The sequence below is a fragment of the Luteibacter jiangsuensis genome (genome assembly GCF_011742555.1).
Taxonomy (GTDB): domain Bacteria; phylum Pseudomonadota; class Gammaproteobacteria; order Xanthomonadales; family Rhodanobacteraceae; genus Luteibacter; species Luteibacter jiangsuensis.
On sequence record NZ_JAAQQR010000001.1, the window covers coordinates 344,943 to 400,442 of the forward strand.

53 protein-coding genes, 1 other RNA gene and 1 riboswitch (2 of these 55 running past the window's edge) are annotated in these 55,500 nt (G+C 65.6%); of the genes, 24 read left to right on the forward strand and 30 right to left on the reverse strand.

Annotation, left to right across the window (positions count from 1 at the left end; genetic code table 11):
• Both gspD and gnd read right to left on the reverse strand, forming a co-directional pair.
• A protein-coding gene (gene gspD / locus HBF26_RS01365; RefSeq protein WP_167122327.1) for a type II secretion system secretin GspD crosses the window boundary here: on the reverse strand, window positions 1–828 show its start. It extends 1,503 nt beyond the left edge of the window; only the first 828 of its 2,331 coding nucleotides appear in the window; its start codon is at window positions 826–828; the stop codon falls past the left edge of the window.
• Between the two features lie 213 nt (window positions 829–1,041).
• Window positions 1,042–2,454, reverse strand: coding sequence for an NADP-dependent phosphogluconate dehydrogenase (gnd, locus tag HBF26_RS01370; protein WP_167122329.1), 1,413 nt, complete (start codon window positions 2,452–2,454; stop codon window positions 1,042–1,044).
• 169 nt (window positions 2,455–2,623) lie between these two features.
• Between gnd and HBF26_RS01375 the strand changes: the two genes are divergently transcribed.
• The 4 genes from HBF26_RS01375 (at window position 2,624) to ykgO (ending at window position 5,540) form a co-directional block, all read left to right on the forward strand.
• Window positions 2,624–3,343, forward strand: coding sequence for a CoA transferase subunit A (locus HBF26_RS01375; RefSeq protein ID WP_167122331.1), 720 nt, complete (start codon window positions 2,624–2,626; stop codon window positions 3,341–3,343).
• A gap of 11 nt (window positions 3,344–3,354) precedes the next feature.
• A complete protein-coding gene (locus tag HBF26_RS01380; RefSeq protein WP_167122333.1) occupies window positions 3,355–3,990 on the forward strand; it encodes a CoA transferase subunit B in 636 nt (211 codons plus the stop codon).
• 351 nt (window positions 3,991–4,341) lie between these two features.
• Complete coding sequence (locus HBF26_RS01385) at window positions 4,342–5,259, forward strand: LysR substrate-binding domain-containing protein (protein WP_167122335.1); 918 nt, start codon at window positions 4,342–4,344, stop codon at window positions 5,257–5,259.
• A 155-nt stretch (window positions 5,260–5,414) separates the two neighbouring features.
• A complete protein-coding gene (gene ykgO / locus HBF26_RS01390) occupies window positions 5,415–5,540 on the forward strand; it encodes a type B 50S ribosomal protein L36 (protein WP_029213509.1) in 126 nt (41 codons plus the stop codon).
• Between the two features lie 158 nt (window positions 5,541–5,698).
• Here ykgO and HBF26_RS01395 read toward each other — a convergent pair whose 3' ends face one another.
• From HBF26_RS01395 to HBF26_RS01420, 6 genes are all read right to left on the reverse strand, one after another.
• The gene (locus HBF26_RS01395) at window positions 5,699–7,477 is read right to left on the reverse strand and encodes a GGDEF domain-containing protein (RefSeq protein WP_338039619.1); all 1,779 of its coding nucleotides are present in this window, start codon (window positions 7,475–7,477) and stop codon (window positions 5,699–5,701) included.
• 25 nt (window positions 7,478–7,502) lie between these two features.
• Window positions 7,503–7,808, reverse strand: a complete 306-nt coding sequence (locus HBF26_RS01400; protein WP_167122339.1) for a hypothetical protein — start codon at window positions 7,806–7,808, stop codon at window positions 7,503–7,505.
• Between the two features lie 348 nt (window positions 7,809–8,156).
• The gene (locus HBF26_RS01405) at window positions 8,157–8,651 is read right to left on the reverse strand and encodes an Ohr family peroxiredoxin (protein WP_167122341.1); all 495 of its coding nucleotides are present in this window, start codon (window positions 8,649–8,651) and stop codon (window positions 8,157–8,159) included.
• Window positions 8,652–8,664: 13 nt separating this feature from the next.
• Window positions 8,665–9,435: an SDR family oxidoreductase gene (locus HBF26_RS01410; protein ID WP_167122343.1), complete on the reverse strand. Its 771-nt coding sequence runs from the start codon at window positions 9,433–9,435 to the stop codon at window positions 8,665–8,667.
• Between the two features lie 75 nt (window positions 9,436–9,510).
• Window positions 9,511–10,509, reverse strand: a complete 999-nt coding sequence (locus tag HBF26_RS01415) for a LysR family transcriptional regulator (protein WP_167122345.1) — start codon at window positions 10,507–10,509, stop codon at window positions 9,511–9,513.
• Window positions 10,506–10,826: a sigma factor-like helix-turn-helix DNA-binding protein gene (locus HBF26_RS01420; RefSeq protein WP_167122347.1), complete on the reverse strand. Its 321-nt coding sequence runs from the start codon at window positions 10,824–10,826 to the stop codon at window positions 10,506–10,508. The genes HBF26_RS01415 and HBF26_RS01420 overlap by 4 nt, the downstream gene beginning before the upstream one ends.
• Before the next feature lie 104 nt (window positions 10,827–10,930).
• Here HBF26_RS01420 and HBF26_RS01425 point away from each other — a divergent pair, with 104 nt between their 5' ends.
• From HBF26_RS01425 to HBF26_RS01435, 3 genes are read left to right on the forward strand one after another with little or no spacing between them, the layout of a single operon-like run.
• Window positions 10,931–11,410 (forward strand): carboxymuconolactone decarboxylase family protein, encoded by a 480-nt coding sequence (locus tag HBF26_RS01425; protein WP_167122349.1) that lies wholly within the window; start codon window positions 10,931–10,933, stop codon window positions 11,408–11,410.
• Window positions 11,411–11,433: 23 nt separating this feature from the next.
• On the forward strand, window positions 11,434–11,847 hold the full coding sequence (locus HBF26_RS01430; RefSeq protein ID WP_167122350.1) for a cupin domain-containing protein: 414 nt from the start codon (window positions 11,434–11,436) through the stop codon (window positions 11,845–11,847).
• A 54-nt stretch (window positions 11,848–11,901) separates the two neighbouring features.
• The gene (locus tag HBF26_RS01435) at window positions 11,902–12,801 is read left to right on the forward strand and encodes an RNA polymerase sigma-70 factor (protein ID WP_167122351.1); all 900 of its coding nucleotides are present in this window, start codon (window positions 11,902–11,904) and stop codon (window positions 12,799–12,801) included.
• On the opposite strand, the gene greA is transcribed toward HBF26_RS01435, so the two are convergent.
• The 3 genes from greA to carA are packed head-to-tail and all read right to left on the reverse strand — an operon-like array spanning window position 12,792 to window position 17,692.
• A complete protein-coding gene (gene greA / locus HBF26_RS01440; protein ID WP_167122353.1) occupies window positions 12,792–13,274 on the reverse strand; it encodes a transcription elongation factor GreA in 483 nt (160 codons plus the stop codon). The genes HBF26_RS01435 and greA overlap by 10 nt on opposite strands.
• Window positions 13,271–16,498, reverse strand: a complete 3,228-nt coding sequence (carB, locus tag HBF26_RS01445) for a carbamoyl-phosphate synthase large subunit (protein ID WP_167122355.1) — start codon at window positions 16,496–16,498, stop codon at window positions 13,271–13,273. Before carB ends, greA begins: the two co-directional genes overlap by 4 nt.
• A gap of 51 nt (window positions 16,499–16,549) precedes the next feature.
• Window positions 16,550–17,692, reverse strand: coding sequence for a glutamine-hydrolyzing carbamoyl-phosphate synthase small subunit (carA, locus tag HBF26_RS01450; RefSeq protein ID WP_167122357.1), 1,143 nt, complete (start codon window positions 17,690–17,692; stop codon window positions 16,550–16,552).
• Window positions 17,693–17,906: 214 nt separating this feature from the next.
• Here carA and HBF26_RS01455 point away from each other — a divergent pair, with 214 nt between their 5' ends.
• Window positions 17,907–18,590 carry a 2OG-Fe(II) oxygenase family protein gene (locus HBF26_RS01455; protein ID WP_208381908.1) on the forward strand — a complete coding sequence of 228 codons (684 nt, stop codon included), beginning with the start codon at window positions 17,907–17,909 and terminating at the stop codon, window positions 18,588–18,590.
• Between the two features lie 125 nt (window positions 18,591–18,715).
• On the opposite strand, the gene HBF26_RS01460 is transcribed toward HBF26_RS01455, so the two are convergent.
• From HBF26_RS01460 to hrcA, 7 genes are all read right to left on the reverse strand, one after another.
• A complete protein-coding gene (locus HBF26_RS01460) occupies window positions 18,716–19,723 on the reverse strand; it encodes a sodium:calcium antiporter (protein WP_167122359.1) in 1,008 nt (335 codons plus the stop codon).
• A 19-nt stretch (window positions 19,724–19,742) separates the two neighbouring features.
• A riboswitch (yybP-ykoY riboswitch) is annotated at window positions 19,743–19,939 on the reverse strand.
• A 7-nt stretch (window positions 19,940–19,946) separates the two neighbouring features.
• The gene (gene dapB, locus HBF26_RS01465) at window positions 19,947–20,747 is read right to left on the reverse strand and encodes a 4-hydroxy-tetrahydrodipicolinate reductase (protein WP_167122361.1); all 801 of its coding nucleotides are present in this window, start codon (window positions 20,745–20,747) and stop codon (window positions 19,947–19,949) included.
• A 320-nt stretch (window positions 20,748–21,067) separates the two neighbouring features.
• Window positions 21,068–22,195, reverse strand: coding sequence for a molecular chaperone DnaJ (gene dnaJ / locus HBF26_RS01470; protein ID WP_167122363.1), 1,128 nt, complete (start codon window positions 22,193–22,195; stop codon window positions 21,068–21,070).
• 7 nt (window positions 22,196–22,202) lie between these two features.
• Entirely contained in the window at window positions 22,203–22,619 is a 417-nt protein-coding gene (locus tag HBF26_RS01475; RefSeq protein ID WP_167122365.1) for a four helix bundle protein, read from the reverse strand.
• Window positions 22,620–22,685: 66 nt separating this feature from the next.
• Complete coding sequence (gene dnaK, locus HBF26_RS01480; protein ID WP_167122367.1) at window positions 22,686–24,611, reverse strand: molecular chaperone DnaK; 1,926 nt, start codon at window positions 24,609–24,611, stop codon at window positions 22,686–22,688.
• Between the two features lie 130 nt (window positions 24,612–24,741).
• Window positions 24,742–25,278 carry a nucleotide exchange factor GrpE gene (gene grpE / locus HBF26_RS01485; RefSeq protein WP_167122369.1) on the reverse strand — a complete coding sequence of 179 codons (537 nt, stop codon included), beginning with the start codon at window positions 25,276–25,278 and terminating at the stop codon, window positions 24,742–24,744.
• An 86-nt stretch (window positions 25,279–25,364) separates the two neighbouring features.
• Window positions 25,365–26,426, reverse strand: coding sequence for a heat-inducible transcriptional repressor HrcA (gene hrcA, locus HBF26_RS01490; RefSeq protein ID WP_167026816.1), 1,062 nt, complete (start codon window positions 26,424–26,426; stop codon window positions 25,365–25,367).
• A gap of 130 nt (window positions 26,427–26,556) precedes the next feature.
• Here hrcA and recN point away from each other — a divergent pair, with 130 nt between their 5' ends.
• Window positions 26,557–28,227, forward strand: coding sequence for a DNA repair protein RecN (recN, locus tag HBF26_RS01495; protein ID WP_167122371.1), 1,671 nt, complete (start codon window positions 26,557–26,559; stop codon window positions 28,225–28,227).
• Window positions 28,228–28,437: 210 nt separating this feature from the next.
• On the opposite strand, the gene HBF26_RS01500 is transcribed toward recN, so the two are convergent.
• Window positions 28,438–29,067, reverse strand: a complete 630-nt coding sequence (locus HBF26_RS01500) for a response regulator transcription factor (RefSeq protein ID WP_167026811.1) — start codon at window positions 29,065–29,067, stop codon at window positions 28,438–28,440.
• An 88-nt stretch (window positions 29,068–29,155) separates the two neighbouring features.
• Here HBF26_RS01500 and HBF26_RS01505 point away from each other — a divergent pair, with 88 nt between their 5' ends.
• Complete coding sequence (locus tag HBF26_RS01505) at window positions 29,156–30,775, forward strand: MASE1 domain-containing sensor histidine kinase (RefSeq protein WP_167122373.1); 1,620 nt, start codon at window positions 29,156–29,158, stop codon at window positions 30,773–30,775.
• A 397-nt stretch (window positions 30,776–31,172) separates the two neighbouring features.
• Here HBF26_RS01505 and fur read toward each other — a convergent pair whose 3' ends face one another.
• Window positions 31,173–31,586, reverse strand: coding sequence for a ferric iron uptake transcriptional regulator (gene fur / locus HBF26_RS01510; RefSeq protein ID WP_167122375.1), 414 nt, complete (start codon window positions 31,584–31,586; stop codon window positions 31,173–31,175).
• A gap of 72 nt (window positions 31,587–31,658) precedes the next feature.
• Between fur and HBF26_RS01515 the strand changes: the two genes are divergently transcribed.
• On the forward strand, window positions 31,659–32,135 hold the full coding sequence (locus HBF26_RS01515) for an outer membrane protein assembly factor BamE (RefSeq protein WP_167122377.1): 477 nt from the start codon (window positions 31,659–31,661) through the stop codon (window positions 32,133–32,135).
• 7 nt (window positions 32,136–32,142) lie between these two features.
• Here the strand turns inward: HBF26_RS01515 and HBF26_RS01520 are convergent, their stop codons facing one another.
• Together HBF26_RS01520 and HBF26_RS01525 are read right to left on the reverse strand one after the other, a co-directional pair.
• Entirely contained in the window at window positions 32,143–32,421 is a 279-nt protein-coding gene (locus HBF26_RS01520; RefSeq protein WP_167122379.1) for an RnfH family protein, read from the reverse strand.
• Entirely contained in the window at window positions 32,414–32,842 is a 429-nt protein-coding gene (locus HBF26_RS01525) for a type II toxin-antitoxin system RatA family toxin (RefSeq protein WP_167122381.1), read from the reverse strand. The genes HBF26_RS01520 and HBF26_RS01525 overlap by 8 nt, the downstream gene beginning before the upstream one ends.
• A 77-nt stretch (window positions 32,843–32,919) precedes the next feature.
• On the opposite strand from HBF26_RS01525, the gene smpB reads away from it, so the two are divergent.
• Together smpB and ssrA are read left to right on the forward strand one after the other, a co-directional pair.
• Window positions 32,920–33,420, forward strand: coding sequence for an SsrA-binding protein SmpB (smpB, locus tag HBF26_RS01530; protein WP_167122383.1), 501 nt, complete (start codon window positions 32,920–32,922; stop codon window positions 33,418–33,420).
• A gap of 83 nt (window positions 33,421–33,503) precedes the next feature.
• Window positions 33,504–33,857, forward strand: a transfer-messenger RNA (tmRNA) gene (gene ssrA / locus HBF26_RS01535).
• 59 nt (window positions 33,858–33,916) lie between these two features.
• Here the strand turns inward: ssrA and HBF26_RS01540 are convergent.
• The 3 genes from HBF26_RS01540 to HBF26_RS01550 form a co-directional block, all read right to left on the reverse strand.
• Entirely contained in the window at window positions 33,917–35,941 is a 2,025-nt protein-coding gene (locus HBF26_RS01540) for an ATP-binding protein (RefSeq protein WP_167122385.1), read from the reverse strand.
• Between the two features lie 70 nt (window positions 35,942–36,011).
• Window positions 36,012–36,803 carry an SDR family oxidoreductase gene (locus HBF26_RS01545; protein WP_167122387.1) on the reverse strand — a complete coding sequence of 264 codons (792 nt, stop codon included), beginning with the start codon at window positions 36,801–36,803 and terminating at the stop codon, window positions 36,012–36,014.
• An 80-nt stretch (window positions 36,804–36,883) separates the two neighbouring features.
• The gene (locus HBF26_RS01550; protein WP_167122389.1) at window positions 36,884–37,285 is read right to left on the reverse strand and encodes a helix-turn-helix transcriptional regulator; all 402 of its coding nucleotides are present in this window, start codon (window positions 37,283–37,285) and stop codon (window positions 36,884–36,886) included.
• Between the two features lie 285 nt (window positions 37,286–37,570).
• On the opposite strand from HBF26_RS01550, the gene HBF26_RS01555 reads away from it, so the two are divergent.
• The 4 genes from HBF26_RS01555 (at window position 37,571) to HBF26_RS19840 (ending at window position 42,500) form a co-directional block, all read left to right on the forward strand.
• Window positions 37,571–38,173, forward strand: coding sequence for a response regulator transcription factor (locus HBF26_RS01555; protein WP_338039620.1), 603 nt, complete (start codon window positions 37,571–37,573; stop codon window positions 38,171–38,173).
• Window positions 38,174–38,395: 222 nt separating this feature from the next.
• The gene (locus tag HBF26_RS01560) at window positions 38,396–38,875 is read left to right on the forward strand and encodes a carboxymuconolactone decarboxylase family protein (RefSeq protein WP_167122393.1); all 480 of its coding nucleotides are present in this window, start codon (window positions 38,396–38,398) and stop codon (window positions 38,873–38,875) included.
• Between the two features lie 15 nt (window positions 38,876–38,890).
• A complete protein-coding gene (locus HBF26_RS01565) occupies window positions 38,891–39,310 on the forward strand; it encodes a cupin domain-containing protein (protein ID WP_167122395.1) in 420 nt (139 codons plus the stop codon).
• Window positions 39,311–39,575: 265 nt separating this feature from the next.
• On the forward strand, window positions 39,576–42,500 hold the full coding sequence (locus HBF26_RS19840; protein WP_167122397.1) for an ATP-binding protein: 2,925 nt from the start codon (window positions 39,576–39,578) through the stop codon (window positions 42,498–42,500).
• A 28-nt stretch (window positions 42,501–42,528) separates the two neighbouring features.
• On the opposite strand, the gene hmpA is transcribed toward HBF26_RS19840, so the two are convergent.
• Window positions 42,529–43,830 (reverse strand): NO-inducible flavohemoprotein, encoded by a 1,302-nt coding sequence (hmpA, locus tag HBF26_RS01575; protein ID WP_240151159.1) that lies wholly within the window; start codon window positions 43,828–43,830, stop codon window positions 42,529–42,531.
• A 10-nt stretch (window positions 43,831–43,840) separates the two neighbouring features.
• On the opposite strand from hmpA, the gene norR reads away from it, so the two are divergent.
• On the forward strand, window positions 43,841–45,421 hold the full coding sequence (norR, locus tag HBF26_RS01580) for a nitric oxide reductase transcriptional regulator NorR (RefSeq protein ID WP_338039612.1): 1,581 nt from the start codon (window positions 43,841–43,843) through the stop codon (window positions 45,419–45,421).
• 470 nt (window positions 45,422–45,891) lie between these two features.
• Entirely contained in the window at window positions 45,892–46,335 is a 444-nt protein-coding gene (locus HBF26_RS01585) for a DUF1330 domain-containing protein (RefSeq protein WP_167122399.1), read from the forward strand.
• Between the two features lie 45 nt (window positions 46,336–46,380).
• Here HBF26_RS01585 and HBF26_RS01590 read toward each other — a convergent pair whose 3' ends face one another.
• From HBF26_RS01590 to HBF26_RS01600, 3 genes are all read right to left on the reverse strand, one after another.
• Entirely contained in the window at window positions 46,381–46,929 is a 549-nt protein-coding gene (locus tag HBF26_RS01590; RefSeq protein ID WP_167122401.1) for a hypothetical protein, read from the reverse strand.
• A complete protein-coding gene (locus tag HBF26_RS01595; RefSeq protein WP_167122403.1) occupies window positions 46,910–48,163 on the reverse strand; it encodes an MFS transporter in 1,254 nt (417 codons plus the stop codon). The genes HBF26_RS01590 and HBF26_RS01595 overlap by 20 nt, the downstream gene beginning before the upstream one ends.
• A gap of 176 nt (window positions 48,164–48,339) precedes the next feature.
• Entirely contained in the window at window positions 48,340–48,873 is a 534-nt protein-coding gene (locus HBF26_RS01600; protein WP_167122405.1) for a dihydrofolate reductase family protein, read from the reverse strand.
• An 80-nt stretch (window positions 48,874–48,953) separates the two neighbouring features.
• Between HBF26_RS01600 and HBF26_RS01605 the strand changes: the two genes are divergently transcribed.
• Entirely contained in the window at window positions 48,954–49,310 is a 357-nt protein-coding gene (locus tag HBF26_RS01605; protein WP_167122407.1) for a VOC family protein, read from the forward strand.
• 60 nt (window positions 49,311–49,370) lie between these two features.
• The gene (locus HBF26_RS01610; protein ID WP_167122409.1) at window positions 49,371–49,970 is read left to right on the forward strand and encodes an anthrone oxygenase family protein; all 600 of its coding nucleotides are present in this window, start codon (window positions 49,371–49,373) and stop codon (window positions 49,968–49,970) included.
• Between the two features lie 7 nt (window positions 49,971–49,977).
• Here HBF26_RS01610 and poxB read toward each other — a convergent pair whose 3' ends face one another.
• A complete protein-coding gene (gene poxB, locus HBF26_RS01615) occupies window positions 49,978–51,699 on the reverse strand; it encodes a ubiquinone-dependent pyruvate dehydrogenase (protein ID WP_167122411.1) in 1,722 nt (573 codons plus the stop codon).
• Window positions 51,700–51,938: 239 nt separating this feature from the next.
• Here poxB and HBF26_RS01620 point away from each other — a divergent pair, with 239 nt between their 5' ends.
• The 3 genes in view from HBF26_RS01620 to HBF26_RS01630 are tightly spaced (each overlapping or abutting the next) and all read left to right on the forward strand, a layout consistent with a single transcriptional unit that may run on beyond the window.
• On the forward strand, window positions 51,939–52,433 hold the full coding sequence (locus tag HBF26_RS01620; protein WP_167122413.1) for a (2Fe-2S)-binding protein: 495 nt from the start codon (window positions 51,939–51,941) through the stop codon (window positions 52,431–52,433).
• Window positions 52,430–54,694, forward strand: coding sequence for a xanthine dehydrogenase family protein molybdopterin-binding subunit (locus tag HBF26_RS01625; RefSeq protein ID WP_167122415.1), 2,265 nt, complete (start codon window positions 52,430–52,432; stop codon window positions 54,692–54,694). The genes HBF26_RS01620 and HBF26_RS01625 overlap by 4 nt, the downstream gene beginning before the upstream one ends.
• Window positions 54,691–55,500 carry the 5' portion of a c-type cytochrome gene (locus HBF26_RS01630; RefSeq protein WP_167122417.1) on the forward strand. 501 nt of this gene lie beyond the right edge of the window, so only the first 810 of its 1,311 coding nucleotides appear in the window; it begins with the start codon at window positions 54,691–54,693; its stop codon lies beyond the right edge, outside the window. The genes HBF26_RS01625 and HBF26_RS01630 overlap by 4 nt, the downstream gene beginning before the upstream one ends.

The window sequence follows — 55,500 nt, forward strand, 5'->3', positions numbered from 1 at the left end:
TTCGCCGAACAACTTGTCGAGCGTAGGCGTGAGCTCCTTCACTTCCGCGCGCTGCAGGCTGAACACGCCGACCGACATGCCGCGCAGCCAGTCGACGTCGAAGGTTTTCACCGTGCGCTCGTAGTTGTCCAGTTCGGAGGGCGTGCCCGCCATCACCAGCACGTTGCGCGTGGGGTCGGCCAGCAAGGTGGCGTCCGGCCGCGCGAACGGCTTGATGAGCTTCTGCATCTCGGTGGCCGAGATGAAGCGCAGAGGGAACAGGCGCGCCTGCAGGCCGCCAGGCGGTGCCGCGGCCCCGATGCTGGGCACGAGGTTGCCAGCCACCGCGTCCTTGGCCGGCATCACCACGTAACGGCCGTTGGTCTGCACCAGCGCGTTGCCCGTCCAGGACAGGAGCGTTTCCAGGATCGGGAGGGCCTGCTCGCTGGTGACCGGCTGCGAGGTGGAGAACGACACATTGCCCTGCACACCCGGAACGATCGAGTAATTCTCGTGCAGCAGGTCGCCGAGGATCGCCTTGACCACCGATTCCACCGGCTGGTTTTCGAAATTGAAGGTGACCGTGCCCGCCCCTGCCGCCACCGGCTTGGGCTTGGCAAGGCCCACGGGTTTCACGAATTCGCCCGTGCCCGTGGTGATGTCCGGCGCGGCCGCCGGTTGCACCGGCGGATTGGAGTCGGGGAGCGTCAAGGGACGCGGAGCGGGCTTCTCGGTGCCGGCCAGCGCCTCGCGCTGCAGCGATCCGTCGTCGCGCGGCTGTGGCAGCGTCGTGCAGCCGGCCAGCGCGACCGCGAGCGCCGTGGCGGCGATCAGGGAACTTCTAGGCATGGAACAACGTACTCCCTCGTTGGACACGGCATGAACGCCGACCCCTGGCCTGCTGCCGGTCCGCCAACTCTAAAGGGAGGGTCCTTACAGCGCTAGCACCCCGTGGCTGACCTGCTTCACGGGATTCGACATGGGCGAAAATTTAATAGTTCCCTGAAATGCGGCCGCCATATCCGTGCAACGCGCTTGTAAGTCGTCCGGGTCCCGGGGCGCCTATGGCGCCCATTCCGCGTGGAAGCTGCCCTTCTCGTCCACCCGCTCGAAGGTGTGTGCCCCGAAGAAGTCACGCTGTGCCTGGATGAGGTTGGCAGGCAAGGTCTCCGCCCGGTAACTGTCGTAGTAGGCGACGGCGGCCGAAAAGCCGGGCACCGGCACACCCACGCGCACGGCCTCGCCCACCACCTCGCGCAGGGCGGCCTGGTACGACTGCGCCACGTCGCGGAAATACGGGTCCAGCAGCAGGTTCTTCAGTGCGCCGTCGTTGCGATACGCATCGGTGATCTTCTGCAGGAAGCGCGCGCGGATGATGCAGCCGGCGCGGAAGATCTTCGCAATGCCGCCGTAATCGAGGTCCCAGCGGTTCTCGTCCGACGCTGCGCGCAACTGCGCGAAACCCTGGGCATAGGAAATGATCTTGCTCATGTACAGGGCGCGCCGCACCGATTCGACGAATGCCTTGCGGTCACCGGCAAAGGCTTCCGCCTTCGGTCCGGCCAGCTGGCGGCTGGCGGCGACGCGTTCGTCCTTCATCGAGGAAAGCACGCGCGCGAACACCGATTCGGTGATGAGGGTCAACGGCACGCCGAGATCCAGCGCGCTCTGGCTAGTCCACTTGCCCGTGCCTTTCTGCGCGGCGCGGTCGAGGATCATGTCCACCAGCATCTTGTCGCTCTTCTCGTCCTTGCGGCGGAATATCTTCGAGGTGATCTCGATCAGGAAGCTGTCCAGTTCGCCCTCGTTCCATTCGCTGTAGACGTCGGCAAGCTCCTCGTTCGAGAGCCCCGCCACGTGCTTCAGCACCGCGTAGCTTTCCGCGATCAGTTGCATGTCGCCGTACTCGATGCCGTTGTGCACCATTTTCACGTAGTGGCCCGCGCCGCCGGGGCCAATGTAGATGACGCAGGGCTCGCCGTCCGGCGCCCGGGCCGCGATCTCGGTGAGGATGGGCGCCACCAGGTCGTAAGCGTCGCGGGGGCCACCGGGCATGATGGAGGGGCCCTTGAGCGCGCCTTCCTCGCCACCCGAGACGCCGGTGCCGATAAAGTGCAGACCGTCGGCGGCCAGCTCGTCGCCGCGCCGCACGGTGTCCTTGTAATAGGTGTTGCCGCCGTCGATCAGGATGTCGCCCTTGTCCAGCAGGGGGCGCAGCTGTTCGATCACGGCGTCCGTACCCGCGCCGGCCTGCACCATGAGCAGGATGCGGCGCGGCTTTTCCAGGGAATCCACGAAGTCCTCGAGTGTGTACGAGGGCACCAGCTTCCTGCCGGGGCTGGCGGCCATCACTTCGTCCGTTTTCTCGCGGCTGCGGTTGAAAATGGATACCGCGTGACCGCGGCTTTCGATATTCCAGGCAAGGTTGCGCCCCATGACGGCCATGCCGATCACGCCGATCTTCTGCTTGCTCACGGGCGGTACTCCGGTTTGGGGAAGAGGTGAGGATGCGACGTTCGCCATCAAAGCGCCAACACGGCGAGGGTTCTTGCAAGTTTCCCGCACTGCGGCGAGAGCTTTTCCTGGGCTCGGCTATGATGGGCGGCGAACCGGCGGCGGCACCGCCAGGAAGGAATCGTTGCGCATGAACCAGGTGAAGTCGCGGTCCCGCGACAAACGCGTCGCCAGCGCCCGCGAGGCACTGGCCGGTCTCGTGGCCGACGGGCAGACCGTCGCCGTTGGCGGCTTCGGCCTCTGCGGCATCCCGGAACTGCTGATCGAGGCGCTGCGCGACTCCGGCGTCACCGGCCTCACCGCCGTATCCAACAACGCCGGCATCGACGGCGTGGGCCTGGGCCAGCTGCTGGCGACCCGCCAGATCCGCAAGATGATCTCGTCGTACGTGGGCGAGAACAAGGAATTCGAACGACAGTTCCTCGCGGGCGAACTGGAGGTGGAGTTCACTCCGCAGGGCACGCTCGCGGAGAAGCTGCGCGCCGGCGGCGCCGGTATCCCCGCCTTCTTCACCCGCACCGGCTACGGCACCCAGGTGGCCGAAGGCAAGGAAACGCGCGAATTCGACGGACACATGTACGTGATGGAGCGCTCCATCGTGGCCGACGTGGCGCTGGTGAAGGCGTGGAAGGCCGACCCCTCGGGCAACCTGGTCTATAGGAAGACGGCGCGCAACTTCAATCCGATGGTGGCCACGGCCGGCAAGGTCTGCATCGCCGAGGTGGAGATCATGGTGGAGGTGGGCGAGCTGGACCCCGACCAGGTCCATACGCCGGGCATCTTCGTCGATCGCATCGTGCACAATCCCGCGCCGTCCAAGCGCATCGAACAGCGCACCGTGCGCGCCTGAGGAGACCCACCATGGCCTGGACCCGCGAACAGATGGCGCAGCGCGCCGCCCTGGAACTCTCCGACGGCGATTATGTGAACCTCGGCATCGGCCTGCCAACGCTGGTGGCGAACCACTTGCCCGACGGCGTCGACGTCTGGCTGCAATCCGAGAACGGACTGCTCGGCATCGGCCCCTTCCCGACCGAGGACGAAGTGGACGCCGACTTGATCAACGCGGGCAAGCAGACGGTCACTGCCCGCCCCGGCGCATCGTATTTTTCCAGCGCCGACTCCTTCGCGATGATCCGCGGCGGACACATCGACATCTCCATCCTCGGCGCCATGCAGGTCACCTGCGACGGCGATATCGCGAACTGGATGGTGCCCGGGAAGATGGTGAAGGGCATGGGCGGCGCCATGGATCTCGTGGCCGGCGTGAAACGCGTGGTCGTGCTCATGGAACACATGGCGAAAGACGGCTCGCCGAAGATCCTCACCGAATGCACCCTGCCCCTCACGGGCAAGGGCGTGGTCAACCGGATCATCACCGACCTGGCGGTGTTCGACGTGGGATCGGACGGCCTGGAGTTGAAGGAACTGGCACCGGGTGTGGACGAGGCGCAGGTCCGGGCCGGCACAGGGTGCGATTTCACTTCGAAGGTGTGACCGATCGTAGGAGCGCGCCCTGCGCGCGACAGCTTTTGAGGCCGGAACCCGGAGCTGGCGCGCAAGCTTCGAAACCGGGCCGAAAGTCTGTCGCGCGCAGGGCGCGCTCCTACAGCGCGTCGCGCCGACCGGACAGGTTTCCTGGCGCAGAAAAGAAGTCGCCCCGCAGAGGACGCCTCAGCATGGGCCTCGGGGGGGAGGTAGGCCGGATGCCGGTAGTTAGCGTCGATGCGGGGCGAGGGACTTGCCGACCCAGGGGGAGGGGTTGGTGGCAAGTCGAGGTGAATCATAGATTTCCTAGGAAATTCCGGCCAATATATATTTCGGCACTCACTTATTCGAAACCCGACTATGTTCGACCTCCGCCAGCTTCGCTACTTCGTCGAGGTCGCCGAGACCCTCAGCTTCACCCAGGCGGCCCAACGCCTGCATATTTCCCAGCCCCCGCTTTCCCAGCAGATCCAGTCGCTCGAGGCCGACCTCGGCGTCCGCCTGCTCGACCGCAATCGCCGCCGGGTCGCCCTCACGGAGCCGGGGCGGCTATTCCTCGCGGAAGCCAAGGCGATCCTCGCCCGGGCCGATAGCGCGCGCACGGTAGTGACCGAGGCGGCGGCCGGGTTCACCGGCCACCTTCGCCTGGCCTATGCGGTATCCGTCTCCTTCCATCCGGCGCTGCCCGAGACCCTGCTCCGCTTTTCCCATGCGGTTCCGGGTGTGAGCCTGCACCTCGGGGAAATGTTCACCGGCGCCCAGTACGACGCCATCCTGGCGGGCCAAATCGACGTGGGACTGCTCCGGGCCCACCCGGAGGGCGTCGCCAACACGCGCCAACTCAATGTCGAGGTGATCGACCACGAGCCGCTGGTGATCGCGCTGCCAGTGGCCCACCGGCTGGCGAAGCAGCCGCTCTTGCGCATGGCCGACCTGGCCGGCGAGCGGTTCGTGGCCCCGCCCCGCGCCCAGGCGGCCACCCTGAACGACCGGCTGGCACTGCTGGCCAACAAGGCCGGTTTCCGTCCACAGATCCGCCAGGAAGCCCAGCAGATTCCTTCCCTCCTCCCTCTCGTGGCCGCCGGGCTCGGCGTGGCCCTGGTTCCGGCATCGCTCCGTGTGGTGCACCTGAAGGGCGTGGCCTTCGTACCGGTGGACGACCCCGAAGCCCACCTGTTGCTGGCGGTGGCGTCCCGCGTGGACAATACGTCGCCCGTCCTGGACAGCTTCCTGCGCACCATCCGCGAGGCCCGGTCGAAACTGGGCCTCGGCCCGTAGGAGCGCGCCCTGCGCGTTTATGCCCGCGTCGGGTACGACCGCTTTTCGCCAGGCACAACACGGCCCCCATTCGCGCCCTACAGCAAGCTTGCAGTCGGCATAACATCCCGCTACAATTCCGTTTTTCCTTGTCCTTAAAGTTTCAGGAGCTGGCCGTGAAGGTGCTTTCCTCTTTGAAGTCCGCGAAGTCGCGTCACCGTGACTGCAAAGTCGTTCGCCGTCGCGGCAAAGTGTTCGTGATCTGCAAGAGCAACCCGCGTTTCAAGGCCCGTCAGCGCTGATCCAGCTGCGACGTGCTTGAGAAGAAAGGCCGCGAAAGCGGCCTTTTTTTGTGGAAGCCGCTTAAGCGGCGATGGGTGCTCGCGACAAGCTTGCCCGCTGCCGCGGGATCGCCGGCAGAGCCGGCTCCCACACAGAGCGGGTCGGCTACCACAGCGCCCTAACCCCGCGCCTCGGTCAGGTACGGCGAATCCGGGATGTCTCCCGTGTCGCCCATGAACACGCAATTGCGCCCTGCCCGCTTCGCACGGTACAGCGCGGCGTCGGCCACCACCAGCAACCGGTGCAATTCGAACCCGCATTGCGTGGTGCTTGCGATGCCGAAGCTGGCCGTCGCCATGAGGTTGGGCCGCGCCTGGGTGGCCGAGGTGGCCGCAATGGAGAGACGCAGCTGCTCCGCGCGGGCACGGGCCTGCGCGGGGCTGCAATCGGGCAGCAGCACCGCGAATTCCTCGCCGCCCAGACGGCCGAACACGTCGCATGCGTGCAGTGCGCGGCGGCAGACGTCCACCGCGCGCTTGAGCACTTCGTCGCCTACCGCGTGCCCGTAGGTGTCGTTCACCGCCTTGAAGTGATCCAGGTCGAACAGGATCAGGCATGCGCCACGGTCCGAACGCGCGCCATAGGCGAGCACGCGTTGCGCCTGGTCCACGAAATGCTCCCGGTTGCAGATGCCCGTGAGGCCGTCGCGGCGCGCCAGCTTCATGAAGCGCAACTGCGAACGCCGCAACCACAACAGCAGCCAACCGATCGCACCGAGGCTGGCGAGCAGCACCACGATGTACAGACGACCGGTTTCCACTTCCTTCCGGTCCAGTGCGCCCGTGAGGCGAAGGATCTCGTTCTGTTTGTTCAGCGCGTCGACCTCGGCCTTCCGGGCCAGCAGTTGCTGGTCCACTATCTGGAACGCGAGGCTGCGCGCGCTCACGTCGTTGAGGTAAGCCTTGTCGGCTTGCATGTACTCCTCGTGGTAGTTCAGCGCAGCCTGCGCATTGCCCAGGCGTCGCTCTACCTCGTAAAGAACCCAGTACCCCATGCGCCGCGGATCGGTGAACTCGCCCTTGATCGAGCCCGCCACCGCGGACAGCCCGAAGCGGCGCGCATTGGCGAGATCGCCCAGCTTCAGATACGCCTGCGCGAGTGTGGCGTCGTATTCCGTGAGCAACGCGGGATAGTTCAGCGTGCGCAGGCCGTCGCGCGACTCCGTGAGCAGCTTCACCGCTTCCGCCGCCTTCCCCTGGCCTAACTGAAAGGCAGCGATATCGGCCCGCATCGTGTCGGCGAAGACATCGTTGCCCGTCGCATCGCAGACCTCGATGGCGCGGATATACATCGGATCGAGCGTCTTGAGGCGATTCGCCTCGCGCTGCGCGCGCAAGAGGTGCTGCGCTCCGATGCAGTTCGTCTGGCCGGGCGGCGGGTTGTCCATCATCTCGCGCGCATAGGCTTCGGCCTGCTCGAACTGGCCGGCGGAACTGAGCAGCTGCGATGCCTCGCCCAGACCCTGGAAACGCGCCTTGCGATCGCGAATGGACGGCATCAGGTCTTGCAACTGGCCAAGCCGCACGAAGGCTTCCTGGTAGCGATGCCCGACACCGAGAAGATTGATCAACGTGGCGGTCGCGCGGAAGCGCAACACGCTGTCGGTGGCATTGTCCGCCACCTCTTCCAAGGCTTTCCTTCCGTTCTCGTAGTCGCCGATCCAGGTGTACCGCCATCCCTGAAGGAAGCGCAGCCTCCAGTGTTGGAGCGATGCCAGCTTCGCGTCGCGCTTCGCCAAATCGTCCACCAGGCGGCCGAACGTCTGGAAATCCGCGATCTTGATGGCGTCCGCCCGATCCAGGATCGCGTCGGCGGACGAAGGATCGGCCGACTCGTCCGGCAACGCGTGCGATGCCGTGCAAACCGCCAGCAGCACGGCGGCGAGCATCGGTAACACATGGCGCAAGGAGCCTTTCACGCCTTCAGCCAGTGGGATCCGCGGATGGCGTGCGGGAGATGTTTTCCGGCGGAGCTTCCGTGTCGTCGTCGTCCTCTCCATCGAACGGGTCCTCTTCGCGCGCGGGACTGTCCGGCAGTTGCGAACTGACGTACTCCCGCTGGCCAAACAAGGCACGAAGAGCGTCGCCATCGTTCGTCGACAGGGCAGCGCCGAACGCGACGTCGTCGACGCCGGCCTCCAGCAGCGCGGTGCGTATCGCGTCCGCGGATGCGTGACGCAACGACGCGTCGCTGCCGACGCGCGCAAGAAATTCGATGACCTTCCCCATCTGCCCGTCCTTTGGGCCGGAGCCTGTCCGGCCCTCGCGGCGCACCTCCCCTCGAGGCCACTCGCGAGCGGATCATAGTCCTCCGCGCCGGCGCGGAGTAGTAGGCCAACCGCACCGGCCGAAGGGAATGCGACGCAGGTCAGATACCTGGCGTGACAGGTACCGAAGATGCAGGGGGCAGGGTCAGATCAATGCGGCCGCCTTCTGGAGGGCGATCCACACGCCCACTCGGATCCAGCGGGCGAACGAACAGGTTGCAGACCAGCCCCACGAGAAGCAGTCCGGCCAGGATGTAGGCCCCGTTGGCATCTTCGGCAGGTATTCGGCAGGCACCACCCTGCCTTGGCTTTAGTGCTCCAGCCTCACCACGCACTCGATGCCCTGCCGGGCCATCTTGGCATACGGGCAGAAACGCTCGGTGCTGCGAACGAGGGCTTCGGCGACGGGCCGCGGCACGCCGGGAATGGCGATGACGACATGCGCCATGAGCGTGAACAGGCCATCCATCGGATCGCGGCCGAACGTAACCGCGGCGGTCACCGTGGCATCGGGAATGGCGATCCTCTCGCGCGCCGCCAGCAGATTGAGCGCACCGTGGAAACAGGCGGCGAAACCGGCGGCGAAAAGCTGCTCCGGGTTGCTCCCTCCCCCGGGGCCGCCCAGTTCGGGCGGCAACCTGAGGTGAAGGTCGAGCCACCCGTCGCTGGACCGGGCGATGCCAGAGGCACGCCCGTGCGACGCCTCTCCACCGGAGACACACACGGTCCCCGTGTACAGCGGGGCGAAGTCCGCCCCGCTGTATCTGTCGAGCAAGGACACCGGGGGCGGCATCGGCCTGGACATGGACGGGGCGTTCTCAGGCCGCCGAAGCGTACTGCGCGTATTTCGACGTCTTCAGCCAGGTCGGGAAATCGATCTTTCCCAGGTGCGCACCCTGCCCCGCGACCAGGGAATCCGGCTGGAGCCGCGCGCCGAAGTAAGGAGCGTTCGCGTCGCCCACGACGTCGTGCGGGTCCTTCACGATCCTGAGGAAGCGGGCGACAAGGTCGGCCATGGGGAATTTCTCCGGCCCGCCGATCTCCACGATGCCGTTGACCGGCTTGCCAAGCGTGCCGGCGGTCACGGCGTCGGCGACCTCGTCCGACGCGATCGGCTGGATGTAGGCGGTGGGAAGGGTGATGCTGCCGCTCGCGGCGGCGGACTGTGCGATGCCGCCGAGAAATTCGAAGAACTGCGTGGAGCGGATGATGGAGTAAGGGATACCGGATGTGGCGACGATCCGTTCCTGCGCCACCTTCGCGCGAAGATATTCGCTATCGGTCAACCTGTCGGCACCGACCACGGACAATGCCACGTGGTGGGTAACGCCGGCCCGCTTTTCGGCCGCGACAAGGTGCCGGCCCGCCGTCTCGAAGAATTCGAGCACCTGCGGCCCCACGAAAACAGGCGAATTGGCAAGGTCCAGCACGGCATCGACGCCTACCATCGCGGCGTCCAGTCCTTCCCCGGTGAGGGTATTCACGCCCGAGGACGGCGATGCCGCAATGGCTTCATGGCCCTTCGCGCGCAGGCGCTCCACCACTTTGCTACCGATGAGGCCGGTGCCGCCGATGACGAGGATTTTCATGGTCGTGACCTCCGTTGAACGTCGAATCATCGTAGGTTCCGTCGTCGGCACCCGGAAGCACCGTCGACGGGCTCACTATGTTGCCGCTGCGACACCAATGGGCAGGCGACTGCCACATTCCAGATCCAACGCACGAATCGCAGCGATCATGAAGTCGATGAACACACGGATACGAGATGGCAGTTGCCGTCGGCTCTGGTAGCACACGTAGTGGCCACGATCGTCGGGGGCGTATTGGGGGAGACACGCCACCAGGCGCCCCGAGCGCAGGTAGTCGGATACCTGGTACCCCGCGAGTTGACCGAGGCCGCGCCCGTCGAGCACCGCTTGCAGCACGAGATCGGTGTCGTTGAACACCTCCATGGCCGGGGGCAGCGCCTTGCGCAGACGACCGTCGACCTTGAACTCCCACTCGTCGATGCGCCCCGACCCCGCGCGGTAGTGGATACCGTGGTGCGCGGCCAGTGCCTCGACGCTGTCAATCGCGCCGTGGTCGCGCAGGTAACCGGGCGTGGCACAGACGAACATCTGCATCGGAACGACCTGACGCGCAACGATCTGGCTGTCTTCCATACGCCCGTTGCGGAAGGCGACATCGACGCGGTCGCCCGTGAAGTCGAACGGGCGATCGTCGAGCAACAGGTCGATCGCTATGCCCGGGTAGTTTTCGCGAAAGCGGTTCAGCAGCGGTGCCACCACCTTGCGTCCGAATCCAACCGGTGCGCCTATCCGCAGTTGGCCGCGCGGCGGGCCGTCTCGCAGTTCGCGCATGTCGTCGAGGGCCTGGGCGATCTTCTCCACACCGGGATGGCAGTTCTCGAAGAATATCTCCCCCTCGCGTGTAAGTGCCGTGCTGCGAGTGGTGCGCGAGAAAAGCCGGGCGCCCACCTGCTGTTCCAGCTTCTGCACGCTGCGACTGACTGCCGACCGGCCGATACCGAGGCGATCCGCGGCCCGCGCGAAACTGCCTTCGTTCACCACGGCGATGAAGGCAATCACCCCTGCGTAACTCGCCGAGAACGAAGTGGCGAGCGCGTCAGCGCCCCCGCAAACCGACGGCGGATAGGAGTTCATGACTGATCCTCGTTTCGGAGCGGAGCCCGGCTGGCGCCGGCCTCCTGTATGAAGGAGCGCGCGACCCGAAGGAGTTCGCGACAGGCCGCGGCGTCGCGGCGCAGCAGCCGGGACACCTCGTCGATACCGGCTTCGAAGATGTCGCACATCAGGAAGGCCACGCGGGCATCCGCCGGCAGGGCTTCCAATGTGTCCAGCAAGGCGATGACAACGGCATCCAGCGGCTGCTGCGTCGATAGCTGTCTGCGCAGACTTTCGTAGAGGGAGATATGAGGGTCCATACCCCATAGACGCGGCAGCCAGCCGCGCTGTGACAAGGCGATTGGTGTCCGGCGGGCAACACCGTGAGCACGACCGCGTGCCTACTCCGCGCGACCGGCCGGCCATAGCCTTTCGCTCGTCTCCCACAGAGTACCTACCCATGACGCAACGCCTCGATTACATGCAGCAGTCCCCGGACATGGTCAAGAAGCTCATGGAGCTCAGTGCCCTGTACAAGAAGTCGACCCTGGGCGACACGATCAACGACCTGGTTAACATCCGCGCCTCGCAACTGAATGGCTGCGCCTTTTGCGTGGACATGCACAACAAGGAAGCGAAGCTCCACGGCGAGCGCGAATTGCGCCTTTACCACGTGGCCATCTGGCGGGAATCGCCCCTGTTCGAGCCGCGCGAGCGCGCCGCGCTGGCCTGGACCGAAGCACTGACCCAGATTCCCGAACACGGCGTTCCCGACGAACTCTACGAACGCGTTCGTGGCCAGTTCTCCGAAAAGGAACTCTCCGACCTGACGTTCCAGATCATGGTCATCAACGCATGGAACCGCGCCAACGTGGCCTTCCTTCCCGTGCCCGGCGCGTTCGACAAGGCGTGGGGCCTGGACAAGGCGGGCCTCTCCTGAGCCCAGCAACCGAGGATTCCACCATGCGTACCGCCAAGCTGCTCGCCCTCCTCCTCGCCGTCGTCCCGGCACTCGCCCTGGCCCAGAAGGATCCCGCCGACGGCGCACCCCAGCCCGACGTCAAAGACCTCATGACGAAGGCGCTGAAAGACAACCCGGGCAAGGAAATCACCCTGATTTCCGTGGATTACCCGCCCGGCGCCATCGAGCACGTACACCGTCACGACGCCCACGCCATGCTTTACGTGATCGAAGGCAACATCGTGATGGGCGTGAAAGGCAAGCCGGAGCAGACCTTGAACGCCGGCGACACCTTCTACGAAGGCCCCGACGACATCCACACCGTGGGCCGCAACGCGAGCAAGACCGAGCCGGCACGGTTCGTGGTGTTCATCCTGAAGGACAAGGGCAAGCCCCTGGTGATGCCCGTCCACTGAGCGATTTTGCCCAAGACGCGTCACACGCGCGGTGGCACAATCGTCTGAATGGGTATGAACGAAGCCACCGCTGTTTTCTCAGCCCTGCGACCGCGCCTGCACGGCATCGCCTACCGGATGCTCGGCTCCGTGGCGGAATCGGAGGACGTGGTCCAGGACATCTGGCTGAGCTGGAACGGCATCGAGCACCACACCGTCGAGAATCCCGAGGCCTGGCTGGTGGCCGCCACCACACGGCGTGCCATCGACCGCCTGCGTGCCGCCAAGGCCCGGCGCGAGGACTATGTGGGCATCTGGCTGCCGGAGCCGATCCTCACCGACGAGGGCGCGTCGCCCGAAGAGTTGCAGGAGCTGGCGAGCGACGTCTCCGTCGCGTTCCTCCTGCTGCTCGAACGCCTTTCCCCGGAAGCGCGTGCCGCGTTCATCCTCCGCGAGGTGCTGGATGCCGACTACCCCGAGATCGCCGACGCCCTAGGCAAGAGCGAGGCGGCTTGTCGCCAGCTTGTGCACCGGGCCAAGGACCAGCTGCGCGACGAGCGTCCGCGCCAGACCGTACCGCACGACACCCACCTTGGCCTGATGCGCCGTTTCGCCGACGCGATGATGCGCGGCGACTTCCAGACGCTAAGGTCGCTGCTGGCCGTGGACGCGGATCTGCGGGGCGACGGCGGCGGCAAAGTCACCACGTTCCCGAAACCGATGGTCGGCGGCCAGCGTATCGCCCAGCTGTTCTTCGCCACGCACCTGCGGTACGGCGACGGGGTGCAGGTGCGCCTTGCGCGCATCAATGGCGAATGGTCGCTGCTGCGTTATCTCGACGGCGCACTGGAATCGGCACAGACGTATGTCACCGACGGGGAGAAGATCCTCAGCATCCACGTGCAGCGCAATCCGGACAAGCTTGCCCGGATTGCGCGTGGGTTGCAGGGGTTCTCGGGCGAGGCTCAGCTGTAGCGGACGCCCGTGATTTCGTAGTTCTTCACGCCGTTCGGCGCCTTGAACTCGAACTCGTCGCCCTCGCTCTTGCCGATGAGCGCGCGCGCGATCGGCGACGACACGGCAATGAGGTTCTGCTTGATGTCGGCTTCAATGTCGCCAACGATCGTGTAGGTCACTTCCGCGTCGCTATCGAGATCCACGAGGTCGACGATGGCGCCGAAGACGATCTTCTTGCCCGGGTTCAAGCGTTCGGTGTCGATCACCTCGGAGTTCGACAGCGCAGCCTCCAGCTCGTTGATACGGCCTTCGTTGAAGCCGTGCAGCTCGCGCGCCGCGTGGTATTCGGCGTTTTCCTTCAGGTCGCCGTGCGCGCGGGCCTCTGCCACGGCGTTGATCAGTTCCTGGCGCTTCGGGCCCTTGAGTTGTTCCAGCTCGGCGCGGAGACGATCCGCGCCCTTCTTGGTCAGCGGGGGACGTGTGCTGCTCATGCGTGAAGCTCCTTGTGCAGGTCCTGCAGGCTGTTGACCTCGCCGTCGGCATGGAAATCCAGCGAGTGCACGAGGGCACGCGCGCCTGCGACGGTCGTGGAATACGTGACCCGCTGCTGCAGCGCCTCGCGGCGGATCGAGAACGAATCGGAAATGGCCTGCTTGCCTTCCGTCGTGTTGACGATATACACCACTTCGCCGTTCTTGATCAGGTCGACGATGTGCGGACGGCCTTCGAGCACCTTGTTGATGCGCTCGCATGCCACGCCATTGTCCTGAAGGAACTTCGCCGTGCCCGACGTGGCGACGATGACATAGCCGCGGGCGGCCACGTCCCGCGCGATCGGCAGCAGACGGTCCTTGTCGGCGTCACGCACCGACATGAACACCTTGCCCTTCGGCGGCGCCTTGATGCCGGCGGCCTCGTGGCCGCGCGCGAACGCGGCGCCGAAGCTGCGGCCCACGCCCATGACCTCGCCCGTGGAACGCATCTCCGGACCGAGGATCGGATCGACGTTCTGGAACTTCAGGAACGGGAAGATCGCTTCCTTCACCGAGTAGTACGACGGAATGATTTCCTTCGTCGCGCCCTGCTCGACGAGCGTGCGGCCGGCCATGGCGCGCGCGGCGATCTTTGCCAGCGACATGCCCGTAGCCTTGCACACGAACGGTACCGTGCGCGAAGCGCGCGGGTTCACCTCGAGGATGAACACCTCGTCGCCCTGGATCGCGAACTGGGTGTTCATGAGGCCCACGACCTTCAGTTCCTGCGCCATCAGCTTCACCTGGCGGCGCATTTCATCCTGCACTTCGGCGCTCAGCGAGTACGGCGGCAGCGAGCACGAGGAGTCGCCCGAGTGCACGCCGGCTTCCTCGATGTGTTCCATGATGCCGCCCACCAGCACGTTGCCTTCGGCATCCGCGACGATGTCCACGTCCACTTCCACCGCGTGGTCGAGGAAGCGGTCGAGCAGCACCGGCGATTCGTTCGACACCTGCACGGCCTCGCGGATATAGCGCGACAGGTCGGCGTCGGCGTAGACAATTTCCATGGCGCGGCCGCCGAGCACGTAACTTGGGCGTACCACCAGCGGGTAGCCGATCTCGCGCGCCAGGGCCAGCGCCTCGTCGGCGTTGCGGGCCGTGCGGTTCGGAGGCTGCTTCAGGTCGAGCTTCTGGATCATCTTCTGGAAGCGCTCGCGATCTTCCGCGAGGTCGATCGAGTCGGCGCTGGTGCCGATGACCGGCACACCCGCCGCTTCGAGCGCGCGCGCAAGCTTCAGCGGGGTCTGGCCGCCGTACTGCACGATGACGCCCTTCGGCTTCTCGAGATCCACGATTTCAAGGACGTCTTCCAGCGTCAGCGGCTCGAAGTACAGGCGGTCGGACGTGTCGTAGTCGGTGGAAACGGTTTCCGGGTTGCAGTTGACCATGATGGTCTCGAACCCGTCCTCGCGCAGGGCGAGGGCCGCGTGCACGCAGCAGTAGTCGAACTCGATGCCCTGGCCGATACGGTTGGGGCCACCGCCGAGCACGATGATCTTGTCGCGGTTCGTGGGATTGGCCTCGCACTCCTCCTCGTAGGTGGAGTACATGTACGCCGTGGTGGTGGCGAACTCGGCCGCGCAGGAATCCACGCGCTTGTACACCGGGCGCACGCCCAGCGTGCGGCGCAGGTGGCGCACGGCGGCTTCGTCGGTGCCGACGAGTTCGGCCAGGCGCGCATCGGCGAAGCCCATGCGCTTCAGCTCGCGCATGCGCGGTTCATCGAGCGCCGTGATGCCCTGGCGCTGCACTTCGCCCTCGGTCATCACGATGTCTTCAAACGCCGCGAGGAACCAGGGATCGATGCGGGTCAGCTCGTGCACTTCCTCCAGCGAGAGGCCGGCACGGAAGGCATCGGCCACGTGGAAGACGCGGTCGGGACGCGGCTCGCGCAGTTCGCGCTTCAGCGTCTGGAAGCCTTCCTCGCTGCCGATGTCCAGCCCGGTGGGATTGAGCCCGTTCTTGCCGATCTCCAGGCCACGCAGGGCCTTCTGCATCGACTCGTGGAAGGTGCGTCCCATGGCCATCACCTCGCCCACCGACTTCATCTGCGTGGTGAGGCGCGCGTCGGCGGCCGGGAACTTCTCGAACGCGAAGCGGGGAATCTTGGTGACGACGTAATCGATGGACGGCTCGAACGACGCCGGCGTGAGGCCGCCGGTGATGTCGTTCTTCAGTTCGTCGAGCGTGTAGCCCACGGCCAGCTTGGCCGCGACCTTGGCGATCGGGAAACCGGTGGCCTTGGAGGCCAGCGCCGACGAACGCGACACGCGCGGGTTCATTTCGATCACGACGACTCGGCCGTCCTCGGCGTTGATGCCGAACTGCACGTTCGAACCGCCCGTATCGACGCCGATCTTGCGCAGCACCGCGATGGATGCGTTGCGCAGGCGCTGGTACTCCTTGTCGGTGAGCGTCTGCGCCGGCGCGACGGTGATCGAATCGCCGGTGTGGACGCCCATCGGGTCGAAGTTCTCGATCGAGCACACGATGATGCAGTTGTCCGCCTTGTCGCGGACCACTTCCATCTCGAACTCCTTCCAGCCCAGCACCGACTCCTCGACCAGCACTTCGTGCACGGGCGAGAGCTCGAGGCCGCGGCCGACGATCTCGACAAATTCTTCCTTGTTATAGGCAATACCGCCGCCGGAACCGCCGAGCGTGAAGCTCGGGCGGATGATCGTGGGGAAACCGACGGTGGTCTGGATTTCCAGCGCCTGCTCCATCGACCGCGCCACTTCCGCCTTGGGGCATTCCAGGCCGATGTCGGCCATGGCCTTGCGGAACAGGTCGCGGTCCTCGGCCATGCGGATGGCCTCGCGCGACGCGCCGATCAGTTCCACGCCGTACTTCTCGAGCACGCCGTTGTCGGCGAGGTCGAGGGCGCAGTTGAGGCCAGTCTGGCCGCCCATCGTCGGCAGCACCGCATCGGGGCGCTCCTTCGCGATGATGCGCTCCACGGTCTGCCAGTTGATCGGCTCGATGTAGACGGCGTCGGCCGTCTCCGGATCGGTCATGATCGTCGCCGGGTTCGAATTCACCAGGACGACGCGGTAACCCTCTTCCTTCAGCGCCTTACAGGCCTGGGCTCCGGAGTAATCGAACTCGCAGGCCTGGCCGATGACGATCGGGCCGGCGCCGATGACGAGGATGGTCTTGATGTCGCTGCGCTTTGGCATGCTTTTCTCTCGCAAATCGATGGCGTGGGAGGACGGCGTTGAAACAGGGCGTCAGGACGCCTTCTTCGCCTTGTGCGCTTCCATCGCGGCAATGAACGTGTCGAACAGGTAGCCGACGTCTTCCGGACCCGGGCTGGCTTCCGGGTGGCCCTGGAAGCAGAACGCGGGGCGGTCGGTGAGGGCGAAGCCCTGCAGCGAGCCGTCGAACAGCGAGGTGTGGGTGACGCGGACGTTGGCCGGCAGCGTGGCGGGATCCACGGCGAAACCGTGGTTCTGCGAGCTGATCAGCACGCGGCCCGTGTCGTGGTCCTTCACGGGGTGGTTCGCGCCGTGGTGGCCGAACTTCATCTTCAGAGTCTTGGCGCCCACGGCCAACGCCATGATCTGGTGGCCGAGGCAGATGCCGAAGGTGGGAATCTTCGTGTCGAGGATCTGCTTCGTCGATTCGATGGCGTAGTCGCAAGCGGCCGGGTCGCCCGGGCCGTTGGCGAGGAAGACGCCGTCGGGGTTCATGGCGAGCACCTCGGCGGCCGGCGTTTGGGCCGGAACCACCGTGATGTCGACCCCACGGCCGGCGAGCAGGCGCAGGATGTTCTGCTTCACGCCGAAGTCGTACGCCACCACCTTGAATTTCTTCGGCGCGTTGTAGAACGCCTGCTTGTCGAGGTCGTACACGCCTTCGGACCACTGGTAGGTCTTGGTGGTGCTCACTACCTTGGCCAGGTCCATGCCGTTCAGGCCGGGGAAAGCCCTCGCTTTCGCCACCGCGGCGTCGGCGTCGATGGCGTCGCCGGCGACGATGCAGCCGTTCAGCGCGCCCTTCTCGCGAAGGATGCGGGTGAGCCGCCGCGTGTCGATGCCCGCGATGGCGACGATGCCATGGCGCTGGAGGTAGTGTGGCAGCGGTTCGACGCTGCGCCAGTTGCTGGCCAGGCGCGGCACGTCGCGCACGATGAGCCCGGCCGCGTGGACGCGGTCGGCCTCGACGTCGACGTCGTTGGTACCGGTGTTGCCGATGTGCGGGTACGTGAGGGTGACGATCTGGCGGGAGTACGACGGGTCGGTCAGGATTTCCTGATAACCGGTCATGGCGGTGTTGAACACCACCTCGCCGACTGTCTCACCGCGGGCACCGACCGCGTGGCCGTGAAAAACGCTGCCGTCTTCGAGAGCAAGCAGAGCAGGAGTACGCATGGGATGGCCGCCTTCGGGTGCAGCAAAGCCCGCAAGCCAGCGTGAAGCGGCTCGTGGGCCTTGGGGAAAAGGAATCGTTGGGCGGGTAAGAATGATAGGTGACAGGAACGTTTCTGTCCACCGGAAACGACGGATGAATGTGTGGGCAAATGCCGCGGGGAATGGCGCCTGTCACGATACAATGCCAGGAAGGAATCACCCGAGAACCGCCCGCATGTTGCTCGACCCCGCCCGGCTGGAACGCCCCGACACCGACATCAGGCATGAACCGTTTTCGTTCATGATCGCGCACGGGCAGCTTCCGGACGAGGCGCGCGGCGACCTCGACCGCGATTTTCCCCAATATGGCAGTGCGGGGTTCTTCCCCTACGACGCCAGCGACTGCGGCCCGTCGGTGAACGAGCTGGTGGCGCAGATGACCTCGCGGGAATTTTCGGCGGCGATCGGCCGCCACCTGGGCATCGAGGGGCTGGAGAACTACCCCACCCTGGTTACCCTGTGCCGGCTGCTGAACCGCCGGCACGGCACGATCCACACCGACAGCAAGTCGAAGATCGCCACGGCGCTCATCTATCTCAATCCGATGTGGCCGGATACCAGCGACGGCTGCCTGCGTTTTCTCCGCTCGATCAATGACATCGACGACGTCGTTGCGCCGGAGTTGAAGCCGCTCTACGGTGAGTTCGCCGTCTTTCGCCGCGCCGAGAACTCCTTCCACGGCCACCTGCCCTACGAGGGCGAGCGACGGGTGATCCAGGTGGCCTGGCTGACCTCGGAGGAAGAGAAGGCCCGGAAGACGAAGCGAGGCAAGTTTTCGCGGGCCTTCAAGAAGATCTTCGGCAAGCTGGACCGCAAGGTAGGCGCAGACCGCGACCGCAACGCGTCCCACCCGGATTGACTTTTGTGGGAGCCGGCTATGCCGGCGATCCCGCGGCAGCGGGCAGGCTTGCCGCAAGCACCCATCGCCGCTGAAGCGGCTCCCACACAAAGCGGCGCGGCTCCCACAGAGGCGCCTCGCTACCGTCAACCCGCTCCGAAATACCACCCCACGAACAACGCAAACACGCCATAGAGCGCCCCGATCGGCATCAGCCAGCGCGCTTCCACGGCGCCGCGCCGGAACATCGCCCACAACGCCACGACCGCCACGGCGGTGATCGCGCCGGCCACGATCAGCGGCGTATCGAACAGCCACGGCGTGGCGAACAGGGCCAGCGAACTGGGAATGGTGGCCTGGATCATCATGGCCCCCGAAATGTTCGCCAGCGCCAGCCGCTCCTTGCCCTGCCTGACCCAGATCAAGGCGTTCACGGTCTCGGGCAGTTCCGTGGCAACGGGGCTCAGCACCAGCGCGACCAGGTGCGGCGAGAGGTGCAGGAATTCGCCCAGCGATTCGAGTTGCCAGACGAAGGTGCGCGAGGCGACGGCAATCACCAGCAGGGCAAGACCGGTCTGCAACACCACCCAGCCCATGGCCGGATTCGGATCGCCGCGGCGGAAGGTCAGCGGCTCCAGTTCCTCGTCCTCCGGGCCACTGGTGTCGTCGCGCATCTCGCGCCAGACGTAGAAGGCATAGGCAAGCAGGAAGAGCACGCCAAGCCATGGCTTCCATGCGAAGGCGACGAGGCCCAGGCCTATCTTCACGACGAAGATGCCGAGGAACCAGGCCTGGTCCCGGGCCAGGCGCCGGTTGTCCACGCGAACGCGCGAATCGTTCCGCTTCAACCGCTTGCGGCCGGCATATAAAGCGAATCCGACCACGGCATAGGCGATGGTAGCCAGCACCAGCGGGCCGCCCAGGGCCGCCCCCACGCCGATGTCCTTCGCTTCCGGGGTCTTACCGAAGATGACAGCGACGAACGTCACCGCGCTCTCGGGCAACGCCGTGCCGAAGGCCGCCAGCACTGTGCCCGTGGTGGTCGCACCGAGGTTGAGTTTGCGCCCGAACCATTCGACGCCGTTGACGAAGTACTCGCAGGCGAAATAGATGGCCCCGGCCGATACCAGGAACAGGAAACAGGTAAGGAGCATGTTTTACACAAGGCCGGGCGAGCACGCGGAACCGATGGCGCAACGACACGGCTCGCCCGGCCCGGGTGAGCATGTCGATGGCCAAAGGTCTCGCCGGGCCGGCGGGTGCGCGCTGCACTCCGCTGCCGTTCGCGCCATGGGGTCGTTGAACCACCAAGTCTGTTGACGCGAACTCCTCAGGGGGAAAGAGGATGGCTACTCCCCAATGACTTCGGCGCGGATGTTAACACGCCTTCGAGGTTGCGATCACGTCCTCGATGGTCCACGCGCCCGGCGCGCGGCCGGCGATCCACGCCGCGGCTTCGAGCGCGCCGCGCGCGAAGATGGAGCGGTCGGTGGCCCGGTGGCCGAGTTCGATGCGTTCGCCCTGCCCCATCAACAGCGCCTGGTGCTCGCCGACGATGTCGCCGCCGCGAACCACCGCGAAACCGATCGTGCCGGCCTTGCGCGCGCCCGGTCGGCCCTCGCGGACATAGACGGCCAGGTCTTCCAGTGCCGCACCGCGTCCTTCCGCAGCGGCATGACCGAGGGCCAGCGCCGTACCGGAGGGCGCGTCTTCCTTGCGGTTGTGGTGCGCCTCGACGATGTCGAGGTCCCACCCTGGCAGCGCCGCAGCCGCCTCGCGCAACAGGCGCGTGAGCACGGCGACACCGAGGCTGAAATTCGCCGCGCGCAGCACCGCGATACGTTCGGCCGCCTTCGCGAGGCGTTCTTCGACGGCCGGCGACAGGCCCGTCGTTCCGGTGACGAAGGCCGCACCGCTCGCTTCGCAACGCTCGAGTGCGGCGAGCAGTCCGTCAGGACCACTGAAGTCGACGACCACGTCGACATCGCCCTCGCCCGACCAGTCGGCGAAGCGGATCGGAGAAACATCGCCGTACACCGCTTTACCCAGCCGGCTGGACGACGCGGAAACCACAGCGCGCGCGAGTTCGAAGCGCTCATCGTCGCGCACGAGATTCAGCAGTGCGAGCCCCATACGGCCGGAGGCGCCGCTGATGGCGAGACGGACTGGACGGGACATGCGTTGACCCTTCTAGGATTTCTGAATCGCAAATCCTAGACCACTTGGCCGCAGCGTGGGAGCAGCTCTTGTGGGAGCCGCTTAAGCGGCGATGGGTGCTTGCGGCAAGATGGCCCGCTGCCGCGGGATCGCCGGCGCAGCCGGCTCCCACAAAAGGCCACCCGAAACACAGAGGCTTCCCGAAAAGCATGCGAGCTTTGTGTGGGAGCCGCTTCAGCGGCGATGGGTGCTTGTGGGGAACTGGCCCGCTGCCGCGGGATCGCCGGCAGAGCCGGCTCCCACAGAAGGCCGGCTTCCACAGAAAGCCAGCCAGCAGGCGGTCAGGAAGTAACGCGCGACCAGAAGTCCTTGACGCCGTCCATGAACGTGGTGGAGCGTGGCGTGTGTTTCGCGGCTTCTTCGCCGACGAAGGTGGCTTCCAGCTGCTGCAGCAGATCGCGCTGTTCCTTCGTGAGGCGCACCGGGGTTTCCACGACCACCGTGCAGATGAGGTCGCCCGTGCGCCCACCGCGCACCGACTTCACGCCACGACCGCGCAGGCGGAACTGCTGCCCGGTCTGCGTTTCCGGCGGTACGTTCACCGGGACCTCGCCTTCCAGCGTCGGCACCATCAGTTCGGTGCCCAGCGCCGCCTGGGCAAAACGGATCGGCATCTCGCAGTAGAGATCCGAACCGTCGCGCTGGAAGATGGCGTGCTCGCGAACGCGCACTTCCACGTAGAGATCGCCCGCCGGCGCACCCGCCGGGCCGGCTTCGCCCTGCCCCGTGAGGCGGATGCGGTCGCCGTTGTCCACGCCGGCCGGAATACGCACCGAGAGCGTGCGCTCTTCCTCGAGACGCCCTTCGCCGTGACATTTCTTGCAGGGCTTGTCGATCTTCTGGCCGGACCCGTGACAGGTCGGGCATGCCTGCTGGATGGAGAAGATGCCGTTCTGCATGCGCACGCGGCCATGACCGGCGCAGGTGCTGCATGTGGACACCTTGCCGTCTTCCGAGCCGGTGCCGTTGCAGTGATGGCAATTGACCTGCGTGGGCACCTCGATCTTCTTCTCGACGCCGAACACGGCTTCCTCGAGATCGAGGTCCATCATGTAACGCAGATCGGCGCCGCGGCGCGCGCGTTGGCGCCCGCCGCCGCCGCCGAAGATGTCACCGAAAATGTCGCCGAAGATATCGCCCACGTCGCCGAATCCGGCGCCGTTGCCGCGACCGTATCCGCCACCCTCGAAGGCCGCATGACCGTACTGGTCGTAGGCCGCGCGCTTCTGCGCGTCAGAGAGGATGTCGTAGGCTTCCTTGGCTTCCTTGAATTTCTCGATCGCATCCGGGTCGTCCGGGTTGCGATCGGGGTGGTACTTCATCGCGACGCGACGAAAGGTCTTCTTGAGGTCGCCCTCCGTCACGGTGCGTTCCACACCGAGGATTTCGTAGTAGTCGCGCTTGCTCATAATTGCGTCAGTCAGCCGCTACGCGGCTTGTAAGTCGGCGGCGAGCCGCCTGTGAACCGTCAGTTTCGGCGCGGAGCTTCCGTGCCAGACCACCCATGAGCGCAAACAGTTGCTCGACGTCAAAAAGAACTGAATCCACGTCAGCCATCTCCATGCCCCCTGCCAACCTGAGCTGAGTATCCAGCTCTCCCAAGGACCCACGCGCGATCATCAGGAAGCGCTCCATTTCCTTTCTGGATCCTCGGCAAGCTCCCTCCGCGATATTCGAAGGAACGCTCACGGCCGCTCTGCGAAGCTGCGACACAAGTCCGAATCGCTCGTCCTCGGGCAGTTCGCGAGTCAGCACGTAAATCCTGTGTGCCAGCTTCATCGCTCGCTGCCAGACCAAAAGCCTGTGATGTGGCCGAGACATCCTTGCCTCCATAAGATCGCGCGGGCCCAAACGGCCCGCGCGATTCTACTTACTGTTCACGCTTTACGCTTCACGCACTTACTTCTTGTCGTCCTTGACTTCGGTGAACTCGGCATCGACCACGTCGTCGGGCTGGGCCGAACCGCCGCCTGGCGCGGACTGCTGCGACGTGTCCTGTGCACCGCCGGCCTGCGCCGCGGCGTAGAGCGACTGCGCCACCTGCTCGAGGTTGGTGATCTTCGCCTCGATGGCGGCCTTGTCGTCGCCGTCCTTCACCTTCTCGAGTTCGGACACCGCCGCGTCGATGCTGGCCATCTGTTCAGCCGGCACCTTGCCGCCGTGTTCCTTCAGCTGGCTGCGCGTGGCGTGCACCAGCTGGTCGGCCTTGTTGCGCACCTGCACCAGCTCGTGGAACTTGCGATCTTCCTCGCGATTGGCCTCGGCGTCGGCCACCATGCGCTGGATCTCTTCGTCCGAGAGGCCCGAACCGGCCTTGATCTCGATCTTCTGCTCCTTCCCGGTGTCCTTGTCCTTGGCCGACACGTGCAGGATGCCGTTGGCGTCGATGTCGAAGGTGACTTCGATCTGCGGCGTGCCGCGCGGCGCCGGGCGAATGCCCTGCAGGTCGAACTTGCCGAGCGACTTGTTGGCGTTGGCGCGCTCGCGCTCGCCCTGCAGCACGTGCACGGTGACGGCGGTCTGGTTGTCGTCGGCCGTGGAGAAGACCTGCGAGGCCTTGGTGGGCACCGTGGTGTTCTTCTCGATGAGCTTGGTCATCACGCCGCCCATCGTCTCGATACCGAGCGACAGCGGGGTGACGTCGAGCAGCAGCACGTCCTTGACGGAACCGCCCAGCACGCCGCCCTGGATAGCGGCGCCGACAGCGACGGCTTCATCCGGGTTGACGTCCTTGCGCGCTTCCTTGCCGAAGAAGTCCTTCACGGCTTCCTGCACCTTGGGCATGCGGGTCTGGCCACCGACGAGGATGACCTCGTTGATGTCGGACACGCGCAGGCCGGCGTCGTTGAGCGCGGTGCGGCACGGTTCGATGGTGCGCTTCACCAGGTCTTCCACCAGCGACTCGAGCTTGGCGCGGGTCAGCTTGATGTTGAGATGCTTCGGACCCGAGGCGTCGGCCGTGACGTACGGCAGGTTCACGTCGGTCTGGTGCGACGAGGAGAGTTCGATCTTGGCGCGCTCGGCGGCGTCCTTCAGACGCTGCAGCGCGAGCTGGTCCTGGCGCAGGTCGATGCCCTGCTCCTTCTTGAACTCTTCCACGAGGTAGTCGATGACGCGGTTGTCGAAATCCTCGCCACCGAGGAAAGTGTCGCCGTTGGTGGCCAGCACCTCGAACTGCTTCTCGCCGTCGACGTTGGCGATTTCGATGATCGACACGTCGAAGGTACCGCCGCCGAGATCGTACACGGCGATCTTGCGGTCGCCCGAGGCGGACTTGTCCAGGCCGTAGGCCAGCGCGGCCGCGGTCGGCTCGTTGATGATGCGCTTGACGTCGAGGCCCGCGATGCGGCCCGCGTCCTTGGTGGCCTGGCGCTGGCTGTCGTTGAAGTAGGCCGGCACGGTGATGACCGCTTCCGTCACTGCCTCGCCCAGGAAGTCCTCGGCGGTCTTCTTCATCTTCATGAGGACCTTCGCGGAGACTTCCTGCGGGGCCATCTTCTTGCCATCGGCCGTCTGCACCCACGCGTCGCCGTTCTCGTGCGCCACGATGCCGTAGGGCACGATCTTGATGTCCTTCTGCACTTCCGCGTCGGTGAACTTGCGGCCGATGAGGCGCTTCACCGCGTAGAACGTGTTCTTGGGATTGGTGACGCTCTGGCGCTTGGCCGGCGCGCCGACCAGAACCTCATTGTCCTTGGTGAACGCGACGATGGACGGCGTGGTGCGATCGCCCTCCGCGTTCTCGATGACGCGTGCGGTCGAACCCTCCATCACTGCCACGCAGGAGTTGGTCGTACCGAGGTCGATGCCGATGATCTTGGCCATTGAAGTTGCTCCGTATTTCTAAGCGGCCCCCGCGGCCGCGACTGTTTGTGAAAGTGGGGACCGGCCCCATCGATTCAATGCCTGGTGAGACTCCCCATGCGGCGCGAACCCGCGCCGCATGGGGCTTTGTTCAGTTGTCGCGCACGACGGCGACGAGCGCCGGACGCAGCAGACGGTCGTTGAGCACGAAACCCTTCTGGACCACCGCGACCACCGTGCCCGGCGGATGCTCGTTCGACTCGACCGAGCTGATGGCCTGGTGGTGTTCCGGGTTGAACGGCTGGTGGAGGGGGTCGACGACGGTGAGGCCGTTCGACTGCGTGACCTTTTCCAGCTGCTTCAGGGTCAGCTCCAGCCCCTCGCGCATCGTCTTCGCGTCCGCAGACTCGTTGGTGAGGCCGAGCACGATGCCGTCGTAGACCGGAAGCAGGTCGCCCAGCAGTTTCTCGTTCGCGAAACGGCGCGCCTGCTCGAGGTCGCGCTGAAGGCGGCGGCGCTGGTTCTCGATCTCCGCCCGCTCGCGCAGGACCGTCTCGCGCGCTCCGGCCAGTTCGGATTCCAGGGCGCCGAGCTTTGCGGTGAGGGCGTCGAGATCGGCGTTCACGCCGCCATCCGCCGCACCGCCGTCCTGCACCTGATCCGGCACATGGGGATCGTTGTTCTGCATGCTTGCTCCAAATGTCAGCCAACCGACCCGCTCACGGAGCGGGCCGAACATTCGCGGGAAATAGTAAACCCGCCTCCCGGGGCGGTTTATGAGGTCGCCGCGGCGCGATTCAAGGCGTCGCTTAGCAATCCGGCGGTGGCCTGCACCACCGGAATCACCCGCTCATATGCCATACGCGTCGGTCCAATAACTCCGATCGCGCCGAGCATGCGGCCGCCGGTGCCGTAGGTGGCGGTGACGATGCTGCATCCGTCCAGGGCCGAGAAGCCGGATTCCTCGCCGATGAAAAGGCGGACGCCCGGGGCCTGGACGCACATTTCCATGAGCTGGAGCAGGTCGCGCTTCTGCTGGAAGGCGTCGAACAACTCGCGGAGCCGGTCGATGTCGGCCAGCTCGGAGTACCCCATGAGGTTGGTCTGGCCGCTCACCAGCACGTCGTCGGCGTCTTCGTCGTGGGCGAACGAGGCCGTGGCCAGCTCCACCGCGCTGGCCAGCATGCGGTTGAGCTCGCCGCCGGCCTCGCGCAGTTCCGAGGCCAGGTGGGCCCGGATGTCCGCCAGCCGAAGGCCGGCGAACTGCGTATTGAGGTAATTGGCCGCCTGTTCCAGTTCGCTGCCGTCCAGCGGGCGGGCCAGCTGCACCACCCGGTTCTGCACCTGGTTGTCGGAGAACACCAGGATGACGAGCACGCGGGCGTCCGGCAGCGAGACGAAGTCGATGTGGCGCAGCGGGAAGTCGCCCTGGCGCGGCACGGTAACGACGCCGGCGAAGCGGGTCATGGCCGAGAGCAGGTTCGAGACATTGCCCAGCAGGTCGCGCGTGGTCGTCTGGTGCGGCGGCAGGCCGCCCTGCAGGCGCGCCATCTCGTCACGCGGCAGCGGCTTCAGTTCGAGCAGGCTGTCCACGAAAAGGCGCAACCCGCGCGGCGTGGGCACGCGGCCCGCCGACGTATGCGGGGACGCCACCAGCCCGGCTTCTTCCAGATCCGCCATGATGTTGCGGATGGTGGCGGGGCTGACCTCCAGGCCCGACGACTTCGCCAGCGTGCGCGAGCCGACGGGTTCGCCATCGGAAAGGTATTGGGAAATCAGGGTCCGCAGCAGCCGGCGCGCGCGAGCATCGATGTCGTGACCGGAAAACGGGTTCATGCGCTGGAGTGTCGGAGTGGGCCGGATCGTTCGCTATCAATAAGGTCTTGCCGTCCGGCTTGCAAGTCTCGGCCCTTGCGACGCCGCTGCCGCTACAATCGGCGCGACTCCATCCGCCGACCCGGGTCCCATGCTCACCTCGCTCTACGTCCGCCAGTTCGCCGTCGTCGAAGAAGCCGAGGTCGCGTTCGGCCCCGGCCTCACCGTGGTCAGCGGCGAAACCGGCGCCGGCAAGTCGCTTCTGGTCGATGCCCTCATGCTCCTGGCCGGCGCCCGCGCCGACAGCGGCATGGTTCGCGCCGGCAGCGACCGCGCCGAACTGGCCGCGGAATTCGACCTCAAAGGCCTGCCCGACGCCCTGTCCTGGTTGCGCCAGGAGGAACTGGACGACGGCGAGACCTGCCAGCTGCGGCGTGTCATTCGCACCGAGGGCAGCTCGCGCGGGTGGATCAACGGACGCCCCGCCAGCCTCGCCCAGATGTCGGCACTGGCCGCGCTGATCGTCGAGATCCACGGCCAGCATGAGCACCAGGCCCTGCTTTCCCGCCAGCATCAGATGGCCTTGCTGGATGCTTATGCAGGCAACGAGGAACGGCTGGCCCGGGTGCGCGATACGGCCCGCGCCTGGCGCGACGCCGTGGCCCGCATCCGCGCGCTGTCCGGCGGCGACGATCGCGAACGCCAGATCGAACTACTCGCACACGAGCTGGAAGAACTGGAGCGCTGGGCCCTCGCGCCGTCTGCGCTGGAAGATCTCGAAGCACAGCATCGCCGCCTCGCCAACGCGGGCCGGCTGGCCGAAGGCGCCAACGGCATCGTCGAAATGCTGGACGGCGAGAGCGAGTTCGCCATCGGGCGCGCCCTGCTCCGCGCCCATGCCGAGCTGTCGCGCCTGTCCGAACTGGACGGCACCCTCGCCCCGCTGCTCGAACTGCTGGACAGCGCGCAGATCCAGGTGGGCGAAGCGGTGGACGGCCTGGGCCGCTACGCGCAGGACGTGGAACTGGATCCGGAACGCCTCGCGGAGGTGGACACGCACCTCACCCATCTGCACGACCTGTCCCGCCGCTATCGCCTGCCGATCGAGGAACTGTTCGCAAAGGCCGACGAGGTGCGCGGCCGCCTGGCCGAACTCGAAGGCGCGGGCGAGGCACTGGACCGTCTGGCCGGCGAGCGCGACCGCCTGCGGAAGGACTACGACGTGGCCGCCGCAGCCTTGTCGAAGGCGCGCATCGATGCCGCCGGCCGGCTCGGCACCTCGGTGGCCGCCCTCATGGGCGAACTCGGCATGGCCGGTGGCCGCCTGGAGGTATCGCTGGAACCCGCCGAAGGCGACGAGCCGGACCCGCAAGGCCGCGAGCGCTGCGAACTGCTGGTCAGCGCCAATCCCGGACAACCGCCGCGCCCGCTGCGAAAAGTGGCTTCCGGCGGCGAACTCGCACGCATTAGCCTCGCCATCGAAGTGGCCACGCTGGGCAACGACAACATCGGCTGCATGATCTTCGACGAGGTGGACACCGGCATCGGTGGCGCCGTGGCGGAAGTGGTCGGCCAGAAGCTGCGCGCCCTCGGCGAGCGCGTGCAGGTGCTCTGCGTCACGCACCTTCCGCAGGTGGCCGCACAGGGCCACTCGCACCTGCAGGTGGCAAAGGAAAGCGACGGCGAGGCCACCCGCACACGCATCCGCGCGCTGAACGACGCCGGCCGCCGCGACGAACTCAGCCGCATGCTGGGCGGCGTGGAGATCACGAAGGAAACGCGCGCCCACGCGAAGAAGATGCTGGACCGCGCACAGGGGTGAACGACTTTCTGCAGGGGCCATCTCCTGTGGCAGATCCCAATGTTGCCCCGCAAGCCGCCGCGCTTTGTGTGGGAGCCGCTTCAGCGGCGATGGGTGCTAGCGGCGAGATTGCCCGCTGCCGCGGGATCGCCGGCACAGCCGGCTCCCACACAAGGCCTCCCACATAAGGCCTCCACGCAAGAAGCGCGGCTCACCTCGGAAGGCCGCGCCTCAGCTGCGGATCAGACCGCGCTCCTGCGCCATGCGGTAGAGGTCTAGCTCCGATCCTGCATTGAGCTTGTTCATGACCGCAGCGCGGTGGATGTAGATCGTTTTCTGCCCGATGCCCAGTTCCGCCGCCACCTGTTTCGGCGCGCGGCCGATGGCCAGCAGCAGGAATACTTCGCGCTCGCGCGCCGTCAGCCGGTTGAACGGATCGAGGTCGGTCGTGGCCCGGCCCGAGCGCCGTTCCCGCAGGTCCGAACTCAGGTACTGGTCGCCACCGAGCACCGAGCGGACGGCGGCCACCAGTTCCTCCGGCGCCACGCCCTTGGTGACGTAGCCACGCGCGCCGCGACGCAGGGCTTCGGAAACGTAGGGTTCGCCGTCGTGCATGCTCAGCACCACGATCTTCATGGCGGGCGCGATGCTCGCCAGGTGCTCGATCAGCGGCAGCCCGCTGCCGTCGGGTAGCGACAGATCGACCGCTACCAGGTCGGGACGATGTTGGGTAACCGCTTCCACCGCCTCGTCGGCATTGCGCGCTTCGGCGACGACGTCCAGGTCGGGTTCCAGCTCGATGAGTCGCTTGAACCCTTCGCGAACGATGGCGTGGTCATCTACTAGGACGATTCTTGGCATGGGTTGAATGTAGCAGGCTCTCCCGACGCGTGCGTACGGGGGCACGAAACCCGCCGACGGCGCGCACCCGCCGTGTACCATTCCGGCCATGCGCTTATCTGGCTTCTCCCGCTTTGCCGGCCCACTGATCGCCCTGGCCTACGCTGCCGCCTGGGTCATGCTGTGGCCGACCGAGCAGCCCTACTGGGTTCTTCCCTTCGGCCTGCGCTTTGGTGCGCTGCTGCTCACGCGCAGCCGCAACTGGCTGTGGATCCTCGGCGCCGAGATCGTCGCCAGCGCCTTTTGCGAGTGGCGCAGCGGGCTGCCGATCGGCGGGGCCGGCTTCCTGCTGGGAGACGCGCCGGAGCCGCTGATGGTGGCGGCATGCCTCTGGCTGCTGCGCCGGGCGCATCTCCACGCCAGCCTGAGCACCCCGGAAGACGTCGCCCGCCTGCTTCTTTCGGCCATGGTGACGGCCACGGTGGCCACGGCGGGCAACGCCGCCATGATGGCCTCGATGCATCCGGCCGCTCCGGTGGAAATGCTCGGCACCACGTTCGGCAGCGACCTGCTCGGCAACTACCTCGGCGTGCTGCTGATGGTGCCGGCGATGGTCCTCGTCTTCCGGGAAAGGCCCACGCAGGCGTCCATGGCGGAACTTCTGCTCGACGGCCTTCTGGTGATGCTGCCTTCACTGGCCATTCTGATCACCCTCGCCGAGTATTCGCCGCAGCCGCAGTTCGCCCGCGTGCTGTCGCTGGCGCCCGTGCTGTTCTTCGCCTTCCGGCATGGCTGGCGTGGCGCGGGGCTGGCCATGCTCATCACCAGCGTGGGCCTCAACGTCACCGAGGACATGATCGGCCGCGGCGCGCCTACCGCTGCCGCGCACCTGTTCCTGGCCGTGGCCGGTACCGGCACCCTGATGCTCGGCGCGGCCACCGACGCCCTGCGCCGCAGCAGCGAGCGCGTGGCCCAGCAAAACACCCATCTGGCCGCCGCGAACCAGCGGCTCGACCAGCTGGCCCGGCAGCTGCGCGATGCGGCCCGCGGCAACCTGCAGGCCGAAGAAAGCCTGCGCCGCCACATGGCCGCGGAACTGCACGACGAGCTGGGCCAGAATCTCACCGCCATCCAGACCCACCTCAAACTGGCGCAGAACCGACTGGGCAGCGCGGGCCTGGAAGATATCGGCATGTCCATCAACGGCATCCTGGGGCATATGCGCAAGGCGCTGCACAGGATGCTGGACAGCCTGCGTCCCTCGGTGCTGGACGAGTTCGGGCTGCTGCGCGCCCTCGACGAAGGCCCCATCCGCGACATGCTCACCGCCGCCGGCATCACTTACGTCACCGACCTGCGCGGCGAGCCCCGCCTCCTGGATGAGGACACCCTCACCGCCATCTACCGTGTGGTTCAGGAAAGTGCGACCAATGTGGTGCGCCATTCGGGCGCGAGCCGCATGACCCTGCGCCTGCGCATCGGCGTACGCGACAGCGGCCCCGTCGCCATTCTCGACATCCGCGACAACGGCACCGGCCTCTCCGCCCAACCGCGCCCGGTACGTACCGACGGTGGCGGGCGCGGCTTGCAGGGGATGAGCGACCGCATCACCGCCCTCGGCGGCCTCTTTCGCATCCGCCCGGAACCCGTCGGACTTCACCTCCGCGTGCTGCTTCGCAGCACAAGTGCCGGATCTGGCATAGGAAATTTTCCAATACCCGGCCAGTGAAAGGTTCGTTACGATCCCATTATCGATGTGGGGGAGCCGCCGTCGAGAGACGGCGAGCCCGGGTCGGTCGTGGGGACGATCGGCCCGATGAGGCGACAGGATGTCAGCCTCGCCGGTGCGACATGGTGGTCCGTGGAACCTGCGAGCAACTCGCGTTTCACGAGCCATGAAAACGCCGGATCAAGCCGCCGGTGGACAGGAGTCCACCGGCGGCGTTTTTATTTGCGTTAGTCGCCCCGCTTTGCGGGGCTGGGAGTGGGCCTCTTCGAGGCCTGTGAGTCAGCCGCTTCGCGGCTTGTGAGTCGGCCGCTGCGCGGCCTGTGAACCGTCAGTTGATCCGCTCTTACGGTTCACGGTTCACGGTTCACGGTTCACGGTTCACGCTTCACGGCCCCACTCACTTCCGCTTCTTTGGCCGCACATACAGCACCAGGCTGTGGTCCTCGATGACGTACCCGTGCCGGTCGGCGATCTCGTGCTGGAGCCGCTCGATCTCTTCGCTGATGAACTCGATGACCTTTCCGCTGTCCACGTCGATCATGTGATCGTGGTGCTTGCCGCGGTCCAGCTCGTAGACGGCCTGGCCGCCCTCGAAGTTGTGCTTCATGACGATGCCGGCCGCTTCGAACTGGGTGAGCACCCGGTACACCGTGGCGAGGCCGATGTCTTCCTGGTGCGACAGCAGGCGCTTGTAGATGTCTTCGGCGGTGAGGTGGGGCTGGTCCGCCTCCTCGAAGATCTGCAGGATCCGCATGCGCGGGTGCGTGACTTTCAGGCCCGCCTTGCGGAGCTCTTTGGTTTCCTGGTCCATGTCAGACCCCTCGCGGTGCCGTAAGGCGCTTAGTGTATCATCACAGGCTTCACGATCCGGACGTAACTACGCATGCAAAAGCTCATCCGCACGCTGGGTTTGGCCATGATGGCAACCGCCATCGCGGGCTGTGGCCTCGTCTATACCCCCGACGTGCAGCAGGGCAACCTGCTCGACAAGAAGAACGTCGACCAGTTGCAACCGGGCATGACCAAGCGCCAGGTGCTCGTGCTCCTGGGCACCCCGTCGGTCATCTCGCCTTTCGACCAGGACCGCTGGGACTACGTCTCGACCTTCTCGCACCGCGGTAAGCCGATGACCCGGCGCACCCTCACCCTCACCTTCAACAACGACACCCTCGTGCGCACCGAGGGCGACTTCTTCGCCCAGGACGCCGAGCAGCTGCTGAAGGACTCCAAGAAGTACAAGGCCAACCCCACGGGCGACGCCGAGGGCGACAAGAACACCAGCGGCAAGAAGGACGACGACGGCGGCTTCGGCGTGGGCGTGCACGGCTCGTCCGACGACAGCCCCGCCAGCAAGCGCTAAGGCCCGCTCAGGCGCCGCGCGCCGCGCGGCGCCGCCTGGCCTCCATCGGATCGAGGATCAACGGGCGATAAAGCTCCACCCTGTCCCCCTGCTCCAGCACCCGGTCGGCGGGCACTTTCTTCGCGAACACGCCCAGGCGGGCCGGATCGGGCGCCACGCCCGCCGGCAGCCCCGGACGAGCGAGTTCCACGGCTTCCCAAGCGGTGGTGCCCACCGGCACGGCCAGCGGAACCACCACCTGGCCTTCCGGACCCGCATAGGCCACTTCGACGGCAATGTCAGCCATACTGCCGGCGCGCCTCGTCGCAGAAGTCGTCCACCATGCGGTTGGCGAGTTGCTGGAAGCCCATCTTCAGCACGCTGCCACCCAGGCCCGCGTAGTCGAAATCGAGATCCAGGGAGATCTTGCAGCCCACGTCGCCCAGCGCCTGGAAGGTGAACACCCCATCCAGCGAACGGAGCGGGCCTTCCACGAACTTCATGGTGAGGCGTTCCGGCCGCTGCATGGTGTTCCGGGTAGTGAAATGCTGTTTCATGCCGGCGAAGCGGAGGTCCAGCCGGGCCACCAGGGTGTCGTCGCTCCGCTCCACCACCGTGGCGGCGTCACACCAGCCGAAGCGCTTTGGGTATGCTTCCACATCGTTGACCAGGTCGAACATCTGCGCGGGCGTGAACGGCACGATCGCACTGCGGCGGATTTCAATCATGAAGACCTCATCTCATTCGCCGGTCAAGGGACTTGCCGGCCTTGTATCAGGGACCCGATAGACCGATTTTAACGGACATGGCAAAAACGAAGGCTAAGGACACGGAAAAGGACGGCGGCGGCACCATCGCGCTGAACAAGCGCGCGCGCCACGAATATCACATCGACCAGCGCTTCGAATGCGGCATGGAGCTGCAGGGCTGGGAACTGAAGGCCCTGCGCGCCGGGCGCATCAATTTCGGCGAAGGCTGCTACGCCATCATCCAGCACGGCGAGGTCTTCCTCGTGGGCGCCCAGATTCCGCCGCTGATCAGCGCCTCCACCCACGTGGTGGCGAACGACCGGCGCACGCGGAAGCTGCTGCTGCACCGGGAGGAGATCGACCGCCTCATCGGTGCCGTGGAGCGCAAGGGCTACACCCTCGTGCCTACCGCCCTGTACTGGAAGCACAACAAGGTGAAATGCGAAATCGGCCTGGCCAAGGGCAAGCAGGAGCACGACAAGCGCCACGCCGAGAAGGAACGCGAGTGGGCCGTGGACAAGCAGCGCGTGATGCGCGCCCACAACCGCGTCGGCTGACTGAACGCGGGGTCGGGCGCCCATTGTGACAGCCCTGCCCCGCCCCTATACTTCGAGTCGGTAGTCTCACAACAGTTTTCCCCGGGGGTGTTCTGGCTTCGACGGGGGTAGTGCGATTGCCTGGTGCATGCCGAGGGGGCCGCTTTCCTCGTTAATCCAGCAGCAAACTCATAGTTGCCAACGACGACAACTACGCTCTCGCCGCTTAAGGCGTAAGCCCCGAACCGACTTGTGCTCGTGCTCGTCGGTGTAGGGTCACTATCACGAGATCGTCAATGGCTGTCGCCTCTCAGCCTACGACTAGACCTAACAGGCTGGTTTGTCGGCGCGCTTAGCACGCCGTGCTGTCGGCAAACGAGATCCAACGGTGAGCTAAGCATGTAGATCCGGGGATTAAACGCCTTCGGACGCGGGTTCGACTCCCGCCACCTCCACCAATCGACGACGGGCCAGTTGCTGAGCAACTGGCCCGTTTCGGTTTTCGCGCCGGTCCGGTTCAGCCACCCGGCAGGCATGGGAGGCGAAGCAGGAACCGGCAACGCCAGCCTTCCGGTGCATCCGCCACGACGAGCGTTCCCCCATGCGTATGAGCAATGGAGCGCGCTATCGGGAGACCGATGCCGAGGCCTCCTTGTTTGGTCGTGAAGAATCGCTCGAACACTTGGGTCGCCGCCGTTTCGCCCAGGCCCGGCCCGTTGTCATCGACGACCAGCTCTGCGTGGGCATCTTCCTCGCGCGTACTCACCCCAATGCGTCGCTCGCTCCCCTCGGTGCCGGCAAGCGCCTGGATGGCGTTGGAGACGAGATTCACGACGATCTGGCCTAGCTGGACGCGGTCACCGGTGACCCACAAAGGCTCCCGTGCGAGCGTCTGATCGAGTGTGATGTTGTTGCGGGAGATGTCGTTGGCAACGAGGCGAAGGCTCGCCTGCAGGACGTCATTCAGATCGACGGCTTCGACCTCCGGTGGTGCGCGACGCGCCATCGCCCGGATGCTGCCCAGCAGGTCCATCGCGCGCGATGTCTGGGTCAGCAAGCGGGTCGCCAGCGCATCGAGCTCGACCATGTCGGGCTCGGGGCTTGCGAGCCACTTTCGCAGGGCCATGGCGTCGAGGGCGATGACCGCCAAGGGCTGGGCAACCTCATGCGCGATGGACACGCCGAGGCCACCGAGCATGGCGACGCGCGCCGCGTGGGCACTTTCCGCTTGGGCATCGGCAACCCTTTCCTCGGCAGCCACTCGCTCGGATAAGTCATACAAAGTCACGATGCTCGTATGCGGCCGTCCCTCGATGGGTCTTAAGGAAGTCTCGAGATGGCATGGCATCGTCGAGCCGTCGCGGCGCAGCAGCGTCATGTCTGCCTGCACACGGGACTGGCCTGTCGCACATGCGGCAATGAACCGTGCGCAGTGACTAGTCTGCGGAAGGAAACGCGCGATGGGACCGACGATGTCGGCTTCACTGCGCGCACCGACCATCCTCAGGAATTCCGTGTTTCCGGAAACGAACTTCAGACCCGAGCGTGCGCGCCGGTGAACGGCGGGGTGCGCATCGAGATAGGCTTCGACGTCGTCGATACCAGACGCGATGAGTTCTCGGGCCGTCTCGAACAGGGACCGTGAGTCCACCTCGGCCACGGCACAGGGAATGGCATCGAAGAGCTCACGGTAACGGCGCGCCGTCGCTTCGACCGAAGCCACGGTGCCGCCCATGGTGCCCGTATCGGTGATGCCGACGTTGGTCACATCGCCGCTGGACGCAGGCCCCGCGAAGGTCACGTTCATCACGCCATCGAAGGCACGCCCATCGAGTGCGCAAAAGCGGGTGGTGACCACCTGGAAAGTCTCGCCATCCACGGCCTCTGCAATAGCCTCCGCGAAGTCGGCCAGGCTGTCGTCCGGGATGATAAGACCAAGGTTGTCGAGCGGGGCATGCCGAGAGCTGCTCGAGAACATGTCGAGCGCACTATCTGTCACGCGCAGGACGCGGGCTTCGGCAAGCATGGCGCGGACCATCGCGGGACGTTCAATCAGGAAGCCGGCAAGGTTGTGTACACCGGCTTCGACAAGTGTCTTCGCGCGTGCCATCACGGCGTCGAAATCGACCGACCACCAGGACGCCGGTGCCGGACATCCGGAATGGTACGCGCGCTCCTGTCCCTTCTGGATGGCTCCCGTCAGATCGGTGCCGAACTCCACAATGGACGTGTCGCCCAAACGGTGTCCGACGGCGATGCGCACAATGTGCGCGATGTGGAGATGACCAGAGCGTGTCAGGCGCTCACAAACGCCTGACCAGGTCCGGAGCGTGCGGTGAGCCTCAGGTTCGCGCAGTCCAGGAAACCGGAAGGATTGGCACCGCAGGCGCTGTTGCAGGCTCTGGCCCAGCATGTCCTTGCGTAGCCAGCCATAGGTACGCTCGGCAGACGCATTCCAGTCTGTAATGTCACCGTTGCCCGTCAGGGTCACCACCGACCCCGGAAAACCGGACCTCTCACCGAGCGCTGCCATTGCGGTCATCGTTTTCCATCCTCGTACTGCGTCGAACCGTTTGCCGTCACAGAAGTGCAATGCCCCTGCCCGGCCGCTGTCAGCCCACCCGGTTGCCGGCAAGCGCTGCCTTGCCTGCCGCACTTACAGCCCACGCATCGAACGACTGGGGGCCTGTCATCGTCGGCTTCTCGGGCACAAGGGAGCGCCGATCAATCTTTCCGCCGAAATAGGTAGCCTCGTTGGAGGTCCGGGCCGTGCGCCTGTCGCCCGTCAGGTCGAAGTAGCGCTGGATCCACGTCTCGAACGTGTTTTCCTCGGGCCCTGCTACCGACACGAAGCCATGCACGGGCGGTGCGATAGCAACGTCGACAAGGGCCGCGACGGCGTCGTCGATGGCAACCGGGCGAAGATCGGCATCGGGCACAGCCGCAACGTCGCCGTGGGTGAAGTCATCAGCCATGACTCCGAGCCACTCGAAAAACTGGGTGGAACGGACGATGGTGTACGGCAGGCCCGACCCGACCACCGCCTGCTCCTGTGCGATCTTGCCGTGGGCATACGCGATGTGTGGCACCGTGTCGATGCCGACGATGGAGAGGACGACGTGGTGACGGATGCGTGCCGCGCGCGCTGCAGGAATGATGTGAGTGGCCGCGTTGGCAAAGAAGTTCATGAGCGTTTCTTCGTCGTATGCCGGCACGTTGGTGGCATCGATGACGACCTCCGCGCCGTTCATCGCATCGGCAAGCCCTTCGCCGGTGACGAGGTCGACACCGGTACGGCGCGATGCGGCGAATACATCCCACCCCTTGCTCTCGAGCAATTTGACGGCCTTTGCGCCGGTCATGCCACTACCGCCGAGCACGACAGCCTTTCGTTTTTCGTTCATGGCTCACCTCTTTCTGGTACTTGGTTTGATGTTGCGCAGGCCAGGAGCCGTCTGCGGCGCATGCACGGGAAGTGCTGCGCTCACTCTCCCAGACGTTTTCGGTAGGTGCCTGGTGACATCCGGAACAGCCGCGTGAATGCGTTGGTAAAGTGCGCCTGGTCGAAAAAGCCCAGGGTAACGGCGATGTCGACGATGGCATCGGGGCCATCGAGGAGGTCCAGGGCCCGGCGCATCCGCTGCTGAAGGTGCCAGCGTGACGGCGTCATGCCGGTGCTCACCTTGAACGCGCGGGTGAAATGGCTTCTCGACACCCCGCATTCGGAGACAGCCGCCATAAGGGCGCAGTGGATGGAGACCTCTCGACCCAGGTGACGCTGCGCGATGATGAGCTGCCTTGGGCGCAGGGCTCCCCGTGAGCGCGGATTGGCGTGCACGGCAAGTTCGACAGGCTTCGATTCGTTTGACGCAACGACACAGGACATGAGTCTTCCCCGGCATCGCCGGCGCATGGGAGCCGGCACGTTTAGCGTAGGGTGCGCGTGGATGACCGAAAATCTGCGGACGGGCCCAGGATGGACACGGAGGTGGGGAAATCCCTGACACTTTCGTGTCACGCGCCGGGCAGCCTGCGTCAATTCATCCATATGGGTATTGATAAACGCGCTTCGTCGCCGGACGATCAGGCGACGACAGGCGGCCTCCCGCCCTTGGTCGGGCTCAGACAGAAGGGGTACACGGTGAACGAGCCCAGCGAGACGACGATCACGGTGCTTATCACGGATGACCATCCAGCCATGCGTCAGGGCCTTGCATCGGCGATCGCAAGGGAACCGGACATGACGGTGGTCGCCGAGGCGGCCGATGGTGCGGAAGCCGTGTCCATGTACCGCCTCCATCGTCCCAGTGTTGCCTTGCTCGACCTGCAGATGCCCCGCGTCGACGGCATCGAGGCCATGGAAACCATCAAGGCCGACTTCCCCGATGCCAATCTGATCGTGCTGACCAGTTACCCCGGGGACGCACGCGTTACGCGGGCCCTGTCGCTCGGAGCGACGTCGTACCTGCTGAAGACCGCCACCCTCGACGAGATCACCCGTGCCATTCGCTCGTCCCTGACGGGTCGCCATGTCGTCGCTCCGGAGATTGCCTACGACATCGCGCGGCATGCAGGCTCCGAACCGCTCACCGTCAGGGAACTCAAGGTGCTTCGTCTGGCCGGTGCCGGCCAGAGCAACAAGGCCATTGCCGCGGCCCTGTTCGTGTCGGAAGACACGGTCAAGTCACGCATGCGTAGCATCATGGCCAAGCTCGGTGCACTCGACCGGACACACGCGGTCATGATTGCCGTGCAACGGGGCTTCCTCGACTAGCGTTGAGGCAGGTACCCGTTCGCGGTCTGCGCCTTTCGTCCAATACCACACCCTTCGCCCAGCGCAGTCTGCGTGCCGCGACGTGATGCTCGCGCACCACGCGAGTACGGACACGTCAGCCGGACATGGCGGATGGGTGCGCCCCTCTGCGCCGTCCTGTCCATCTCATCGTGCCGCCCAGTGCGGCATGCGGCACTGACTCCGACTGCAGGACAACCAGAAATGACCGAACGATTCGACTACATGAAGCTTTCCGGCGAGATGACCAGGAAGCTCATGGAATTGAGTTTCCTCGACGAGAAATCCGCCATCGGCAAGGAGATCCACGACTTGCTCAAGATTCGCGCCTCGCAGATGAATGGGTGCGCGTTTTGCGTCGACATGCACGTCAAGCAGGCCACGCTCCATGGCGAGCGCCCCCTTCGCATGCACCACGTCGCCATATGGCGCGAGTCGACGCTGTTCTCTCCCGAGGAGCGTGCTGCACTGGCGTGGACTGAAGCGCTCACCGTCATTCCTCACGGCGGTGTACCCGATGCGCTCTTTGCCGAGGTCCGAGAACACTTCTCGGAGAAGGAAATCTCGGATCTGACCTTCGCCATCATGATCATCAACGCCTGGAACCGGGCCAACGTCGCCGCACTGGCACCACCAGGAGCGCACGACAAGGAATGGGGCCTCGACAAGGCCAACCTCACCTGACCAAGGAGAAACACCATGCGCAACATCAAGACCTTGCTCCTCGCCCTTCTCCTTACGCCGTTGCCCGCCCTGGCCGGCAAGATGGAACTGCCGCACGCCACCGTCACCGATCTCATGACGAAGGTGCTCGATGACGAGCCAGGCAAGGCCATTACCGCGTTTACCGTCGAGTTCAAGCCCGGCGCCGTCGACCCGGTGCACCGCCATGACGCACATGCCATCGTTTATGTGCTCGAAGGGACGATCGTCATGGGCCTGAAAGGGCAGCCGGAGGTGACGCTCAAGCCTGGCGACACGTTCTACGAAGGCCCGAACGATATCCACACGATCGGACGCAATGCCAGCAAGACGGCGCCGGCCAAGTTCATCGTGTTCATGCTCAAGGACAAGGACGCCCCGTTGCTGACCCCCGTCGACGACCACGTTGGCCACTGACCCATGTTTCCCTGCCCCGCCCCGGGGCAGGGTTTCAGGCGGGCAGGACGTTTGCGGGGACTCCGGCCGTGATCTGATCGATTCCCATGCGCCTCGCGCTTGTTTCGTTCCCCTTCCTCAGTGCACTCTGCCCCTGTCCGGACGCCGTACCCGCGCCAAGGAAAAAACGATGCCATCCCGGGGAAGCTTTCCCTTCATTCTTCTGACGGCACTGCTTGCCGCTACGTGGCTGCGCCCGTCGTCCGCAATCGAGGCACCGGGCAACGTGCCCGAGTCGCTCGGCAGCTTCCATCACACCGCCTTCCTGCGCAAAGACGGTGCGCCGGGAGATGTGTCGAGTGTCGAGAGAACCGCAGACGGCTTTCTGTGGCTTGCCGGCACGCGAGGTGTGACACGGTTCGATGGCGCGCGTTTTGACGAGTTCGTCCCGCTGCCCGGTGAGCACTACGAACAACCGCAGCTCAACCGCGTCTATCCCGCCACTGGCGGGGGCTTGTGGCTGCTCAACGAAACGCATGGCCCGACACTGCTCCGGGACGGGCACCTTTTCGACAAGGGCGCGGTGGCCGGCTTTGTGGGCTCGAGCGGACGCATGTTTCGCGGGCCCGACGCCAGGGAGTGGGCGGTCACCTCGGACGCGGTCATGCGCTACGACGGACAGCAATGGCGAGTGTTCGCCCGCTCGGCGAAAGACGGCATCTTCCATGACGCCACCTTCGACGCTCACGGCAATCTGTGGGTCGTGCGAGGGACCGGCGTGGAAGTCGCACGCGGCGGCAAGGGGCCGCTCGTCCCGGCCGAGGGTGCCCCCGCCAATGTGCGCCGCATTGGCGCCGGCGCCTCCGGGCGCCTGTATCTGCGGCGCGCAAACGATGTGGCCATCTACCGTGACAACGGCCGCACGATGAGCGAGGCGGCAAAGCCCATTGCCAGCTATGCCAACGAGGCGCGCGAGTCCCCATCCGGGTCACTGTGGATGACCAGCCCCACGCGCGGCATCGTCTATGCCTCCGCCGAGTCCCTTGCAGCAGCCGAACGCAATGGCACCACGCCGATGGTCGAGGTGTTCGACAAGGCCGACGGCCTCAGTGGCACGTACCCCTGGCCCATCTGGTTCGACGACGATGGCGGGACCTGGATCGGAACAGATTCCGGCATCGACCGCTTCCGCCGCGCGGCGTTTACAAAAGTGCGGCTGCCACAGGGCATCCACGAGGTGTCGGCCGCCGTTTCCGCGGACGGGACGATCTGGGTCGGCAGCGAGACGATGCCGGTGCTTCGTGTCGATCCCAAGGGGCCGGTGACGGAAACCGTCGTACCAAAGGAAGCGCTGGGGATGTCGTACGACCCGGCATCGCAAACGGCGCTCGCCGCCACGCCCGAGGGTATCTGGCAGCTCGCTCCAGGTGATCCCGTTCTCGTGGCGCCGCGTCCGGCCGACGGCGGCACAATCATCAACTGTGTCGCCAAGGACCTGCAGGGACGCATCATCGCCTGCGCTTCGCTACCGACGCATGGCCTGACCATCTGGAACGGCAAGACGTGGGAAAACCTCATCCGTGGCCCCCTGCGGGTCCGCTCTGTGACCATCGGTCCGGACAATGCGCTGTGGGCACCCACGGTATCCCGCAACCAGTTGTTTGTCTCCCGCGACAACAACCTTACCGAGTACGGTGCGCGCGACGGGTTGTCTGCCGGCACGGTCAAGGCGGTCCTCGCGCTCGGCGCTCAGGCATGGATTGGTGGCGATGCGGGGTTGCAGTACTTCGATGGCACCGCCTTTGCCTCCGTGCACACGATGACACCCGACGTGTTCGTGCCTGCCACCGGGGTGGTCCTCGACAAGCAGGGCTCACTTTGGGTCCAGACGCTCCAGGGCGTGGTCCGTGTCCCGCGCGACGAGGTGCAGAAGTTCCTCGCCAATCACGACTACAAGGTGTCTTACCGCCTCTACACGTCCGAAGACGGCATTCCGGGATCCCCCGACCCGGACCGAACGCTGCCAACGCTCAGGTTGTCCGATGACGGACGCATCTGGGCGCAGACGACCACGGGACTTGCATGGATCTCACCCGACTTGCCAGAGCGAGCGCCTTCGCGGCTGCGCCTGTATGTGGAGTCCTTGTCGACGGAGTCGGCCACGCACGAGGCGACCGGCGCGATCCGGCTGCAGCCCGATGAGCAGACCTTCCGCATCACCTACACCACGCCTTACCTGACGGCGCCGGACGCCGTGCGCTTTTCCTATCGGCTCGTTGGATACAACGACGAGTGGCAGGACGCGGGAATGCGCCGCGAAGCCGTCTTCACCAAGGTGCCGCCCGGGTCGTACCGCTTTGAACTCAAAGCCAGCGCCGAAGGTACGGTGGATGCTGCCATCGCTGCCGTCGACATCGAACGAGTGCCTGCGGTCCACGAGACCTGGTGGTTCCGTTCGCTCGGCATCGTCCCCGTCCTGCTCGCCATCTGGCTCGTGTTTCACCTGCGTACCCGGCGGCTCGAAGAAAAACTACGCATCCGCTCGGCCGAGCGCGAGGCAGTGGCGCGGGACATCCACGACACCCTGCTCCAGCGTCTGCATGCGCTGCTGGTGTCCCTGCAGTCGTTCGCCGCGGATGGGTCGCTGCAACGCCGGCAACAAGACGAGGTGGTGCGAATGGCCGATGCAGCGCGCCAGGGCATCGTGGAAGCGCGCCACAAGCTCATCGCCCTGCGCGGTGCAGGTGACCAGCGGCTCGATCTCTATGACGCGCTCAGCCGTGAGGGACGACGCCTGCAGGAAGGCACCGAGGTGGGCTTTTCGGTCAAGCTCGCCGGCGGAGCCGCCGTCATTGCCGATCTCCATGCCGAGGACCTCCGGGACATGGCCACGGAGGCGCTGCGCAACGCGTTCCACCACGCGCGTGCGTCGCGCGTTGAGGTAACCATCAACGTTGACCAGCACGCGCTCTGGGTGGTGGTCGCCGATGACGGCGTCGGATTCTCGCAGGCCGAGGTCGAACGCGCGATGGCCGCCGGTCACTTCGGCCTCAAGGGATTACAGGAGCGGGCCGACCAGATCCGGGCGCACGTCCATATCGACACCGAACCAGGCCACGGCACGGAAGTCCACATCCGCCACTCTCTGCGACCGGGCGACGCCAGTCCCCCGGCACGGTCCCGCTCCGCCGTGCGGCGTTTCTTTCCGTAACGCCGCCGCGAGCGGACAGCCAGCAGGGTCAATCGAGCGACGCGGCCGGACCAAAGAACTCAAAGCGCGCCTGAGCCTGTGGGACACCAAGGGCGCGCAGTGAATCGCGGACCACCTTCATGAACGGCTTCGGCCCCAGGAAATAGACGTCGGCGGTACCGGCTTCGGGCATCCAGCGCGCCAGCATCTGCTTGTCGAGAAAGCCCCACGCGTGGGGTTCGGGGTCGCCTGCACGTTCCACTTCGTAGCAGAAATAGTGACGCAACCGGGGATACGACGATGCGAGATCCTCGATGGTCTTGCGGAAGGCGTGAGCACCGGCATGGCGCGTTGCATGGATGAAATGGATGGTGCGCCCCGTCTGCGTTGCCGCGTCGAGCATGGCGAGGGTCGGAGTGATGCCCACGCCACCGCTGATGAGCACGACGTCGCGCCCGCTGTCTTCAAGGACAAAGTGACCGGACGGCGGATAGAGCTCTACGGTGTCCCCGACGCCGACCATGTCATGCAGGTAGTTTGAGACGAGACCGCCGGGTTGGCGCTTGACGCTGATGCGGTAGGTGCGCCCGTCGGCGATGGCAGACAGCGAGTAGTTGCGCCGCACGTCGATGCCGTCCACGAGAACGCGCAGGCCGATGTACTGGCCCGGGGCATGGGCGAGGACCGGAAGGCCATCGACGGGCATGAAACGGAACGAGGTTATTTCATCGCTCTCGACGGTCTTTTCAACGACACGGAAGGTGCGTTCGTCGCGCCAGCCGCCCTCGGCCGAAGCCTGCGCCTTGTAGACCGCTTCCTCCGCGCCGGACAGCATGTCGGCGAGCTGGCCGTAGGCCGCCCCCCAGGCCTCGATGACATCGTCGGTTGCCACCGCCGCGCCGAGGACCTCGCGGATGGCTCGCAGAAGACAGGTGCCGACGACCGGGTAGTGTTCGGCGCGGATGCGCAGGGACACGTGCTTGTTGACGATGGCCGGAACCAAGTCACCGAGCCCTTCGAGCCGGTCGATATGCCGCGCATACATGAGCACGCCATTGGCCAGCGCGCGTGGCTGATCGCCCGTCAGTTGGTTGGCCTGGTTGAAGTACGGGCGCACTTCCGGGTACTCGCGAAGCAGGATGCCGTAGAAGTGGGTGGTGAGGGCCTCACCGCAAGCATCGAGAAGGGGCACGGTGGCACGGACAATGGCCTTTTGGGATTCGCTCAGCATGATGGTGCATCCAGATGGGGTGCACTGGTCTATCCACGGATCGTGCCAGCGCCTGCGACGTTTTGGATCAAGGCCTTGGCGTTGCCCGGGGTCATAATGACTTCCTTCATCCGGAGTCATCGGGACTCCCGTGGAAGTCGATATGACCGCATCCGGCACGACCCTGGCAGCCCTGCTCCCCCTCATGGACGATCTCTCGGTCGATCTCCCGAACGCGGAGCGCTACCGCCGCCTGCTCGCCACGCTACGCGAGCTCTTGCCCTGCGACGCCAGCGCCATCCTGCGTCTCGACGGCGACACTCTTGTTCCCCTGGCGGTGGACGGCCTGAGTCTGGATACGCTCGGCCGGCGCTTTCGGATAGCCGACCATCCCCGCTTTGCCATGCTCCTGGCGAGCCCCGGTCCCACGCTGTTTCCTGCCGACAGTCCCCTGCCCGACCCGTACGATGGCCTCGTTGCGGCTGCACCGAGGCTCGACGTCCACGACTGCATGGGGTGCCGGCTCGAAACAGGCGGACAGGCATGGGGGCTGCTCACCCTGGACGCGCTCGAACCCGGCCGATTCTCGCAAGACGACATCGATACGCTGCGTGCGTTTGCGAGCCTCGCGGCAGCAACGGTGATGGCTGGGATGCGCATGGCACGCCTCGCCCATGAAGCCGATCGCGAGCGGGCCCGCGCGGAAAGTTTCCAGGCGGCAGCCAACCGGGCAACGCCCCGCACACTCCTTGGCCGCAGCCCCGCCATGCAGCGCTTGATGGAAGAGATTGCAGTGGTCGCACCCAGCGAGCTTGCTGTCCTCATCCGTGGGGAGACCGGCACCGGCAAGGAACTGGTCGCACAAGCCGTCCATGCGGCCTCCGCGCGAGCGGACCGTCCGCTCATTGCGGTGAATTGCGCCGCGTTCCCAGCGCAGCTGCTCGAGAGCGAACTGTTCGGCCATGTGCGGGGGGCTTTTTCCGGAGCGACATCCGACCGGCGGGGCAAGTTCGAACTCGCCGACCGTGGCACGCTGTTTCTCGATGAGGTCGCAGACCTTTCACTGGCCGCGCAGGCCGCCATGTTGCGGGTCATGCAAAGCGGGCACGTCCAGCGCATCGGATCGGACCGCGAGCACCATGTGGACGTGCGCATCATCGCCGCGAGCAACCGCGACCTCGCCGAGGAGGTGCGTGAGGGGCGCTGCCGCGCGGACTTTTTCCACCGACTGAGCGCCTACCCCATAATCGTGCCGAACCTGCGCGAACGCGGAACGGACGTGTTGCTGCTCGCTGGTGCGTTCCTCGAGGAAAATCGCGCGCGACACCATCGCACCGGCTTGCGTCTGTCGCCCGAGGCCCAGCAGGCGCTGCTCGATGCACCGTGGCCAGGCAACGTGCGCGAACTCGAGCACACCATCGGACGGGCCGTGCTCAAGGCGAGCGCGCGATCGCCAGGAGCGACAGGTGCGCTGACCGTGGAAGCAGGTGACCTCGACCTGTCCATTGCCCCCGCGCCGATTCCGCAGGCCCCAACTGCAATTGAAGGGCCGGTCATCGGTCTGCGAGCTGCCGTTACGAGGTTTGAGCGGGATTACATTCTCGCCGCCGTCAGACGGCATGACGGCAACTGGGCGGCGGCCGCGCGCGAGCTTGGCACCGATCGGGCCAACTTACGCCGGTCAGCCACCCGGCTTGGAATCCGGGGCACGACGCAGGACACCCGCGATTGAACCGGCCGTGCAAACCGAATGCATTTGGGCCCGTTTGCGATCAGTTTTACGAAAGCCCGCGATTCGCCGGTATCGAGGGTCACAGAACCGGCAACCTGTCTGCCAGATCTCGGGCATGGCCAACGGTTCCCCAAGACGCGCGTGAGCCCACGACGTAGAGCCTCGCTTTAGCCCGTGAAACCATTACGTTAAGTATGTTCGGCGTGGCCGCGCCCAGCGCCGTGCACCTCTTCGATTGCCTTCTTAATGACCTCCGCCAGCGCGCCCGCTCGCTCGGTCGACCGGTGACCTAGTTCGGCCAGGATCTTCCGACCGAGTGATAGATCTGTGGGCCGACGCCAAGATGAATTGCCGACCCAATCGCTCAACTTCGGCACCCCGTTTCCCACCCATGGCACAAAATAATCCGGGTAATATTGATCTACATAATTTACCCGGGTATATTTCACCACTGCTACGTGGAGATCAACATGTCATCGCCCAATGGCACCAGCTTTTACCTGGAACCGACCCAAGAGTCCGGACGCGCTTTCGTAGCGAAGCAAATGCAAGGCTCTCTCGTCATGCTGAACCTACTGCGCTTTCGCGAAACTGCGGACTACTCCGATCACCCATCGCTGGCGCCGCCCAATCCCATCAGCGGCATGGCGGCGTTCGATCTGTATATCCGGCATACGCTTCCGTTTCTGCACGAGAGCGGAGGCGATCTGTTGTTCCTAGGTCGTGGCGACCGATTCCTCATCGGCCCGGAACACGAACGCTGGGACCTCGTCATGATGGTCAGGCAATCCAGCGTCGCCGCGTTTCTCGCCTTCGCGACGCACGCCGGCTATCTGGCAGGCATAGGGCACCGAACAGCGGCTATCGAAGATTCAAGGCTTCTCCCGCTGACGCCGATCGAGCACCCGTCGTGAGGAGCACAGCACGTAGAGAGTCGCCGTCATTTGCGAGAACGACTCTCACCGCACCGCCACGAGCGGACGCCCAGCAGTCGCCAGGTGGTCGACATCGATCACCGTGCCATGCCGAGACTCGAACCAGGCCCCGTCGACATCCACGGCCTGCCCTTCTCTCAGTTTCACCCCTTGGGCCGCATGCGGGGGAAAGCGAAGGATCACGCCGTCGTCTAACAGCGCGCCATGGATGTCGCCTTTCGGGCCGTGGAGCAAACGTTCCACGACACCGCTATAACCCCACCGTTCCCTCTTGCCTTCCAGGTGTTTCGGAAGCTTTTCATGGCCCGGACCCTCGTCGACCACAGTGCGCCCGCGTGCGGGCGTCACGGCAAGGGCGACGATGAGCGGCATCCCACGATGGCGCAGGCCCCGCACCGTGACCTGCTCGCCGGGACGGATGCGCGACAGCAGTTGGCCGGACAGGTGCGGGGCAACATGGATCTCGGTGTCGTCGTCCAGCAGCAGGCCGTCGAGCAGGCCATGCGGGTTGAGCACAAGGGTGCGGACGATGCCACGGGTTTCGGGAAGGTGATCAGGATCGATCCAGTGCATGGGCAGGCTCCGGGTTAGTTCGGGATGGACGGGGTGGCGAAGGCAGCGCCGCGCGCGCGACCAGCCAGATGACCAGCGCGCCGGCGGCGAGTGCGCCGAGGCACAAGAAAGACGCGGCGAATCCGTAGAGTTCGGCGATCCAGCCACCAAGCGCGGGACTTAAGGCAGCGCCCAGCCCCTGGGCGGCGAGAACGGCACCCTGCGCGACGTTGGCGCGTCCGGTGCCGCGCATCAGGTGGGCCACCAGCGCCGGCACGGCCACGCTCTGCAACCCGGCACCGATGCCGTCGAGCACCTGCACGGGCACGACGCCCCACGGGGCCATCCATAGCGCGGCCACGATGCCTCTCACCGGCAGGGCCACAAGGGTGACAAGCACGACCCACCAGTGGCCGCGCGTCCGCATCCAGCGCATGGCGCCCAGCGAGGCGCCCACCATCACGAGTTGTGCGATGACGATAGTCAGCGACGTGAAGAGCGAGGGATCCGCCTGCCCGCGCGCGACGACCGCGAGGCCGAAGAGCGGCAGCATGGCCGCGTTGCCCAGGTGAAACAGGCACAGCGTGCCGGCAAGCAACAGAAGCGGCCGGCTGCGCCAGAGCAGGCGAAACCCGCCGGCCGCCTCGCTCTGCCCCGGCGCCTCTTCCGACATGCCTCGAGCACGCCGGTCGTCGATGTCCTCGCGACGGATGAGGTAGACGGTGGCGATAGCAAGCACGCCGAACGCTGCGGCGAGCATGAAGATCGCCGTGAATCCGAACCGCCATCCGAGATAACCCGACAACGCGGCCGCCGCCACGTTGCCCGCATGGTTGGCCACCTGCACGCGACCGAACTGCCGGTCGAAACCGTCCTGCCCGACCAGGCCCAGGGTCAGGCCCGCAAGCACCGGACCGAACACCGCGCCGGTAAGTGCCGTAAGCACCTGGGACGCGACCACCGCGGGAAACGAGGTCGAGATGAGGACAATGCACGTCGCAAGCACCGTGCCGATGCTCGCCGACGCGACGATGCCCCTCTTGTGCTTGGTGCTGTCCACGAGTGCGCCCGCCGGCACGGTGGCGACGAGCGCGACCAGCCCGCCGATGGTCATGGCCGTGCCGATGCGCCCCGGCGCCCAATGGTGCGCCTGCAGGTACACGCCGAGGAACGGGCCAACGCCCGCCTGTACGTCGGCGAGGAAGAACCCCGCCGCTTCGAGGGCGCGGGGCGAACGCAATGACACTGTCGCCATGGATTCCCGCTAATCGATTCCTGATGCGCGATGGTCCCGGGCTCGCCCCTGCTTTAGCGTGAAAAATTCGCCCTCGGGAAAGACGACAGATCGTCACGTAACTTCCTGCGGCAGGTTGCCGGACGCCCGGCGCCACCATCCGTCAACAGGCGGTGGATCCACTTCGTACACGGGCTTCAGCCGGGCACATAAACCAGCCTGACGACATCGCCCCCCATCAACTCACTCCCCACAAACCGCAGCCGCGGCACAGCCCCCGAAAAGAACGGCTTGCCCCGTCCAAGCACCACGGGATGGACATAGAGCCGATACTCGTCGATCAGCCCGGCATCGGTAAGACTTCCCGCCAATTCCGGACCAGCGACTTCGATCACCCCAACGCATTCGGCTTTCAGGCGGCGCACTGCCGCCTCCACATCGCCGGCAACGACGCTGGCATTCGGTCCAGCTACCTCCAGCGAACGCGATACCACCCACTTCGGCTTGCTCCGCCAAGCCTCGGCATACTCGCGCTCGTCCGCGCCCCACTCCGGAAGGTCGTCGTCCCAGTAGCGCATGACCTCATACATGCGGCGACCGTAGAGCATGCCGGTCAAGCTGCGAACGTCCTCGATGAAGTGCCGAAACAGAGCCGGGTCGGGTGGCCCTAGCTGCTCGTGCTCGACATAACCGTCCAGGGACTGGTTCAGCGCATAAACGAGTCTGGCCATGGGACGCTCTCCTCGGTGAACCTTGAGCATAGCCGGCCCCGCTGGCACGATGCTCGGTACCGGGGGCGCGGATGCCTGTCATGCTCAAGAACCTCATCCCAAAGATCTTCTACGACCGTCTGCAGGACGGCCTGGAATTCTTTGTAGACGGCCTCGGTTTCGAGGTGCTGTACCAGGACGACACCATGGCCGTCATCGCACGCGACGGCGCGAAAGCTTATCTCGTCGAGAGCCCTGAATACGCGGCGAAAGACCGACCCGAGTTGAGTATCGACACGGACGACGTCGACGGGCTTTACCGGGAGATGTCGGAGCGCGTGCCCCATCTCCTTCATCCGAATGCCCGCTCGGTTTCGCTCAAGCCGTGGGGTTCCCGGGAATTCGCCATGCTGGACAAGACGACTGTCTGTGTGAATTTCCGCGAGTGGCCGCCGTAGCGCTACGATCGGCCCACCTCACGGACTACTGCGCCGGCTCAATCGACAAGGGGAGCCACCATGCGACGCGAAACGATCACGAAGGCATTCCTGACCTTGGCCGTGCTCGTCGGCGGCCCGCTGGTCGGCGCCAAGCTCTTCGACCTGCTGGTACTGGCGGGAGCCTGGAGTGCGGATCCTCCGCAGTCGCTGGCGATGATGCCGTACGGCAAACACTGGCCCGTCGATACGGGCGTGTTCTTCATCCCCTTCTCGGCCTTGATGCTCATCGCCTCGTTCGCGGCCCTGATCGCCGGTTGGAAGACCCCATGGCGGTACCGGTGGCTGCTGTGCATTCCGTCCATCGGCATCCTTGCCCTGCTCATCCTGACGGTCACGGCGTTCTGGCCGATGAATGCCGCCCTTTGGTACCACGGCGTCGGCTCTCCCAGAGACACGATCACCGACGCCGAATCGATAGCGATGGCGCAGCGCTGGGTCCGGCTCGATTGGCTGCGCGTCACCGGCGCAACCGCGGCCTTCGCTTCCGCGCTCAGGGCACTGACCCTGCCCTGGCCTTCTCAGGTCTCGCCGCGCGACCCACTCTTGGTGCGCGGCCTGCTCCTTGCAGCGCTGCTGGGTGTCGCGGCGTTCGTCGTCTGGTTTGTCATGGGCATCTAGCCCGCCGCTACCGAAGCAGGTTCACCTTGGCCAGATCGATGAGTTCGGCCGCGCGCCCATCGAGCACCGCCTTGAGCATGAACATGCCGAACTTATAAGACTCGTCGAAGTTCTTGACCGGCGGAATCACGAGCTCCTGACGTGCCGTCACCACGTCCAGCAGCGCGGGGCCATCGTGGGCGAGAATCTCTTTCACCGCGGCCTCGAGCTCGTCGGGCTTCTCCACGCGAATGGCCTTGATGCCCATGGCGGATGCCATCGCCGCGAAGTTGGGATTCTTGAGATCGACGCCGACATCGAGGAAGCCCGACGCCTTCATCTCCATCTCCACGAAGCCCAGCGTGCCGTTGTTGAGCACGACGATCTTCACGGGCAGTTTGTGCTGAATGAGGGTGACGAATTCGCCCATCATCATGGTGAAGCCGCCGTCGCCCGAGAACGAGACGACCTGGCGGTCCGGCATTGTCGCCTGCGCACCGATGGCCTGGAGCATGGCGTTGGCCATGGAGCCGTGATTGAAGGAACCGAGCAGCCGGCGCTTCCCGTTCATGCGCAGATAGCGCGCCGCCCAGGCCACCGGCGTACCCACATCGCAGGAGAAGATGGCGTCGTCCTTCGCGAGATCGCTCACGACACGGGTCACGTACTGCGGGTGAATGATGCTGCCGCCAGGGCGGCTTTCCGCCAGCGCATCGAGATCCGCCCGCGCGCGTTGGTAATCCTTAGTGGCCGCATTGAGATAGCTCGTGTCGCTCTTGTCGTCGATGAGCGGCAGAAGCGCCCTCAGTGTTTCGTCCACCGAGCCGAGCACGCCAAGCTCGAGTCCGCAGCGGTTGCCGAGCGCTTCCGGACGGACGTCGATCTGCACGATGCGCGCCTTCTCGGGATAGAACTGCCGATAGGGAAAGTCCGTGCCCAGAAGCAGCAAGGTGTCGCACGCCTTGATGGCCTTGTAGCCGGAAGCGAAACCGAGAAGGCCGGTCATGCCGACATCGTGTGGATTGTCGTACTCGACGTATTCCTTCCCGCGCAGCGAATGGACGATGGGCGCCTTGAGCTTGCCCGCGAGTTCCATGATCTCCGCATGCGCGCCGGCACAACCCGCTCCGCAGAAGAGCGTAACGCGCGACCCTTCATTAAGGATGTCGGCCACCGCGCGCAAATCGCTTTCGTTGGGGTGGAGCACAGGAGTGGACGGCACAAGCCAGCGCGGCACTGACGCGGAGAGGTGCTGCAGCGCGATATCGCCCGACATCACCACCACAGCCACACCCTTCTTTGCGACAGCCTCTCGCATGGCGCGATGGAGCACCTGCGGCAGGTGGTCGGGGTGGTTCACCAGTTCGACGTAGTGGCTGCATTCCTTGAACAGGACTTCCGGATGCGTGGCCTGGAAGTAGTCGATGCCGATTTCCGTACTCGGAATATGCGCGGCGATGGCCAGCATTGGTACCCGGCTGCGCTGAGCATCGAACAGCCCGTTGATGAGATGGAGGTTGCCCGGTCCGCAACTGCCCGCGCACACCGCCAGCTGCCCCGTGAGGTGGGCTTCGGCGCCTGCGGCAAACGCAGCGCTTTCCTCGTGACGCATGTGCACCCAGTCGATGGTGCCGATACGGCGCAGCGAGTCGGTAAAGCCGTTGAGAGAATCCCCGACGACGCCATAGATCCGTTCCACACCGGCCGAAGCCAGGGTCTCTGCCAGGTAATCCGCGGCGGTTCTGCTCATCGTCTCGTCCTGTGTAAAACCCCATCCTATCCGGCGCCTGCGGCCTGTACTTGAACGACACGATCTTCGACGGCACGAAACGGCAAATGGATCGACACAGCAGAATCGTTCAAGCCGCGACCGCCCCCAATGGCGAACGATGCGGGCAGAAGCGTCCGTCGCCGCTGGACCGGAAGGGGACATGACGGGCGCCAGGGACCCCAGCCGATCCATCGAGCCAGATCCACCAGGAGACTTCCATGACCGTCCTGCGCATCAATGGGGAGGACCATGATGTCGATGTCCCGCCCGACATGCCCCTCCTCTGGGTCCTCCGCGACGTTATCGGGCTGACCGGCACCAAGTTCGGGTGCGGCATCGCCCAGTGCGGCGCATGCACCGTGCACCTCGCCGGAAAGCCGGTGCGGTCGTGCCAGCTGCCGGTTTCCGTCATCGGCGGGAACGAGATCACCACCATCGAGGCCATCGGCGGCACGCCGGAAGGCAAGCGGGTACAGGAAGCATGGCTCGCACTCGACGTCGTCCAGTGCGGCTACTGCCAGTCGGGCCAGATCATGTCCGCCGCCGCCCTGCTTGCCCAGACGCCCCAGCCCACCGATGCCGACATCGACGCGGCGATGAGCGGCAACATCTGCCGCTGCGCCACCTACGTGCGCATCCGCGAAGGCATCCACCAGGCCGCGAGCGGGCGGCCGCTCGGGTTGCAGGTCATCGTCGACGGAGAACGGCCATGAGCGCGCGCGACCGGGAGCCGGTGGACGCGGGCCGCCGCGCCGCCCTGAAGTTGACCGGCGGGGGCCTCGCCGTGGCCTTCTTGTGGAGCGCTGGCATGGGGCCCGCCGTGGCCACCATGAGCGCGCGGCGGCAGGCGTCGGATGCGGGCGCCGCTGCCGCCGACGGCAATCCGCCGTTCGCTCCCAATGCCTTCATACGCATCGACAGCAATGGGCCGGTGCGGCTCGTCATGCCGTCGGTGGAAATGGGCCAGGCGATCTATACGGGCATCTGCATGATGCTCGCCGAGGAACTCGGCGTGGGCCTGGACCAGATCGCGGTCGAACACTCGCCGCCAAGCGACGAACTGTACGGCGTGGTGCTCCTGGGCGGCATACAGGCCACCGGCGGATCGACGAGTACCCGCGCCCAGTGGCAGGTGCTTCGCGAAGCGGGCGCCGTGGCGCGCGAGATGCTCGTGCGTGCCGCGTCCCTGCGCTGGAAGGTGGAACCCGGCGACTGCACCGTGGCCCGCGGCGTCATCACCCACACTCCCTCGGGCCGCACCCTGCCGTTCGGCGCGGTGGCGGAAGCGGCGGGGAAACTGCCGCAGCCCGAGAAGGTGACGCTGAAGCCGCGCGCGGACTACACGCTCATCGGCAAGCCGCTCCGGCGCGTCGATTCGCCGGACAAGGTCAACGGCAAGACGCTGTTCGGAATCGACATACGCGTGCCCGGCATGAAGGTGGCCGCCGTGCGCACGTCGCCGGAACTTGCCGGGCGGCTCGGTGACGTCGACGAGCGCAAGGCGCGCGCGATACCCGGTGTCGTCGACGTCATCCGGCTGGACGACGCGGTGGCGGTCGTCGGCGAGCATTACTGGGCGGCCTCGCAGGGTCTCCTGGCCCTCGACATCACGTGGCAGCATGGCGTCAACGAAAACCTGGACAACGCATCCCTCATTCGCGGCCTCCGTGCGAAGTCGGCTTCCGGCCCCGTCCTGGTGGGGCGGAAGGCCACGCGCGACACGCCGGCCGCGGGCACGCGGGTGGAATCGGAGTTCGTTTCGCCCATGCTGGCGCATGCGCCCATGGAACCGCTCAATGCCACGGTGCACGTCACCCCGGGCAAATGCGAAATCTGGACGGGATCGCAGGTGCCTACCCGTTGCGTGGCCGAAGCCGCGCGCATCTGCGGCATCCCCGCGGAAGGTGTCACCTTCCACGCCCAGTATCTCGGTGGCGGCTTCGGCCGCCGGCTGGAAACGGACCAGGTCGAGCAGGCCGTCGCCTTCGCGAAACAGGTCACCTACCCGCTGAAGGTGATCTGGAGCCGCGAGGAGGACATCCGCCACGATCGCGTGCGGCCCCTCTATTTCGACCGCATCGCCGCCACGCTCGGCGCCGACGGCAAGCCTGCCGCCTGGCACCACCGCATCACCAGCGGTACCGTGCTCGGCCGCTGGGCGCCCGGTGCGATGGGTAAGGACGGCATGGACAGCGATGCCATCGAGTCCGCAGCCGACCTGCCCTACGATCTCGACAATGTCCAGGTGGAATGGGCACGCCACGACATGCCGCCGGGGCTCGTCGTCGGCTGGTGGCGAGGTGTCGGGCCGACGCACAACCTCTTTGTCGTCGAGAGCTTCGTCGACGAACTGGCGCATGCCGCCGGAAAGGATCCCCTGGCATACAGGCAGGCGATGATGAAGCCCGGTTCGCGCCCGCGGCGGGTCCTCGACCTGGCGGCCGAACAGATCCAATGGGGCACGCCCCTTCCGCCACGCGTGGGTCGCGGCATCGCGGTGGGCTCTCCCTTCGGCAGCCACGTATGCCTGGCGATGGAAGTGGAAGTGACGCCGCAGGGCGTGGTCCGCCTGCGCCGGGCGGTGGCGGCAATCGACAACGGCATCACCATCAACCCCAGCTCAGTGAAGGCGCAGATCGAGGGCGGCGTCCTCTTCGGTCTCAGCGCGGCCATGTTCAGCGGGATCACCATCGAGCACGGTGCCATCCAGCAAAGCAACTTCCACGATTACCGGATCCTGCGCATCAACGAGGCACCCGCGGTGGAAGTGCACCTCGTCGACAGCGACGAGGCGCCCGGCGGCATCGGCGAGGTGGGCACCGCCATTGCCGCCCCTGCTCTTGCGAACGCCATTTTCGCGGCCACAGGCATCCGCCTGCGCGAGCTGCCAGTGACGCGCACATCGCTCGTCGCCTCGAAGGAGGCGGAAGACAAGGTGGTGTCCACCGGTTCCGGCGTGGAGGATCTGGCATGAAGAAGCGATGGAAACGAGTGCTCATCGCCCTGCCCGTGGTGCTGGTGATCGGCGCCGGCGCCTATGCATGGCTCAACCGCACCGACCCCGCCGACGGAAAGGCTCCGTCCCTCGCGGGTGCGCCACCGTCCAGCGATCCCGTCGCACGTGGCGAATACCTGACGCGCGCGGCCGATTGCATCGCCTGCCACGTAACGCCGGGCGGCAAACCCTTCGCGGGCGGGCTGGCGTTCAAGCTGCCCTTCGGCACGATCTACTCGTCCAACATCACACCCGACCCGGACACCGGCATCGGACGCTACACCGACGAGGAGTTCGTGCGTGCGGTGCGCGAGGGCATCCGCAGGGACGGCAAGCACCTCTATCCGGCCTTTCCGTACACGTCGTACACCGAGCTGAGCCGTGCGGACGTTCTCGCGATCAAGGCCTACCTCTTCACCCTGCCCAAGGTCAGGCAGCCGAACCGCGAAAACGACATCGGCTTCCCCTTCAACCAGCGCTGGGCCATGGGGTTCTGGAACGCGGCCTTCTTCCGCAGCCATCGCTTCGAGCCCGATGCCAACCGCTCCGAGGCGTGGAACAGGGGCGCCTACCTGGCCGGCGCTCTCGCCCACTGCGGCGAATGCCACACGCCGCGCAACATCGGCTTTGCGATGAGCAAGGGATCGCTGCTGGCCGGCGAGACGGTGAATGGGTGGCGCGCCTGGAACATCACTTCCGACGCCACGCACGGCATCGGCGCGTGGCCGGACGCAGCGGTCGCGCAGTACCTGTCCACCGGCCATGCAGACGGCCGCGGTACGGCC

Excerpts from the sequence above, each read along its gene's own strand:
- HBF26_RS01405 (WP_167122341.1), bottom strand. The coding sequence starts at position 8,651 with ATGTCCAGGCCGATGCCGCCCCCGGTGTCCTTGCTCGACAGATACAGC.
- HBF26_RS01565 (WP_167122395.1), top strand. The coding sequence starts at position 38,891 with ATGCGCAACATCAAGACCTTGCTCCTCGCCCTTCTCCTTACGCCGTTG.
- HBF26_RS01475 (WP_167122365.1), bottom strand. The coding sequence starts at position 22,619 with ATGGAGGCAAGGATGTCTCGGCCACATCACAGGCTTTTGGTCTGGCAG.
- HBF26_RS01505 (WP_167122373.1), top strand. The coding sequence starts at position 29,156 with ATGCGCTTATCTGGCTTCTCCCGCTTTGCCGGCCCACTGATCGCCCTG.
- HBF26_RS01425 (WP_167122349.1), top strand. The coding sequence starts at position 10,931 with ATGACGCAACGCCTCGATTACATGCAGCAGTCCCCGGACATGGTCAAG.
- HBF26_RS01500 (WP_167026811.1), bottom strand. The coding sequence starts at position 29,067 with ATGCCAAGAATCGTCCTAGTAGATGACCACGCCATCGTTCGCGAAGGG.
- HBF26_RS01605 (WP_167122407.1), top strand. The coding sequence starts at position 48,954 with ATGCTCAAGAACCTCATCCCAAAGATCTTCTACGACCGTCTGCAGGAC.
- HBF26_RS01560 (WP_167122393.1), top strand. The coding sequence starts at position 38,396 with ATGACCGAACGATTCGACTACATGAAGCTTTCCGGCGAGATGACCAGG.
- HBF26_RS01515 (WP_167122377.1), top strand. The coding sequence starts at position 31,659 with ATGCAAAAGCTCATCCGCACGCTGGGTTTGGCCATGATGGCAACCGCC.
- HBF26_RS01380 (WP_167122333.1), top strand. The coding sequence starts at position 3,355 with ATGGCCTGGACCCGCGAACAGATGGCGCAGCGCGCCGCCCTGGAACTC.
- hmpA (WP_240151159.1), bottom strand. The coding sequence starts at position 43,830 with ATGACTCCGGATGAAGGAAGTCATTATGACCCCGGGCAACGCCAAGGC.
- HBF26_RS01410 (WP_167122343.1), bottom strand. The coding sequence starts at position 9,435 with ATGAAAATCCTCGTCATCGGCGGCACCGGCCTCATCGGTAGCAAAGTG.
- HBF26_RS01520 (WP_167122379.1), bottom strand. The coding sequence starts at position 32,421 with ATGGCTGACATTGCCGTCGAAGTGGCCTATGCGGGTCCGGAAGGCCAG.
- HBF26_RS01600 (WP_167122405.1), bottom strand. The coding sequence starts at position 48,873 with ATGGCCAGACTCGTTTATGCGCTGAACCAGTCCCTGGACGGTTATGTC.
- dapB (WP_167122361.1), bottom strand. The coding sequence starts at position 20,747 with ATGTCCCGTCCAGTCCGTCTCGCCATCAGCGGCGCCTCCGGCCGTATG.
- HBF26_RS01625 (WP_167122415.1), top strand. The coding sequence starts at position 52,430 with ATGAGCGCGCGCGACCGGGAGCCGGTGGACGCGGGCCGCCGCGCCGCC.
- carA (WP_167122357.1), bottom strand. The coding sequence starts at position 17,692 with ATGCGTACTCCTGCTCTGCTTGCTCTCGAAGACGGCAGCGTTTTTCAC.
- hrcA (WP_167026816.1), bottom strand. The coding sequence starts at position 26,426 with ATGAACCCGTTTTCCGGTCACGACATCGATGCTCGCGCGCGCCGGCTG.
- HBF26_RS01455 (WP_208381908.1), top strand. The coding sequence starts at position 17,907 with ATGTTGCTCGACCCCGCCCGGCTGGAACGCCCCGACACCGACATCAGG.
- dnaK (WP_167122367.1), bottom strand. The coding sequence starts at position 24,611 with ATGGCCAAGATCATCGGCATCGACCTCGGTACGACCAACTCCTGCGTG.
- carB (WP_167122355.1), bottom strand. The coding sequence starts at position 16,498 with ATGCCAAAGCGCAGCGACATCAAGACCATCCTCGTCATCGGCGCCGGC.
- HBF26_RS01435 (WP_167122351.1), top strand. The coding sequence starts at position 11,902 with ATGAACGAAGCCACCGCTGTTTTCTCAGCCCTGCGACCGCGCCTGCAC.
- HBF26_RS01430 (WP_167122350.1), top strand. The coding sequence starts at position 11,434 with ATGCGTACCGCCAAGCTGCTCGCCCTCCTCCTCGCCGTCGTCCCGGCA.
- HBF26_RS01400 (WP_167122339.1), bottom strand. The coding sequence starts at position 7,808 with ATGGGGAAGGTCATCGAATTTCTTGCGCGCGTCGGCAGCGACGCGTCG.
- HBF26_RS01545 (WP_167122387.1), bottom strand. The coding sequence starts at position 36,803 with ATGAACGAAAAACGAAAGGCTGTCGTGCTCGGCGGTAGTGGCATGACC.
- grpE (WP_167122369.1), bottom strand. The coding sequence starts at position 25,278 with ATGCAGAACAACGATCCCCATGTGCCGGATCAGGTGCAGGACGGCGGT.
- HBF26_RS01415 (WP_167122345.1), bottom strand. The coding sequence starts at position 10,509 with ATGAACTCCTATCCGCCGTCGGTTTGCGGGGGCGCTGACGCGCTCGCC.
- dnaJ (WP_167122363.1), bottom strand. The coding sequence starts at position 22,195 with ATGAGCAAGCGCGACTACTACGAAATCCTCGGTGTGGAACGCACCGTG.
- HBF26_RS01460 (WP_167122359.1), bottom strand. The coding sequence starts at position 19,723 with ATGCTCCTTACCTGTTTCCTGTTCCTGGTATCGGCCGGGGCCATCTAT.
- HBF26_RS01585 (WP_167122399.1), top strand. The coding sequence starts at position 45,892 with ATGTCATCGCCCAATGGCACCAGCTTTTACCTGGAACCGACCCAAGAG.
- HBF26_RS01595 (WP_167122403.1), bottom strand. The coding sequence starts at position 48,163 with ATGGCGACAGTGTCATTGCGTTCGCCCCGCGCCCTCGAAGCGGCGGGG.
- HBF26_RS01385 (WP_167122335.1), top strand. The coding sequence starts at position 4,342 with ATGTTCGACCTCCGCCAGCTTCGCTACTTCGTCGAGGTCGCCGAGACC.
- poxB (WP_167122411.1), bottom strand. The coding sequence starts at position 51,699 with ATGAGCAGAACCGCCGCGGATTACCTGGCAGAGACCCTGGCTTCGGCC.
- HBF26_RS01620 (WP_167122413.1), top strand. The coding sequence starts at position 51,939 with ATGACCGTCCTGCGCATCAATGGGGAGGACCATGATGTCGATGTCCCG.
- HBF26_RS01375 (WP_167122331.1), top strand. The coding sequence starts at position 2,624 with ATGAACCAGGTGAAGTCGCGGTCCCGCGACAAACGCGTCGCCAGCGCC.
- HBF26_RS01610 (WP_167122409.1), top strand. The coding sequence starts at position 49,371 with ATGCGACGCGAAACGATCACGAAGGCATTCCTGACCTTGGCCGTGCTC.
- HBF26_RS01590 (WP_167122401.1), bottom strand. The coding sequence starts at position 46,929 with ATGCACTGGATCGATCCTGATCACCTTCCCGAAACCCGTGGCATCGTC.
- smpB (WP_167122383.1), top strand. The coding sequence starts at position 32,920 with ATGGCAAAAACGAAGGCTAAGGACACGGAAAAGGACGGCGGCGGCACC.
- recN (WP_167122371.1), top strand. The coding sequence starts at position 26,557 with ATGCTCACCTCGCTCTACGTCCGCCAGTTCGCCGTCGTCGAAGAAGCC.
- HBF26_RS01540 (WP_167122385.1), bottom strand. The coding sequence starts at position 35,941 with ATGACCGCAATGGCAGCGCTCGGTGAGAGGTCCGGTTTTCCGGGGTCG.
- HBF26_RS01525 (WP_167122381.1), bottom strand. The coding sequence starts at position 32,842 with ATGATTGAAATCCGCCGCAGTGCGATCGTGCCGTTCACGCCCGCGCAG.
- HBF26_RS01550 (WP_167122389.1), bottom strand. The coding sequence starts at position 37,285 with ATGTCCTGTGTCGTTGCGTCAAACGAATCGAAGCCTGTCGAACTTGCC.
- fur (WP_167122375.1), bottom strand. The coding sequence starts at position 31,586 with ATGGACCAGGAAACCAAAGAGCTCCGCAAGGCGGGCCTGAAAGTCACG.
- greA (WP_167122353.1), bottom strand. The coding sequence starts at position 13,274 with ATGAGCAGCACACGTCCCCCGCTGACCAAGAAGGGCGCGGATCGTCTC.